The 56229-nt window shown below is 71.2% G+C and carries 50 protein-coding genes (1 of these 50 only partly in view); 19 read left to right on the top strand and 31 right to left on the bottom strand.

Annotation, left to right across the window (positions count from 1 at the left end; translation table 11 throughout):
* Window positions 1-57: the final stretch of a DUF1398 family protein gene (locus tag AB0D04_RS13015; protein WP_362702391.1), read on the top strand. Its footprint begins 357 nt before the window's first position; the window shows 57 of its 414 coding nt (coding positions 358-414); its start codon lies beyond the left edge, outside the window; its stop codon occupies window positions 55-57.
* A gap of 103 nt (window positions 58-160) precedes the next feature.
* Here the strand turns inward: AB0D04_RS13015 and AB0D04_RS13010 are convergent, their stop codons facing one another.
* From AB0D04_RS13010 to AB0D04_RS12980, 7 genes are all read right to left on the bottom strand, one after another.
* Window positions 161-556 carry a hypothetical protein gene (locus AB0D04_RS13010; protein ID WP_362702390.1) on the bottom strand — a complete coding sequence of 132 codons (396 nt, stop codon included), beginning with the start codon at window positions 554-556 and terminating at the stop codon, window positions 161-163.
* A 275-nt stretch (window positions 557-831) separates the two neighbouring features.
* Window positions 832-1551, bottom strand: coding sequence for a WYL domain-containing protein (locus AB0D04_RS13005; protein ID WP_362702388.1), 720 nt, complete (start codon window positions 1549-1551; stop codon window positions 832-834).
* A gap of 15 nt (window positions 1552-1566) precedes the next feature.
* Window positions 1567-2514, bottom strand: coding sequence for an alpha/beta hydrolase (locus AB0D04_RS13000; RefSeq protein ID WP_362702387.1), 948 nt, complete (start codon window positions 2512-2514; stop codon window positions 1567-1569).
* Between the two features lie 104 nt (window positions 2515-2618).
* A complete protein-coding gene (locus AB0D04_RS12995; protein WP_362702385.1) occupies window positions 2619-3887 on the bottom strand; it encodes a VWA-like domain-containing protein in 1269 nt (422 codons plus the stop codon).
* A complete protein-coding gene (locus AB0D04_RS12990; RefSeq protein ID WP_362702384.1) occupies window positions 3884-5149 on the bottom strand; it encodes a MoxR family ATPase in 1266 nt (421 codons plus the stop codon). Before AB0D04_RS12990 ends, AB0D04_RS12995 begins: the two co-directional genes overlap by 4 nt.
* Before the next feature lie 65 nt (window positions 5150-5214).
* Complete coding sequence (locus AB0D04_RS12985; protein WP_362702383.1) at window positions 5215-6618, bottom strand: hypothetical protein; 1404 nt, start codon at window positions 6616-6618, stop codon at window positions 5215-5217.
* Between the two features lie 344 nt (window positions 6619-6962).
* Window positions 6963-7226 (bottom strand): hypothetical protein, encoded by a 264-nt coding sequence (locus AB0D04_RS12980; RefSeq protein ID WP_362702381.1) that lies wholly within the window; start codon window positions 7224-7226, stop codon window positions 6963-6965.
* A 364-nt stretch (window positions 7227-7590) separates the two neighbouring features.
* On the opposite strand from AB0D04_RS12980, the gene AB0D04_RS12975 reads away from it, so the two are divergent.
* Window positions 7591-8976, top strand: a complete 1386-nt coding sequence (locus AB0D04_RS12975) for an FAD-dependent monooxygenase (RefSeq protein ID WP_362702380.1) — start codon at window positions 7591-7593, stop codon at window positions 8974-8976.
* A gap of 46 nt (window positions 8977-9022) precedes the next feature.
* Here the strand turns inward: AB0D04_RS12975 and AB0D04_RS12970 are convergent, their stop codons facing one another.
* On the bottom strand, window positions 9023-9601 hold the full coding sequence (locus AB0D04_RS12970) for a TetR/AcrR family transcriptional regulator (RefSeq protein ID WP_362702378.1): 579 nt from the start codon (window positions 9599-9601) through the stop codon (window positions 9023-9025).
* A 413-nt stretch (window positions 9602-10014) separates the two neighbouring features.
* Here AB0D04_RS12970 and AB0D04_RS12965 point away from each other — a divergent pair, with 413 nt between their 5' ends.
* The 4 genes from AB0D04_RS12965 to AB0D04_RS12950 are packed head-to-tail and all read left to right on the top strand — an operon-like array spanning window position 10015 to window position 14897.
* Window positions 10015-10572: a 2Fe-2S iron-sulfur cluster-binding protein gene (locus tag AB0D04_RS12965; RefSeq protein ID WP_362702376.1), complete on the top strand. Its 558-nt coding sequence runs from the start codon at window positions 10015-10017 to the stop codon at window positions 10570-10572.
* Window positions 10569-11570, top strand: coding sequence for a xanthine dehydrogenase family protein subunit M (locus AB0D04_RS12960; RefSeq protein WP_362702374.1), 1002 nt, complete (start codon window positions 10569-10571; stop codon window positions 11568-11570). Before AB0D04_RS12965 ends, AB0D04_RS12960 begins: the two co-directional genes overlap by 4 nt.
* On the top strand, window positions 11567-13726 hold the full coding sequence (locus AB0D04_RS12955) for a xanthine dehydrogenase family protein molybdopterin-binding subunit (protein WP_362702373.1): 2160 nt from the start codon (window positions 11567-11569) through the stop codon (window positions 13724-13726). The genes AB0D04_RS12960 and AB0D04_RS12955 overlap by 4 nt, the downstream gene beginning before the upstream one ends.
* Complete coding sequence (locus AB0D04_RS12950) at window positions 13719-14897, top strand: XdhC/CoxI family protein (RefSeq protein WP_362702372.1); 1179 nt, start codon at window positions 13719-13721, stop codon at window positions 14895-14897. Before AB0D04_RS12955 ends, AB0D04_RS12950 begins: the two co-directional genes overlap by 8 nt.
* 55 nt (window positions 14898-14952) lie before the next feature.
* Here the strand turns inward: AB0D04_RS12950 and AB0D04_RS12945 are convergent, their stop codons facing one another.
* A complete protein-coding gene (locus tag AB0D04_RS12945) occupies window positions 14953-17097 on the bottom strand; it encodes a SpoIIE family protein phosphatase (RefSeq protein WP_362702370.1) in 2145 nt (714 codons plus the stop codon).
* Window positions 17098-17526: 429 nt separating this feature from the next.
* Here AB0D04_RS12945 and AB0D04_RS12940 point away from each other — a divergent pair, with 429 nt between their 5' ends.
* From AB0D04_RS12940 to AB0D04_RS12930, 3 genes are all read left to right on the top strand, one after another.
* Window positions 17527-17874 (top strand): Ig domain-containing protein, encoded by a 348-nt coding sequence (locus AB0D04_RS12940; RefSeq protein WP_362702368.1) that lies wholly within the window; start codon window positions 17527-17529, stop codon window positions 17872-17874.
* A gap of 145 nt (window positions 17875-18019) precedes the next feature.
* The gene (locus AB0D04_RS12935) at window positions 18020-18529 is read left to right on the top strand and encodes a DUF6328 family protein (RefSeq protein WP_362702367.1); all 510 of its coding nucleotides are present in this window, start codon (window positions 18020-18022) and stop codon (window positions 18527-18529) included.
* Window positions 18530-18609: 80 nt separating this feature from the next.
* Window positions 18610-20235 (top strand): ubiquinol-cytochrome c reductase cytochrome b subunit, encoded by a 1626-nt coding sequence (locus AB0D04_RS12930; protein WP_362702365.1) that lies wholly within the window; start codon window positions 18610-18612, stop codon window positions 20233-20235.
* A 29-nt stretch (window positions 20236-20264) separates the two neighbouring features.
* Here AB0D04_RS12930 and AB0D04_RS12925 read toward each other — a convergent pair whose 3' ends face one another.
* From AB0D04_RS12925 to AB0D04_RS12905, 5 genes are all read right to left on the bottom strand, one after another.
* Window positions 20265-20657 (bottom strand): cytochrome c oxidase subunit 4, encoded by a 393-nt coding sequence (locus tag AB0D04_RS12925; RefSeq protein WP_362702364.1) that lies wholly within the window; start codon window positions 20655-20657, stop codon window positions 20265-20267.
* A 3-nt stretch (window positions 20658-20660) separates the two neighbouring features.
* Window positions 20661-22379 (bottom strand): cytochrome c oxidase subunit I, encoded by a 1719-nt coding sequence (gene ctaD / locus AB0D04_RS12920; RefSeq protein ID WP_362702363.1) that lies wholly within the window; start codon window positions 22377-22379, stop codon window positions 20661-20663.
* A gap of 143 nt (window positions 22380-22522) precedes the next feature.
* Window positions 22523-22756: a hypothetical protein gene (locus AB0D04_RS12915; protein ID WP_362702361.1), complete on the bottom strand. Its 234-nt coding sequence runs from the start codon at window positions 22754-22756 to the stop codon at window positions 22523-22525.
* A 39-nt stretch (window positions 22757-22795) separates the two neighbouring features.
* Complete coding sequence (locus AB0D04_RS12910; RefSeq protein WP_362702360.1) at window positions 22796-23212, bottom strand: DUF2795 domain-containing protein; 417 nt, start codon at window positions 23210-23212, stop codon at window positions 22796-22798.
* Between the two features lie 257 nt (window positions 23213-23469).
* Window positions 23470-27534, bottom strand: coding sequence for a hypothetical protein (locus tag AB0D04_RS12905; RefSeq protein WP_362702358.1), 4065 nt, complete (start codon window positions 27532-27534; stop codon window positions 23470-23472).
* A 335-nt stretch (window positions 27535-27869) separates the two neighbouring features.
* On the opposite strand from AB0D04_RS12905, the gene AB0D04_RS12900 reads away from it, so the two are divergent.
* The 3 genes from AB0D04_RS12900 to AB0D04_RS12890 all read left to right on the top strand — a co-directional run bounded on the left by AB0D04_RS12900 (window position 27870) and on the right by AB0D04_RS12890 (window position 30820).
* Window positions 27870-28949 carry a substrate-binding domain-containing protein gene (locus tag AB0D04_RS12900; protein WP_362702357.1) on the top strand — a complete coding sequence of 360 codons (1080 nt, stop codon included), beginning with the start codon at window positions 27870-27872 and terminating at the stop codon, window positions 28947-28949.
* A gap of 64 nt (window positions 28950-29013) precedes the next feature.
* The gene (locus tag AB0D04_RS12895) at window positions 29014-29799 is read left to right on the top strand and encodes an SDR family NAD(P)-dependent oxidoreductase (RefSeq protein WP_362702355.1); all 786 of its coding nucleotides are present in this window, start codon (window positions 29014-29016) and stop codon (window positions 29797-29799) included.
* A gap of 118 nt (window positions 29800-29917) precedes the next feature.
* Window positions 29918-30820 (top strand): DMT family transporter, encoded by a 903-nt coding sequence (locus AB0D04_RS12890; protein ID WP_362702477.1) that lies wholly within the window; start codon window positions 29918-29920, stop codon window positions 30818-30820.
* Window positions 30821-31065: 245 nt separating this feature from the next.
* Here AB0D04_RS12890 and AB0D04_RS12885 read toward each other — a convergent pair whose 3' ends face one another.
* The 3 genes from AB0D04_RS12885 to AB0D04_RS12875 all read right to left on the bottom strand — a co-directional run bounded on the left by AB0D04_RS12885 (window position 31066) and on the right by AB0D04_RS12875 (window position 34382).
* Window positions 31066-32862 carry a M4 family metallopeptidase gene (locus tag AB0D04_RS12885; protein ID WP_362702354.1) on the bottom strand — a complete coding sequence of 599 codons (1797 nt, stop codon included), beginning with the start codon at window positions 32860-32862 and terminating at the stop codon, window positions 31066-31068.
* A 318-nt stretch (window positions 32863-33180) separates the two neighbouring features.
* Window positions 33181-33873: an HAD family phosphatase gene (locus tag AB0D04_RS12880; RefSeq protein ID WP_362702353.1), complete on the bottom strand. Its 693-nt coding sequence runs from the start codon at window positions 33871-33873 to the stop codon at window positions 33181-33183.
* Window positions 33874-33878: 5 nt separating this feature from the next.
* Window positions 33879-34382, bottom strand: coding sequence for an Lrp/AsnC family transcriptional regulator (locus AB0D04_RS12875; protein ID WP_362702351.1), 504 nt, complete (start codon window positions 34380-34382; stop codon window positions 33879-33881).
* A gap of 211 nt (window positions 34383-34593) precedes the next feature.
* On the opposite strand from AB0D04_RS12875, the gene AB0D04_RS12870 reads away from it, so the two are divergent.
* The 3 genes from AB0D04_RS12870 to AB0D04_RS12860 all read left to right on the top strand — a co-directional run bounded on the left by AB0D04_RS12870 (window position 34594) and on the right by AB0D04_RS12860 (window position 38879).
* Window positions 34594-35910 (top strand): DUF5685 family protein, encoded by a 1317-nt coding sequence (locus AB0D04_RS12870; protein WP_362702350.1) that lies wholly within the window; start codon window positions 34594-34596, stop codon window positions 35908-35910.
* 225 nt (window positions 35911-36135) lie between these two features.
* Window positions 36136-37638 (top strand): FUSC family protein, encoded by a 1503-nt coding sequence (locus tag AB0D04_RS12865; protein WP_362702475.1) that lies wholly within the window; start codon window positions 36136-36138, stop codon window positions 37636-37638.
* Between the two features lie 143 nt (window positions 37639-37781).
* Window positions 37782-38879 (top strand): lactonase family protein, encoded by a 1098-nt coding sequence (locus AB0D04_RS12860; RefSeq protein WP_362702349.1) that lies wholly within the window; start codon window positions 37782-37784, stop codon window positions 38877-38879.
* Window positions 38880-38918: 39 nt separating this feature from the next.
* Here AB0D04_RS12860 and AB0D04_RS12855 read toward each other — a convergent pair whose 3' ends face one another.
* The 7 genes from AB0D04_RS12855 to AB0D04_RS12825 all read right to left on the bottom strand — a co-directional run bounded on the left by AB0D04_RS12855 (window position 38919) and on the right by AB0D04_RS12825 (window position 45765).
* Window positions 38919-39260 carry a nuclear transport factor 2 family protein gene (locus AB0D04_RS12855; RefSeq protein WP_362702347.1) on the bottom strand — a complete coding sequence of 114 codons (342 nt, stop codon included), beginning with the start codon at window positions 39258-39260 and terminating at the stop codon, window positions 38919-38921.
* A gap of 286 nt (window positions 39261-39546) precedes the next feature.
* Window positions 39547-40404, bottom strand: a complete 858-nt coding sequence (locus AB0D04_RS12850; protein ID WP_362702345.1) for a hypothetical protein — start codon at window positions 40402-40404, stop codon at window positions 39547-39549.
* Window positions 40405-40592: 188 nt separating this feature from the next.
* A complete protein-coding gene (locus AB0D04_RS12845; protein WP_362702343.1) occupies window positions 40593-41624 on the bottom strand; it encodes a BadF/BadG/BcrA/BcrD ATPase family protein in 1032 nt (343 codons plus the stop codon).
* Window positions 41605-42537: a phospholipid scramblase-related protein gene (locus tag AB0D04_RS12840; RefSeq protein ID WP_362702342.1), complete on the bottom strand. Its 933-nt coding sequence runs from the start codon at window positions 42535-42537 to the stop codon at window positions 41605-41607. The genes AB0D04_RS12845 and AB0D04_RS12840 overlap by 20 nt, the downstream gene beginning before the upstream one ends.
* 225 nt (window positions 42538-42762) lie before the next feature.
* The gene (locus tag AB0D04_RS12835) at window positions 42763-43440 is read right to left on the bottom strand and encodes a uracil-DNA glycosylase (RefSeq protein ID WP_362702341.1); all 678 of its coding nucleotides are present in this window, start codon (window positions 43438-43440) and stop codon (window positions 42763-42765) included.
* 51 nt (window positions 43441-43491) lie between these two features.
* Window positions 43492-44577 (bottom strand): exo-alpha-sialidase, encoded by a 1086-nt coding sequence (locus AB0D04_RS12830; RefSeq protein WP_362702339.1) that lies wholly within the window; start codon window positions 44575-44577, stop codon window positions 43492-43494.
* A gap of 90 nt (window positions 44578-44667) precedes the next feature.
* Complete coding sequence (locus tag AB0D04_RS12825) at window positions 44668-45765, bottom strand: NADH:flavin oxidoreductase/NADH oxidase (protein ID WP_362702338.1); 1098 nt, start codon at window positions 45763-45765, stop codon at window positions 44668-44670.
* 146 nt (window positions 45766-45911) lie between these two features.
* On the opposite strand from AB0D04_RS12825, the gene AB0D04_RS12820 reads away from it, so the two are divergent.
* Window positions 45912-46292, top strand: a complete 381-nt coding sequence (locus AB0D04_RS12820) for an ArsR family transcriptional regulator (protein WP_362702336.1) — start codon at window positions 45912-45914, stop codon at window positions 46290-46292.
* Between the two features lie 69 nt (window positions 46293-46361).
* Here the strand turns inward: AB0D04_RS12820 and AB0D04_RS12815 are convergent, their stop codons facing one another.
* Window positions 46362-47726 carry an FAD-dependent oxidoreductase gene (locus AB0D04_RS12815; RefSeq protein ID WP_362702334.1) on the bottom strand — a complete coding sequence of 455 codons (1365 nt, stop codon included), beginning with the start codon at window positions 47724-47726 and terminating at the stop codon, window positions 46362-46364.
* 138 nt (window positions 47727-47864) lie between these two features.
* Here AB0D04_RS12815 and AB0D04_RS12810 point away from each other — a divergent pair, with 138 nt between their 5' ends.
* Entirely contained in the window at window positions 47865-48788 is a 924-nt protein-coding gene (locus tag AB0D04_RS12810) for a DUF6214 family protein (RefSeq protein WP_362702333.1), read from the top strand.
* Here the strand turns inward: AB0D04_RS12810 and AB0D04_RS12805 are convergent.
* The 3 genes from AB0D04_RS12805 to AB0D04_RS12795 form a co-directional block, all read right to left on the bottom strand.
* Window positions 48773-49408 carry a helix-turn-helix domain-containing protein gene (locus AB0D04_RS12805; RefSeq protein WP_362702332.1) on the bottom strand — a complete coding sequence of 212 codons (636 nt, stop codon included), beginning with the start codon at window positions 49406-49408 and terminating at the stop codon, window positions 48773-48775. The two genes, AB0D04_RS12810 and AB0D04_RS12805, sit on opposite strands and share 16 nt — an antisense overlap.
* 209 nt (window positions 49409-49617) lie before the next feature.
* Window positions 49618-49953, bottom strand: coding sequence for a hypothetical protein (locus AB0D04_RS12800; protein WP_362702474.1), 336 nt, complete (start codon window positions 49951-49953; stop codon window positions 49618-49620).
* Window positions 49954-50193: 240 nt separating this feature from the next.
* Entirely contained in the window at window positions 50194-51765 is a 1572-nt protein-coding gene (locus AB0D04_RS12795; protein ID WP_362702331.1) for an APC family permease, read from the bottom strand.
* A gap of 255 nt (window positions 51766-52020) precedes the next feature.
* On the opposite strand from AB0D04_RS12795, the gene AB0D04_RS12790 reads away from it, so the two are divergent.
* Window positions 52021-52539, top strand: a complete 519-nt coding sequence (locus AB0D04_RS12790) for a lytic polysaccharide monooxygenase auxiliary activity family 9 protein (protein ID WP_362702330.1) — start codon at window positions 52021-52023, stop codon at window positions 52537-52539.
* Between the two features lie 156 nt (window positions 52540-52695).
* Window positions 52696-53643, top strand: coding sequence for a hypothetical protein (locus AB0D04_RS12785; protein WP_362702329.1), 948 nt, complete (start codon window positions 52696-52698; stop codon window positions 53641-53643).
* Between the two features lie 235 nt (window positions 53644-53878).
* Here AB0D04_RS12785 and AB0D04_RS12780 read toward each other — a convergent pair whose 3' ends face one another.
* From AB0D04_RS12780 to AB0D04_RS12770, 3 genes are all read right to left on the bottom strand, one after another.
* The gene (locus tag AB0D04_RS12780; protein ID WP_362702327.1) at window positions 53879-54286 is read right to left on the bottom strand and encodes a DUF779 domain-containing protein; all 408 of its coding nucleotides are present in this window, start codon (window positions 54284-54286) and stop codon (window positions 53879-53881) included.
* Window positions 54286-55809, bottom strand: a complete 1524-nt coding sequence (locus AB0D04_RS12775; RefSeq protein ID WP_362702325.1) for an aldehyde dehydrogenase family protein — start codon at window positions 55807-55809, stop codon at window positions 54286-54288. The genes AB0D04_RS12780 and AB0D04_RS12775 overlap by 1 nt, the downstream gene beginning before the upstream one ends.
* 175 nt (window positions 55810-55984) lie before the next feature.
* Entirely contained in the window at window positions 55985-56224 is a 240-nt protein-coding gene (locus tag AB0D04_RS12770) for a cupin domain-containing protein (protein WP_362702472.1), read from the bottom strand.
* Between the last annotated feature and the right edge of the window lie 5 nt (window positions 56225-56229).

The raw sequence follows: 56229 nt of genomic DNA, 5'->3' as shown, positions 1-56229 counted from the left end.
TACTACGGCGCCGACGGCGACAACTACGTCGAGACCTACCCTGCGGTCGAGCTCTGACGAGCCCCTGACCAGCACACCCTCCTAGTGCCGCAGCCGCCGACAGGCCGAAGAATCCGTCGCGACCGGCTCCGGCTGCCGGCGAGCGACGCCTGGACGACGGTCAGGCGAGCGCCCAGTGGTGGAGTTGCCCGCCCTCCCGGGTGAGCCAGGTGCCGTCGCCGAGCGGGGTCACCTCCTCGCTGACCGATCCCGGGTATCGCAGCCGGCCGAGGGGTTGGAGTATCGCCGCCTCGAACAGCCAATGCCGGACCTCCGGTGGGTGACCCTGCTGGTGCACCTTGACCGTGACCAGCACATGCTCCGCATCGAGGACGTGGGCATCGTCGAAATCGTCGCGGTCAGGGTCGACGGCGAGCTCCTCGAGGTCGTACAAGGCGATCTGCTCGCCCGTCATCGCATCATGCAGGGCGAGTTCGTCGCGGTCGTCCTGGCAGGCCATGCTCTCGGCCCGCCGCATCGTCACCACCTGAGCCGACGCCGGCAGCGACCCGCTCACCTCCCGCATCCCCGTTCCCCCGCGTATGCCCAAATCGTCGGCGCGCGGATCGATCCACCAGGTCGACCAGCTGTACCAGGCGGTCCAGCACGACAGAACGAGCGTGGGGGCAATCGTCGACCCCGTCTCCCCTTCAACGGCCTGCACTCGGTTCGTTGCGGTACCGGAGAGCGTCAGGGTTTTCACGCCTGGGGCCGCTCAGGACGCTGAGCGGCTCGGTCGTCCCCAGCGCCGTGACCGGATGGGTTCGCCGGGCCGGTGGCGCCTTCGGATGGTCAGGGCGGCGGTGTGAGTGAGGCCAGCGCGGTGGGCTGTACCGCACCGGCGGCGGCCGAGTTGAGCAGCAGTTCCTTCAGGTCATGGGGCTGTGCCTGCTCACCGGTGGGAACCGCTTCTGCGATCCGGTCCAGCCGGAATCCCCGGCCGGCCCGGCGGGTGCGGCACCAGGCGATGAGATACCACCGGCCGTTGGCGGTGAGCAGTCCGGCCGGTTCCACCACGCGGTCGCTTTCGCGTCCCGCCGCGTCGAGGTAGGACAGCCGCAGCACCAGGTTTCGGGTGAGGGCCTGTTCCACCGCGGCGCGGACCGCGGAGTCGTTCCGCGCCGGCAGCGCAACGATCCGTGCGGCGAGTTCCTGGGACGCCGTCGAGGCGGGACCGGTCATCGAGGCCGCGAGCTTCTGGGCTGCCGTGCGAGCCGCAGCCGCGTAGGGAGCGGAGGCGTCGGCCGCGGCGAGCGCGACGGCCAACGCCGAGGCCTCGTCAGTGGTGAAGCGGATGGGGGGCAGCGTCATCTGCGGGTCGATCGACCAGCCCCCGCCCCGACCGGATGTGGTCCGTACCGGGATTCCGGTCTCCATCAGCGCCTGAAGGTCGCGCTGCACCGTGCGGGTGCTCACCTCGAATCGCGCGGCGAGCGCCGCGACCGTGAGCGGCCGCGGCGCTGCCGCGCGCAACTCTTCCACCAGCGCATAGAGCCGGGCCGTGCGGTTCATGATGCCGACGCTACGTCACGCCGCGGACAGGAATTCCCGCTCGCGTCGCAGTTCCCGCTCGGTGATGGTCAGCGGGAACAGCGTGAAGCCGTGCATCGCACCGGCGACGACGCCGAGCTGCACAGGTGCACCTGCCGCCTGCCACCGTGCGGCCAGAAACAGTGAGTCGTCCAGCAGCGGATCCTCGGTGCCGACGACGATCCGGGCGGGCGGCAAGCCGACCAGGTCGGCGAACAGCGGCGAGACCTCGGGATCGCGGCGCCGCTCCGCGCCCATTCCTGGGGTGAACAACTCGTAGGTGCCTCGCAGCGAGTCGGTATTGCTCAACAGCCGCTTGGATCCGAAGGATCGCTGACTGGGCGTCATCGACAGGTCGTACGGGCCATACAGCAGATGGGCCGCCCCGAATGCGCCGGTGATGCCGTGCCGGTCGCGAAGGCGCAGCAGCGTGACGACACTCAGGTGGGCGCCGGCCGATTCGCCACCGATCAGCAGCCGTTCGGTACCGAACTCCGCTGTGGCGTGGTCCACCAGCCACCGGGCGGCCGCTTCACAGTCGTCGGGTCCGGCGGGGAACGGGTGTTCCGGCGCGAGGCGGTATTCCACGCTCAGCACGGCCAGCCGTGTGTGCTCGGCCAGCCGCCACAGCCTCTCATCCTGCCCGCCCGCGGAGCCGAACGCCCAGCCACCTCCGTGTAGGTGCAGGTACACGCCGTCGACGCGGTCCGGCACGAACGCCCGCACTTTCACCCCGCCCGCAATGACGCGGTCCTGGCCCTGTGGAAGTGTCACCGGTGGGGTATCGCCACCAAGGCGGTGACGACGCAATGTTGCGAGCGTGGCCGCATCCGGCTTCCCGTCGCGAGCCGGGCGGCGCGCGGCAGTGGCCTCGAATTGGGCGTTGAATGCCAAGGTCTCGGCGAGGCAGTCCTCATCTGTGATCGTCATGCCGTCCACCGTCACAGCTGCCCGCGACAACGTCGTGTCACCGTTTCCTGGTGAGCTGCGTCACCTGTCCGTCGCGCTGCCCGGCGCACCAGACCTCAACCCGCTCGACGGCCTCTGGCTCACCGAGCAGCCGGAGCCGAGCAGATGTCCACCACCTGTGCCCACGCCGGCGGCGAGTTCGGGACGTAGTCGGGATCGTCTTCGTCCCACGACCGGGCCGACTGATGCCGGGGGAACAGACCCACCACCGTCCGGCAGGGGGGTCGCGTGTCCGGCCAGGGTGTCTGCCCGTCGGTCAGGATCACGATGACATCCGGTCGGGGCCGCGTTCGGAGCGCTCGGGTGAAGCCCGTTCGCAGGTCCGTACCCCCACCGCCGACCAGCGGTATTCCCTCGGCACGGCACAGCGGGTGCACGACCGGGGCGGCCGCGTCGCAGGGGAGCACGGTGACCTGGTCCCGACGGCCGCCCACGGCACGGGAGATCGCGGCGACCTCGAGGAGCGCGCTGCCCAGTTCGGCGTCACTGACCGACCCGGATGTGTCGATGACCACGGCGACCCGAGGCGGCCTGCGCCGGAGGCTCGGCAGCACAGCGCCGGGCACCCCGGCCGAGCGCCGCGACGGCCGGCCATAGGTGTAGTCCTCGCCGACGCCGGAGCCGGAGGCTGCCGAGCGGACCGCCGCTCCCAGCAACTCCCGCCACGGCTGCGGGGGGTGGAACGCCTCCTCCGCCCACCGCTGCCACCCCTTCGGGGCGTTCCCCGGGCGGGCGGTGATGCCCTGCGCCACGTGGAACCGCACCGCGTCCTGTTCCTGCTTGCTGAGGGCGTGTGTGCCGTCCGGGCCCAGGTCCCACTCGCGTTCCAGTCCGTCGGCGCCGCTGCCGCAGTCCAGCCAGGTCACGCTCTGCGTATACGGCCCGAGCCGGAACTGGCGCAGATAGTCCTCCATGAGCTCGCCCTCGGGCAGCCCCAAGGACGCGGGCTCGACGGCGCCTTCGGGCCGGGCCAACCCGTCACCGAACACATCGTCGTTGATCTCGCAGTCCGCGGCGATGTTCATCCGCAGGCGTTCCCCGGGGCCGGTCAGCCCGCGCTCCCGCGCGACCCGGTCACCGCGGCCGTGGTGGTCGCGCAGCAGGTGCGAGACCTCGTGCACCCATACCCCGGCCAGTTCCTCCACCGGCGTATGGTCCACGAACCTCGGCGAGACATAGCACCGCCAGTACCGGTCGACGGCCATCGTCGGTACCCGCCCCGACTCCACGGTGTGCAGGGCGAACAGTGCTGTCGCCAAGTAGGGCCGGACCCGCGCGGCGTGGAGTCGGGCGGCGAAGAGCTTGTCGAGGTCCAGTGCTCCCAGTGCTCCCGATGTGCCCGGCATCATCGTCCGGCCTTCGAGGCGACCGCCGCGGTCCGGGTTGCCGCGTGGTCTGCCCGCTGGGACAGGGACACCACTCCGGCGAGTCGCTCGATCGATGCCGGAACGTCCCAGTCCGCGCGGCGCAGTGAGGCGAGGGTGGTCGCGGGGACGACCATCAGGTCAGGGGCTCCGGTCTCCACCGCCCGGACCAGGAGGGTCCACGCCGCGTCCCAGCGGGACTTCTCCGGGCGCTTGCGGACCGCGTCCACCACAGCGTCCAGCACGGCCTGGCGCAGATCCCCCCGCTCGGGCAGGGCGGTACCCGCCGGGTCGGCGAGCAGCACCTCGGGGTCCGGGAGGTCCATACGGTCCAGGCTCGCCAGCAGCTCCAGCCCTGGACCGTCCCCCACTGTGCCCCTGACCAGCAGGGAAAGCACGTCACGGGAGGAGCCGGCCGCGGTCGCGAAGGCGATCAGACACAGTGTCATCTCCCAGCTGCGAGGTGACGGCCAGGGGCCGCCCCGGCGGGTTTCGTTGCTGGGCAGCCGGTGTACGAGCGCGGGGCGGGCGGAGAGGAGCCCGCACACCGCGCGGCGGGCGAAACCCACGGCCTCCGACAACCTGTCCGGGGCGAGCCGCGGCAGTGTGGCCCGCGGCCACGTTCCACCGAGGCCGCGTACCACGACGTCGTGGTCGTGGGCCCACTGAAGGTGAACGAACCGGTTGGCCAGAGGCGGGCTCAGCTCCCAGCCGTCGGCCGCCGAGGATCGCGGATTGGCGGCAGCCACGATCCGGACCCCCGGCGGCAACTGCAGGGCGCCGATCCGCCGTTCGAGCACGAGGCGGAGCAGAGCGGCCTGAACGGCCGGTGGCGCGGTGGAGAGTTCGTCCAGGAACAGGAGCCCCCGGCCGGCCCGTACCAGGCGCACGGCCCAGTCCGGCGGGGCCATCGGGACGCCCTGTTCTGCGGGATCGTCTCCGATGATGGGCAGGCCCGAGAAGTCGGACGGCTCGTGCACACTGGCGATCACCGTGGTCAGCGGAAGGTCCAGGGACTCGGCGAGCTGTGTCAGCGCCGCGGTCTTGCCGATCCCCGGCTCACCCCACAAAAGCACCGGCAGGTCGGCGGACACGGCCAGCGTCAGGGCCTCCAGTTGGGTGTCGGGGCGCGGTTCGGTGGCGACGTCGCGCAACAGGGTCAACAGCTCGTCGGCGACGTCCAGTTGGGGAGCGTGGATCGGGTCGGAGGGGATGCGGGGCGTGGCGAACGGGGGGTGTGTGGGCATGTGTGATCACCTTTGGTTTTCGTGGTGTGGCGAGTGGGTGTGCAGGAGAGGACGGAGTCCCCGGATCAGCGAGCGATCGAGTGGCGGGGGCGCGAACGGTGGTCGCGGGGACGGCGCTGCCCTGGGCGGATGCGGCCGGGTCCGGGGCCGACCAGGCCGGCCCGGAACAGCCCGTAGGTGATCCGCCGCTGCGCGGCCGCCTCCAGTGCGTCCAGCAGTGCGCCGCTGCGCAGCACGGCGTCGGGGCCCAGCAGGCCCTCGACGACGGCCAGCGCACCGGCGGTGTCGCCATGGTCCAGGCGCTCGCGGACGCCGGCGAGGCAGTCCGGACGACGGTGTGCGTCATCGATGGCCTGCAGGCAGGGCAGCGGAGTGCCGGACAGCGCGGCCAGCAGTTCCTCCCGCCGGATCTCGGCCGGGTCGTGGTCCAGCGGGGCCAGTACCCCGTTGACCAGGCCGATCCGGTGCTCGGCTCCCCGGCACTGAACGAGGCGTGGCTGTCCCGCCCGGTCCGGAATCCGGGACGAGCCGATCGGCGAACAATCCGGTACCAGCGCAGAAGCGACCAGCGGGTGCAGCCGATCGACCTCGATCACACCGGTGCGGATCAATTCCAGGTCGGGCAGCACCCAGGTCGCCGCGTCGGGCAGGACCGGCAGCGCGGGGGCGCCGCCGTCCTTGGACGCCGCCGCGATCCGCACTACGGGCGGTCCGGCACCGTCCCTGTCTGCGACCAGGTCCAGGATCAACCGATGCCGGGCCCCGAACCGCACGGCGAAGGCGCCGTGGCGCCGCCCCTCGGCGCGGAGCAGGATCCCCGCCTCGGCCGCCCACCGGTCAACGGCACAACGGCCTCCCTGCGGCACCATCCCCAGCAGTTTTGGGTGCCCTGCAGAACGCCCGTCGACGGACGGCCGATCGGCCCCGGACCGGAGGGGCAGCTCATCGGTCCTGCGCGCATCCCACAGGTGGCGGTGCAGGTCGAGGCGGAACCGCCGGTCGGGATGGGGATGCGGATGACGGCAGGCGCTCGCCTCGGAGTGGGATCCGTCCCACAGCGCGAGGCTGATCCGCTGACCGGCATCCGCCCAAGCCGGCGGAGTCCGGGCCACGAGGTGCACGGGGTGTGCGCCCTCACGTCCCGCGGTGTCGTACCGGGCCAAGGCGAGGGTCAGACCTGGGCGCAGCAGCCCGTCAGGAGCGATCCTCGGCAGGTGCCAGCGCAGCAGGTCAGGAGCCAGCTGGCGGAGATCGGCCCGGACCTGGGCCGCGAGTTCCCGGCCATGGGTACGCGCCACAGCACGCATATCGAGATCGACATCGATGTTTGCGGCGGCGCACGCCCCCGCCCAGTCACCGGCAGCACGACGGGCGGTCGCAGTCTCGATCATGGAGGGCGGCACGGCGAACTGACGCACGCGCAGCCAGAAGGAAAGGCGGGAATCCCCATTCGCGGTGTGAGTGAGCATCAGCACTCACCTTGCGCGGAGGGGACCCCCAATCTGTCAAGAGAAGGAGTAGTCATCGCGATGACCGTACCGCCCCTCGCCGCGACGTGCCAGGTTTTTCTTGGCAGGGAGCGCCACCCGGACCTGACGGCTGGTGGGCGGCGCAGCGGATGGCGTCGAGGGTCCTTCAGAGGAGGGCTCCTGCTCAGGGAACGGCAGGAAACGGGGCCGGCGCATCGGGCCCGGCCGGCGACGGCACCATGCTTGGCCCTCTTGACCCGCAGATGCAGGGCCGGTCCATCCGCACGCTGGAGATGCCGTACGTACCAGGAGACCCCGGCCCGCGGGAAGAAGACCATCCTCTGTCACCCTTCGGATCGCAGCGCCGCCGAGATGTGCTCTTCGGGCCGCATCAGGAACCAGGCCGACACGAACAGCGCTGTGGAGGCGGCAAGTACGGCATAGGCGGCGGTCAGCCCGAACAGCCCGGCGATCGATCCCGCGGCGAGCGCGAAGACCGCCTTGGCCAGTGGTGCCACCACATTGCGGACGATCGCGAACTGACCGACCGCGTGGTCCCGAGCGCCAGGGAACCGGCGCTGGCGGCGTACATGATGACGAACTGTCATGGCTCATGAGGGGTGGTGCGCGAGAGCCGTTCGATGGCCGTCTCAGTGTGCTGTACGGCCCGTACTACGGCGGCCGCTTCCCCTGACGGGTGCGACGACCTTGATCACGCCGCTGACGCCCTGCGGCTGGCAGGTGCCGTGCCTCCAGGGGCGTTGGACGCAGGCACGGGTTGAGGCATAGCCGGTGGTCGCGCACCCCTGTCGTGCCGCCGTGCGCCCCGCGGCCGACGGACGATGCGGCGTTCACGGGGGTACCTCACCAGAATTGCCCGGCCGCGTCAGCGGTGCGGCGCTGTCCCGGCCGCAGCGTCTGCTTCCTTGGTGAAGCAGCGGGCCGGCACGCTCGACGGAGAGGGATGCACCCATGAAGACCAGAGCTGTCCAGCACGGTGGCAAATGGGGGAAGGCGGTGGTCATCGGTGGAGGGTACGCAGGCCTCGTGACGGCCCGCGTACTGGCCGATCACTTCTCTGAAGTGGTCATCCTGGAACAGGACCCGATGGACGAACACACGGGTACCCGCCCGCACGTCCCGCAGGGGTACCACGCCCACGCCATGCTGGCCAAGGGCGCCGAGGTCCTGGAGAAATACTTTCCGGGGCTCCGTGCGGAACTGCAGGACATCGGAGCACCGGTTTTCGACTACGGAGAACACATCAGTTTCCTCCTGCCCGCCGGGTTCGCCCCGCGTCAGCGGACGGGCGTGGAGGTCCAGACGTTCACCCGGGACGAACTGGAGCGGCGCCTGCGCGGCAAGGTGCTCGCCCTGCCGGAAGTGACGCTCCTGCCGTCCACGCGATGCGATGGCCTGAGAATGGCCGGCCCCGGCACGGTGGACCGGGTGCAGTACCGGACGGAAGGTGCCGAGCAGCCCACGGAACTGGCAGCGGACCTGGTGGTCAACACCTCGGGGCGCGCCAGCGCTCTGGACAACTGGCTCACGGAGATGGGCCTGCCCGTGCCCGAGAAGCGCGTGGTGAAGGCGAAGATCACGTACACATCGATGAACTTCGACCGGTCGGAGAAGAGCACCCCGGACTTCAACGTCGCCTACCAAATGACGTTCGCGCCCCACACCCCCCGGGGCGGTGTTCTGCTGGCAGTGGAGCGAAGCCGCTGGACGTGCTCGCTGTTCGGATTCGAGGACCAGCTGCCGCCCACCGAGAACAGCGCCTACCTGGATTTTGCGAAGAGTCTGAACAACCCCCACCTGGCCGAGCAGATCGAAGGCCGCAGCGGCCAAGAGGCGACCTATCGCTACACCAACGTCAACAATCAGTGGCGGCTGTATCACAAGATGAAGGCTTGGCCGGACCGCCTCATTGCCATCGGCGACGCGGTCTGTGTGTTCAACCCCGTCTACGGGCAGGGCCTGACCGTTGCCGCGATGGAAGCCGATCTTCTCCATCGCACGCTGGGCAAACACCGGGCGCTCGGGACCGGCCTCGACGGTCTGAGCAGGGGATTTCAGCGGGCGGTGGCGCGCATTGTCCTGACTCCGTGGACCCTGTCGAGCAACTCGGATCTCATGTGGAACCCGGACCGCCGGCCTGTGATGGCGAGGATCGCCCACTGGTACAACAAGCACCTCTTCGAGGTGTCTGTTCGGGACGCACGGGTGTGGTCCCGATTCGCGCGGGTGGCCAACATGGTGGCCGCGCCCACCGTACTGTTCCATCCCGCCGTGGTCGCGAAAGTCATGAGCCAGGCCCTGACCAGCCGCTCCCGCCGCACCCGCCCCCGCATCTAGCCCCGCCCTTTTGGCGGCCCGGCCGGCAGGCCGGTGGCCGGGCCGCTCATGCCCTGGGAGCGCCGGCGCGCAGTCCGTCCATGACGAGGTCCAGGAGGCGTCCGGCGCGCGACTGCCAGTCGCCGTGGGGGTCGATCTGCCAGAGGCCGGCGATGGCGAGGAGGAAGTCGTCGGCGGTGACGCCGGGGCGGATGGTGCCGGCTTTCTCATTTGCCCTCAGGAGGAGGGTGATGGCCGAGGTCACCGGGCCGCGCCCCAGAGCAACCAGGGAGCCGTGCGCGCTGGTTGCCCTGCACATGGCGTCGGCCAGACCGGCTTTGGCCATGGCGTACTGGGCGAGGCGGTCCATCCACTCGCGCAGGGCCTGGTCGGGGGTGCGGGTCTCGAGCAGCTGGGCCGCGGTGTCGGAGACCTGCTGGACCTCGTGGCGGTAGACCTCCAGGACGAGTGCCTCGCGGCTGGGGAAGTTGCGGTAGAAGGTGCCCTGCCCGACGCCTGCCTTCTTTGCGATCGCGCTGAGCGGGGCGTCGGCCGAGTGCGTCAGCTCTGTCAGTGCCACTTCCAGGATGCGCTCGCGATTCCGTTGCGCGTCCGAGCGCAGTGGTGTCTCTTTCCTCTGCTGCACTCGTCCTCCTCCCGGGAATCACGGCCGGGGCCGATCGTGCCGGTCTTGCTAACCGGACAACTGTCCGGTAGGTTTCCTGTTTGCGGACAGCTGTCCGCTTAGGTCCACCATAGCGGCAGATTCGGCCGGTGTGGGCGGCCGGTACGCACCGCGACCGGCGTCTCGCCCACCGCGCCCGCCGCCGGAGCCCGAGCTGACGCCGCACCGCGCCATCACGTCCCGAACCGTCGCTGGCACCGTCTCCTGCGATGCAGTGGCACGACCGGCATCAGTACCAGCATCAGCATCAGCATCAGCACGTGCACCCGGTACCGCGTGACGGGGGACAGTACGACCTCCTGCTCGACCACGCAGGCATCAGGCCCGCGCCCCGACGCCCGCCGCGCACCACAAAACGCGAAAGAAGGCTGATCATGGCCCCATCGACGTCCAGCGCCATCACCCTGCACATCAACGGCGAGAAGTGCACGCTGCCCGTCGACCACCGCACCACCCTGCTCGATGCGCTGCGCGAGCATCTCGATCTGACGGGTACCAAGAAGGGCTGCGACCAGGGCCAGTGCGGTGCCTGCACGGTGCTGCTCGACGGGCGCCGGGCCGTCTCCTGCCTGCAGCTGGCGGTGGCCGCCGAGGGGCGCGAGATCACCACCATCGAAGGCGTGGCGGACGGCGAGCGGCTGCATCCGGTGCAGCAGGCCTTCCTCGACCTCGACGGTTACCAGTGCGGCTACTGCACACCGGGGCAGATCTGCTCGGCCCTCGGGGTGATCGAGGAGCACGCGGCGGGCTGGCCGAGCGCCGTGACCGCCGATGTGCGGCCCGAAGCGGGAGCGCCGGCGCTCACCGCCGACGAGATCCGGGAGCGGATGAGCGGCAACCTGTGCCGGTGCGGCGCGTATGTGTCGATCGTCCAGGCCGTTGCCAAGGCCGCAGCGGCCGGTACGGACGTGACCGCGGAGGTGGCGGCATGAGGGAATTCGGCTATGAGCGTGTGTACGACGTCCCCGGCGCGGTCGCGCTGCTCGGCGCCGATCCCGACGCGCGCCTTCTCGGTGGCGGCACCAATCTCGTCGACCTGATGAAGACCGGCGTGGAGCGGCCCGCGCGGCTGATCGACGTACGCGACCTCCCCCTCGACCGGATCGAGGCCACGCAGGACGGCGGTCTGCACATCGGCGCGACCGTCACGAACAGCGATCTCGCCGCCCATCCCGAAGTGCGGCGCCGCTACCCGGCGTTGGCGCAGGCCGTGCTGGCCGGCGCCTCGGGTCAGCTGCGCAACATGGCCACGGTCGGCGGGAATCTGCTCCAGCGCACCCGCTGCGGCTACTTCGCCGACCCGGCCCAGCCGTGCAACAAGCGCGTCCCCGGCAGCGGCTGCCCCGCCATCAAGGGCGAGCACCACAACCACGCGATCCTCGGCGCCTCCGAGCAATGTGTGGCCGTGCACCCCTCGGACATGGGCGTGGCGCTCGCCGCCTTCGACGCGGTCGTCTCGTACGAAACGACGGACGGGTCGGGGGAATTGCCGCTCGCCGCGTTCTATCTGCCGGTGGGGGACACCCCGCACCTGGAGACCGCCCTGCCGCCCGGCGCGCTGATCACCGGCATCACCCTGCCGTCGGCTCCGGTCGCCGCCCACTCCCGCTACCGCAAGGTGCGCGAGCGCGCGTCCTACGCGTTCGCGATCGGTTCGATCGCCGCCGCCCTCGACGTCCGGGACGGCCTCGTACGCGACGTCCGCCTCGCCTTCGGGGCGGTCGCGTCCCGGCCATGGCGGGCCCGGGAGGCCGAACGGGTGCTGGCCGGGGGCCCGGCGAGCGCCGACGCATTCGCCGCCGCCGCGGACGCCGAACTGGCGGCCGCCGAGGCGCTGCCCCACAACGGTTACAAGGTGACGCTGCTGCGCAACCTCGTCGTCGCCGTGCTGACCGAACTGAGCGAACTGACTGAGGAGGCCGCCCGATGACCACCACGACGACGGGAACCACCGCGGTGACGGGCGCCGTCGGCACCGCGCACACCCGCGTGGAGGGCCGGGCCAAGGTCACCGGAGCGGCCCGCTACGCGGGCGAGATCCCCTTCGCCGAACTCGCCCACGGCTGGCTGGTGTTGTCCACGGTGGCCCGCGGCCGCATCCGCTCGGTCGAGTCGGACCCCGTCCTCGCGATGCCCGGCGTCCTGGCCGTCCTGCACCACGGGAACGCGCCGCGCGTCGACGGCGACTACATGGGCATGCTGGGGCGCCCCGACCCGATCGTCGAGGTCTTCCAGCACGACCGGGTGCCGTTCATGGGCTGGCCGGTGGCGCTGGTCGTCGCCGAGACGTCCGAGCAGGCGAGGGAGGCAGCCGAGTCGGTGGTCGTCCACTACGACGCGGAGCCGCACGACGTGGCGTTCTTTGCCGGACGCCCCGGCACCTACACGCCGGACGCCGCGGGCATGCGGACGGAGAAGGGCGACCTGGAGGCCGAACTCGCCGCGTCCGCCCACGTCGTGGACGCGGAGTACACCACGCCCGAAGAGCACCACAGCCCGATGGAACCGCACGCGGCGACCGCGCGCTGGGACAGCGGCCGTCTCGAAATCGTCGACTCCAACCAGGGCAGCACCTGGGTTGCGGGCGAGCTGGCGAAGCTGTTCTCCCTGGACCCGGCCTCGGTACGGGTGCGGTCCGAACACGTCGGCGGCGCCTTCGGGTCCAAGGGCGTACGGGTGCACCAGATCCTCGCCGCGATGGCGGCGACCGTCCTCGACCGGCCCGTCCGCGTCGTCATGACCCGTCGTCAAATGTTTTCGCTCGTCGGCTACCGCAGTCCCACCGCGCAGCGCGTCAGGCTCGGCGCCGACAGCGACGGACGGCTGCGCGCCTTCGACCACCAGGGGTACAACCTGACGTCGACCGTCCATGAATTCGTCGAGCCGAGCGCCGGGTTCGGACGTCCGCTGTACGACGCCGACGCGCACCACACCGTCAACCGCGTCGTACGTCTCGACGTGCCGACGCCGACCTGGATGCGCGCGCCCGGCGAGGCTCCGGGCTCGTTCGCGCTGGAGTCCGCGCTCGACGAACTCGCCGAGAAGTGCGGCATGGACCCGATCGCGTTGCGGGCCCGCAACGAACCGGACGTGGGGCCCGTCTCCGGCCTCCCGTTCAGCAGCCGCAATCTCCTGTCCTGCTTCCAGGAGGGGGCCCGCAGGTTCGGCTGGGCGGACCGGGATCCGCGTCCCGGACTGCGCCGAGAAGGGCGCTGGCTGCTCGGGACCGGCACCGCCGCGGCCACCTTCCCCGTGCTCGTCGGCCCGGCCACGGCGGCCGTGACGGCGGAGGCCGACGGCACCTTCACCGTCCGGATCACCGCGGCGGACGTCGGGACCGGGGCGCGGACGGCGCTGACCCTGATCGCCGCGGACGCCCTCGAGGTGGCACCGGAGCGCGTCCAGGTACGCATCGCGGACAGCGACTTCGGCCCGGCGATGATCGCGGGCGGCTCGATGGGCACCCGCTCCTGGGGCTGGGCGGTCACGGACGCGGTGCGCGAACTGCGGGAGCAACTGGCCCTCGGCATCGACATTCCGGAGCAGGGCATCACGGCACGGTCCGACACCACCGAGGCCCTCGGCACGCTCACGCAGAAGGAACGGCACTCCTTCGGGGCGCAGTTCGCCGAGGTCGCCGTGGACGTCACCAGCGGCGAGGTCCGCGTACGGCGCATGCTCGGCATCTTCGCCGCGGGCCGGATCATCAACCCGCTGACCGCGCGCAGCCAGTTCATCGGCGGGATGACCTGGGGGCTTTCCATGGCGCTGCACGAGGAGGCGATCCGGGACCAGGTCTCGGGCGGACTTGTCGGCGCCGACCTCGCGGGCTATCACGTCGCCGCGCACGCCGACATACCGCCCATCGAGGCGGACTGGGTGGCCGACCCGGACGCGGACGACCCGGTCGGCATCAAGGGCATCGGCGAGATCGGCATCGTGGGCGCCGCGGCGGCGATCGCCAACGCGGTCTGGCACGCGACCGGCGTACGCCACCGGCAGCTGCCGATCCGGCCCGACCGCGTCCTGCTGGCGGGAACGGCCCCCGGCGGAGACCAGGAGGCAGGAGAAGGCCGGGATGCTTGACCTCGCCGATGAGCTGAACCGATGGGCCGAGCGGGGCCGGGACTTCGCCGTCGCCACCGTCGTGGGTGTCGGCGGCAGCGCCCCGCGCCCGCCCGGCGCCGCCCTGGCCGTCGACGGCCGGGGCACGGCCATCGGCTCGGTCTCCGGCGGCTGCGTGGAGGCGGCGGTGTACGACCTGTGCGCGCAGGCGCTCCAGGACGGCAAGACGGTGCGCGAACACTTCGGTTACAGCGCCGAGGACGCCTTCGCGGTGGGACTGACCTGTGGCGGAACCCTCGAGGTCCTGGTCACGCCGGTGCGCGCGGACGCGCCGGGCAGGCAGGTGTTCGCGGCAGCACTGTCGGCCGCCGCCCGGGGGGAGGCGGCGGCCCTCGCCCGGGTGGCCCGGGGCCCGGCCGAACTGCTCGGCCGGGCGCTGCTCATCCACCCCGACGGCTCGTACGGGGGCGGACTCGGCGGGCCTCCCGAGCTGGACCGTACGGCGGTGGGCGAGTCCCGCGCCCTGCTGGACGCGGGCCGCACCGGCACTTTCCAGGTCTCGGCGAGCGGATCGCGCTGCGAGACCGGGGCCGAGGCCGGGGCGGGGGAGCTGACGCTGTTCGTCGAGTCGAGCGTGCCGCCGCCCCGCATGATCGTCTTCGGTGCGATCGACTTCGCCGCGGCGCTGGTGCGTACGGCCAAGTTCCTCGGCTACCACGTGACCGTGTGCGACGCCCGCCCTGTCTTCGCCACCCGGGCCCGCTTCCCCGAGGCCGACGACATCGTGGTCGACTGGCCGCACCGCTACCTCCAGCGGACCGCGACCGACGCCCGCACGGTCCTGTGCGTGCTCACCCACGACGCCAAGTTCGACGTCCCCCTCCTGGAGACGGCCCTCCGGCTGCCGGTCGCCTTCGTCGGCGCCATGGGCTCACGCCGCACCCACGAGGACCGCAACGACAAACTCCGCGAAGCCGGCCTCACCGAATCCGAACTCTCCCGGCTGCACTCCCCGATCGGCCTCGACCTCGGCGCCCGTACGCCCGAGGAGACCGCCCTGTCCATCGCGGCCGAGATCGTCGCGGCCCGCCAGGGCGGCACGGGGTTGCCGCTCACCGGCTCGCGGACACCGATTCACCGTGCTGCGGACGGGAGAGCAGCGGGCGGGCCGGGGGCGCCCGCGGTGGCCTGACGCACCGTCACCGGGGCCTGTGCGGCCCCGGAGGCGTGCCGCTGCTCACGCCTGCTCAGCCGACGGTCGGCACCGCTGCCGCACCGGCACCGGGCATTGCCACGGCCGACAGGACCATCAGCGCCACATCGTCCTGCCGGTCCACGTCGGCGTGCCGGTTCGCCAGGAGGGTGTCGGCGAGGTGGTCGGGGCCCATGCGGGGCGCGTTGTCGAGGCGTTGGGCGAGGTTGATCACGGAACGGTCCAGGTCGACTCCCGGCGTCTCCACCAGGCCGTCGGTGTAGAGCGCCAGCACGGATTCGGGCGGCAGGTCGATCTCCGTGGCGGCATAGCGGGCGTCGGGGTCGATGCCCAGCAGCAGCCCCGGCGGGACGTCCACCACCGTGGTGGGGCGGCCGGCGCGGCGCAGAAGAGGGGGCGGATGTCCGGCGCTGGCCAGGCAGGCCCGTCGGGTGCGGACATCGATGTGGACGTACAGACAGCTGGTGAACAGGTCCGGGTCCAGATCGGTCAGCAGCCGGTTCGTACGCGCCAGCACCTCGCCGGGTGAGGCGCCGGCGGTCGCATGGGCATGCACGGCGGTCCGGGCCTGGCCCATGAGGGCGGCGGCCGCCGCGTTGTGGCCCTGTACGTCCCCGATGACCGCGGCGACGGTGCCCTCGTCGAGGCGGATCAGATCGTAGAAGTCACCGCCGATGTCCATCCCGCGGGTCGACGGCAGATAACGGGCGGCGACGGCGAGACCGGGCACCGCGGGGAGCCGGTGCGGCAGCAGGCCGGCCTGCAGGTCATGGGCGAGCTGCTGCTTGGTGTCGTAGAGGCGGGCGCGGTCCAGCGCCTGGGCGATCAGCCCTGCCAGTGAGGTCAGGACCTGGCGTTCCTCCGGGCTGAAGGTGCGGGGACGGACGTAGGCGAGGATGCAGCAGCCCACCGGGCGGCCGGAGATGATCAGCGGCAGTACGGCCCGCGCCGCCTTGCCCGTCAGATGCGGCAGCCCCGGGTACTCGCGTTCCATGTCCTCGGGGGACGAGTAGAAGCCCGGCTCCCCGGTGGCGAGGGCGTGTACGGCGGGGCTGTTGGCGGCGCTGAGGGCGACGCCCTCGAAGGCGGCGATGACCTCTGCGGAGTACCCCCGGTGGCCGATGGTCCGCAGCCGGCCCGCCTCCGCCGCGTACATGATCATGCCCTGGGCGCCGAAGGCCGGCGCGATCTGGTCGGCCACGAGGTCGACCACATCCCGTGTCTCCACGGCCTCGGTGAGCGCGGCCGCCAGATGCAGGACGTGGTAGATCTGCCCGGCTCCCACCGGCACGTCCTCCCCCTCTGCCGGAAGGGGCGCCACCTGGCCGTGATCCCGGTCCGAGGGGCTGATCCACACGCTCAGGCCCCGGCCGTCCGGGAACAGCCGGAAGGTGAGCCACTGGTGCTGAGGGCGGTATGCGGTGAAGGTCGTCGGCCTGCGGCTGATCACCGCGGCGCGGTAGCGGTCCTCGAAGACCGGAACGCGCAGCCACGGCAGGAGTTCCCAGGGGCGCGCGCCGACCAGCCGGTGCACGCTCTCGCCGAGCAGGTCCGCCGCGCCGGTCGTGACCATGGTGACGCGTCCGTCCAGGTCCAGCGCGCAGCCGCCGCCGGGCAGCCGCTCCAGGTAGTCGACCGCCGCCAGCGCCTCCTCCGGGCCCACGGTCCGCACCGGCGGCGGCGACACGACGCGCGGCCTTCCGGCCGGCAGAACCGGGCCGTCGGCCAGGGGGCCGCTGACCAGCGCCGCCGCCAGGCGCCGGCAGCCGGTCTCCACCGCCTCGCATTCGCCCGTCGACAGCTGCGCCGCATGGCCGGCCGGCCACAGCAGCAGCAAGGCGCCCCGGCGCCCGGTCCCGTCGCTGACCGGCGCCGCCGCCAGCGCGAAGTCGTACGGCACGGCCACCGCCGTACGGGGGAAGTCACGGGCCAGCTGCTGATGGCCGCCCACCCACACCAGACGCTGCCGGCGCGTCGCCACGGCGACCGGGATCGGGGCCGCCAGCGCCACCCGGCTCCACGGCTCGAGCAGCGGCACCGGCAGGCCGCTCATGACGGTCAGCTGCAGTACGGGCTCGTCGGCCGCCAGCACATAGAGCCCGGCGGCGGAGGCCCCGGTCTCCCGCATCGCCCGGAGCAGCGCCCCGTCCACGGGATCGGAGCCGGACCCGCCGCTCATCTCGCACCTTCACACCGCTGCCGTCGGGACATCGAGACCTCTGCGCCCCGCCGCTCTCCCCGCCTCGCGCACACGCCGACGCTCCGGCCGGCGCACGGGAAACGGCCGCTCCGCACCGTCATGAGGACTCTCCTGGACAGTGCTGACGTTACGCCGTGGACCGGGCTGCGGCATGTGCGACGGGCCCGGCCCCTCGGTCGCTGATCCGCCACGGCGTGGCCCAACATTGTCACCCCACCGCAGGAACTCCCCGGAAACGGGGCGGTCATACGCGAGGACCTCACCCCGGCCTGCTTACCATCACCGGCATCACCGGATTTCCGGCATCACCGGGATTCCGGGCATCACCGGGAATCCAGGAAACCCTGTCATCACCGGGAAGGATCCGGGCGCCTTGCCATCCCCACGATCTTGTCGCCAGGAGGCGGTATGAGTGCAAATCCGGGCTCGGCCCAGACGCTGGCCATCGAGCCGGCCGGGGGAACGGGACAGCACGCCGGTCCCTATCAGACCTTTGCGCATCCGCTGAAGGCCCGGCTTGTCGACATCAGAACCGGTACGGCCATTGCTGACAGCACGGTGACATTCTCCTGGGATTCCACCACACAGCAGGCCCTTTTCGAAGGCGACGAAAGAACCGTTACCGCACAGACCGACGCCAAGGGATACGCGCAGACACCGCCCGTCGTGGCCGGTGATGCGGCCGGCACCGCCACCTTTGTCGTCACTGCGGAGGGCGCGGCCCCGGAGCAGTTCGAGGTCACGGTCGACGACTGAACCGGCCGTACCGATGCGTGTCATTCCCTGCCTCGACCGTCCGGTTCGCCTTCGCGCCTATGGTGAGAGGGGATCGCGTGAGGGGATTCTCCAAGGGGTCGGAATCGTGGTGCGACATCACCGCGGGACAGGTCAGGGAGGCCCTGTGGAATCGCATCCGCATCATCCGGCACACGGCCGCGACGAGTCGGTGGAGGAACGGGCCGACCGACGCTGGAGTGAACTTCTGCAAGAAGTCCGGGTCACCCAGACCGGAGTACAGATTCTGTTCGGCTTTCTGCTCACCGTCGTCTTCACCCCCACGTTCGCCACTCTCACCGGGACCGACAAAATCATCTATGTGGTCACTGCCCTTCTCGGCGCCGCCACAACGGGCGCTCTCATCGGCCCGGTGAGCTTCCATCGATTCGTCGCCGGACGCCATATCAAGCCGGAGACTGTGGTCTGGGCATCGAGATTCACCGTCGTCGGGATCGTTCTCCTGCTGGCCACCGTCACTTCGGCGCTCCTGCTCATCCTGCGTATCGCCCTGAACGACAGCGCCGTGCCCTGGATTGTCGCGGGGCTCGCGGTGTGGTTCGTGCTGTGCTGGTTCGCACTCCCCGTATGGGCCCGGCACCACTACCCGGACAGGTCCCGTGACATGCCCGACTGAGTACTTCCGACAACGGTTGGTCATCCGCGCGGCCGAGGCGGCGGACCGCGGCTGCTGCACAGGACGAGGGAGCACAGCACATGCCTTTCCGCGAGCGTGAAGATCGCCTGCAACTGAGGGCCCGGCGGGCGGCCGAACGCGGATTTCACCGTCTGGACGAACGGCTTCCGGCGGCCGATGCGGGGAAGTTGCTGCGCAAGGCATTTCCGGACCACTGGGCGTTCTTTCTCGGGGAACTGGCGCTGTACAGCCTGATCGTGCTGGTGCTCACGGGTGTGTTTCTGACGCTGTTTTTCGATCCGGTCATGGCCGAGAGCACCTATCACGGCTCGTACGCCCCGCTGCACGGCACCCGTATGACCCAGGCCTACGCCTCTACGCTGCGCCTGAGCTTCGATGTACGGGGCGGGCTGCTGATCCGTCAGATCCACCACTGGGCGGCTTTGACGTTTGTGGCAGCCGTCGGCGTGCACATGCTGCGGATCTTCTTCACCGGCGCGTTCCGCCGCCCGCGCGAGGGCAACTGGATCATCGGGGTGACGCTCTTTCTGCTTGCGCTGCTGGAAGGCTTCTGCGGCTACTCGCTGCCCGATGATCTGCTCTCCGGCACCGGTCTGCGGACCGCGGACACCATCATCGGATCCATCCCGATCGTCGGAACGTACCTGGCCTTCTTCGCCTTCGGCGGCGAATATCCCGGACAGGACATCATTCCGCGCCTCTATACCGTCCACATTCTGCTGGTCCCCGGGATTCTCATCGCCATGGTGACGGCCCATCTCATCCTGGTGGTCTTCCTCAAACACACGCAGTGGCGCGGACCGGGAAGAACGAACAGGAACGTCGCGGGCCAGCCGATGCTGCCCCAGTGGCTCGCCAAGTCGACCGGGCTGTTCCTCATCCTCTTCGGCTGTACGGCCGTCCTCGGCGCCGTGGCCCAGATCAACCCGATCTGGGATTACGGCCCGTTCCGTGCGGACCAGGTTTCCACCGATGCCCAACCGGACTGGTATGTGGGGTTCCTTGAGGGTGCCCTGCGCCTGATGCCCCCCTGGGAAACCCACCTGTGGGGCCACACCGTCATGTGGAACGTGTTCCTGCCCGCGGTGGTCCTGCCAGGGGTGCTGTTCATGGTCCTGTACCTCTATCCCTTCTTCGAGAGATGGGTGACCGGAGACCGCGGTGAACACCATCTGTGCGACCGGCCGAGGGAACGGCACACCCGTACCGGGCTGGGAGTGGCCGCCATCGTCTTCTACGCGGTCCTCCTGCTGGCCGGCGGCAACGACGTCATCGCCTTCGGCTTCGAGCTGTCGGTGGAGGCCCTGACGTGGATCTTTCGCGTGGCGGTCGTGGTGGCGCCGCCGCTGTCCTTCCTCCTCACCAAGTGGATCTGTCTGGCGCTGCAGCGGCGCGAGCGGGAGCGGTTGATCGAGGGCGACGAAACAGGTCTGGTGAGCCAGTCGGTGTACGGCGATCTGGTCGAGGGGCAACAGCAACTGGCCCGCCGTGAGCGGTACACGCTCCTTGCGCGGTCGGACCCGGACCCGCTGGAACTCGAGCCTCCCGGGCCGGCAGGCCACTCCCGGAGCGACCGGCTACGGGCCGCGCTGAGCCGGTGGTACTACCGCGACCAGGTGGAGATGCCGGTGACGCCGGAACAGCGTGAGGACATCGCCGTCTTGAACGCACCGCCCCGTGACTGACCGCTGACCGACGAGGAGGTCCGTCCCCGTCAGCGGTCGCGCGCCTCGTACTGGAAGACAAAGCCGAAGACGCCCGCGGCCAGCACCCCGATACCGATCAGGAACAGCCACACCCCGTAAATCACGCCGAGCGCGCTGATCGTGAATCCCACGGCGGTGAGCAACGGGTAGCTGCTGTGCGGCGAGAAGAAGTCCAGGGGGCCGGAGCGCTGGTGCACCTCGGCGTCCTTGTGGTCCTCGGGCCGGCTGCCGCGTCTGCGGTACTGCATGAAAAAGAAGAAACAGATCAGCGACGCCATGATGAAAGCGACGACCAGCGCGGCCGTTCCCGCCGGTTCCCGGTCCGACCACCACGCGTATCCGAAGGCGGTCCCGGCGAAAAAGAGGGCAACGCCGCCGAAAAGAAACGCTTCGATTTTCACGGGTCACTCGCTCAGGGGGTCGGGGGTGGAGGTGCCGCCCTTACGCGGGCCGCCGGTCAGGGACGGACCGGCCGCTTCCGGTCCGACGTCGGGATGATGCAGGTCGAAGGCGGGGGAGTCGGAGCGCACCCGCGGCAGGGTGTGAAAGTTGTGGCGGGGCGGCGGGCAGGACGTCGCCCATTCGAGAGACCTGCCGAATCCCCACGGGTCGTCCACTTCCACCTGGGCCGCATATCGGGAGGTGCGCCAGACGTTGTACAGAAACGGCAGCGTCGAGGCACCCAGGAGGAAGGAACTGGCGGACGAAATGGTGTTCAACAGGGTGAATCCATCCGCGGTCAGGTAGTTCGCGTAGCGGCGGGGCATGCCCATCTCGCCCAGCCAGTGTTGCACCAGAAACGTTCCCTGGAAGCCGATGAACAGGGTCCAGAAATGAATCCTGCCCAATCTCTCGTCGAGCATTTTTCCGGTCCATTTGGGCCACCAGAAATAGAATCCGCCGAACATCGCGAAAGCGACCGTGCCGAACAGCACATAATGCAGATGCGCCACAATGAAATAGCTGTCCGTGACATGGAAATCCAGCGGGGGAGAGGCGATGAGCACCCCGCTCAGCCCGCCCAGCAGAAACGACACCAGAAACCCGATACTCCACATCATGGGCGTCTCGAACGAGAGGCTGCCGCCCCACATGGTCCCGATCCAGTTGAAGAACTTCACCCCGGTCGGCACGGCAATGAGAAACGACAGTACGGAGAAGAAGGGCAGCAGCACAGCACCGGTGGCAAACATGTGGTGAGCCCAGACCGAAGCCGACAGCATCGTGATGGCAATGGTCGCACCGACCATGCCGACATATCCGAAGACGGGTTTACGGCTGAACACCGGAATGATTTCGGTGATGACCCCGAAGAAAGGCAGCGCCACGATATAGACTTCCGGATGTCCGAAGAACCAGAACAAATGCTGCCACAGCAGAGCACCGCCATACGCGGCGTCGAAGACATGCGCGCCGAATGTCCGGTCCGCTTCCAGGACGAGCAGAGCGGCGGTCAGCACGGGAAAGGACAGCAGCGCAAGAATGGAGGTGAACAGGACGTTCCAGGTGAAGATCGGCAGGCGGAACATCGTCATGCCGGGTGCGCGGAGGCAGACGATGGTGGCGATGAAATTCACCGACCCCAAAATCGTGCTCAGCCCGGCCACCACCAGGCCCATGGTCCACAGATCCGCTCCCTTGCCGGGGGAGAACACCGGCCCGTTGAGCGGGGCGTAGGCAAACCAGCCGAACGACGCGGCGCCGCCGGGGACCAGGAACCCGGAAGCCACCATGATGCCGCCGAGCAGAAATACCCAGTAGGTAAAGGCATTCAGCCGCGGGAATGCCACGTCGGGGGAGCCGATCTGGAGCGGCATCACCGCATTGGCGAATCCCGCGAACATCGGCGTGGCGAACAGCAGCATCATGATGGTGCCGTGCACGGTGAAAAGCTGATTGTACTGTTCGTTGGACACGATCTGGAGGCCGGGCCGCATCAGCTCCGCCCGCATCAGCATGGCCAGCGTTCCGCCCAGCAAAAAGAAGGCGAATGCGGTCACCATGTACAGATTGCCGATGACCTTGTGGTCCGTGGTCGTGATCCAGCGCAACAGCGTCCGGCCGGGAACGGAGCGGTCTTTGAGCTCTTCCGCGCTGCGGAAGTCCCGCTCAATTCGTGCCATCGGCGCTCCCTTTCATGGCGGGGAGGGCAAATGATCGTACTAATCAATTGCCTCAATTGCCCCTCGAGGTGTTTACCTCATACCATGCCGGTCGCGCGGGAAGCGCATTCCTGACGTCATTCGGCAGGTGTTTCGTGCCCCGTTCAGGAGCTGTCCGCCAGTTCCGCATGGCCCTGGAGCCGTGCGCAGTGGGCGCAGCAGAAGAACTTCCCGTCGGACTGGAGGCCGTGCCCCAGAATCCGGCAGTCGCAGTTGTCGCAGTGCGGCGCGATTTTCTGGGCAGCGCATTCGATGCTGTCGAAGGTGTGCACCACCCCCGCAGCGTGTATGTCAAAAGCCATCGCGTAGTCGTTTCCGCAGACTTCACAGACAGCCATGGTGAGCTCCTTGGATGTGTCTTTCCTGCTCCGTATCTGTCAGTCGCGGAGGTCCTCCGTGCCGAGCCCGAGGGACTGGGCGATGCTCTGCACATTGCCGTACCGCTCCCCTTCCGGGAGCTGCTTGGCCAGGGAGATCAACCGGTCCGGTGCGTTGTCGCGTACGAGCCGCTCGACGATGGCGAGCCGGTCGACCGGGTACATGCTGCGGCCGAGGTGCTGCGCGAGTTCGGAGCGTACGGCGACATCGTTTGCGGACATCCCGTGCGGTGTGCCGCCCCGGAACGCGGTGTCGGGCGCCTGAGCCGTCGCGGGCTGGTCCTCCCCGGCCGGCTGGAGTTCGCGCTCCTCAGCCGTGCGCAGCGAACGATCCCTGGTCAGTTCCGCGCGCAGCTGCTTCTTCATCATGTCGTCCCGTGCGGGGCCCGTCTTGTCCGTACCGTGTTGCATGGCCACTTTCGCCTCCAGAGTTGCGGGACGAGGCTTCAGGCGGCTTCTCGGCTCTCCTGGCCTGCGCTCTCGCTGAGGGCGGCGCTCAGTTCGCCGCGGCGTATCTCCGCACCGGCGGGCTGACCGGCCCGAACGTCAGGGCGCCACGCCCTGGGGGACGCGCCACGCCGACAACACCTCCTCATCCATCGCACGCCCAGCGAGCGGAGATCGCATCTTGGCCTTGGCCGCGGCCGCGGGCCGGGCGCCCGGCCCACGCACCGTTACCCCCCACGCCCCGCCCACGCCCGCGCAAAGAGCGCCGGCACCGGTCCGGACGGCACCGCAGCCATGTGTGACGTGGACCGGTGCTCCCGGGCCAGCGGCAGCAGGCCTAGCTTCGAGGCCTCGATGGGGAGACGCGGCGGCTTGCGTTCCTGCCAGCTGCCCGGCAGGAAGAGTGCGCGGCCCGCGCGGGTGCGGGTGGCGCGGCGCACCAGGCCCGACGCTTCCAGTTCGGCCACCGCTGCCTTGAAGCGGACCGGGCTCCAGGCGGTCCACGTCCTGACGTTGCGGTCCGTCGGGTCCGGGAGGGCGAGCAGCATCAGGTAGAGGGCGGCGGGGTCCTCGCCCAGGCCGCAGGTCGTGGCGCACTCCTCGACCAGAGGGGGCACCGAGCGCGCCGGGTGCTGCTCCCAGCCCGGAGTCCTGCCGTCGTCGGCGGTCAGATGCCCGCCGAGCGCGGCGAAATCGTCGCTCAGCAGCAGCCGAAGATCCGCTACGGCGGGCAGGCCGGACGGGCTGGGCTGCCACTGGGAGGGGAGCGGGGTGTCGAGGTAGGTGTCCAGGGAGTCCAGGAGCGGGTCGGCGGTGCCCTTGAGGGCGGCAGGGTCCACGCGCAGCTGCCACGCCCCGTCGTCGTACACCTGCGTGACCGCCGGATGAGCGGTGAGCGCCGCGGTGGCCGGAGCGGCACCCGCCACGGAGCACTGCAGCGAGAAGAGGGTGAGCGGGCCGGGCCCGGCGGCCAGCTCTGCTCGGAGCCGGGCTATCGCCGCGCCGATCGCCGGGCGCAGCGGATCGCCCGCCGGAGTGCGGTAGGCGAGCCAGGCGGCGATCCTCGGCAGGGCCGGCAGCTGGGGCTCGCCCCCCAGGCCCGAGGGGTCGGGGCTCAGACAGTCCGCCCCGGCGGCGACGCGACCGGTCAGCGCGGGCAGCCGCAGGGCCGGGCCCCGCTCCCTCTCGCGCCAGCTGCGCTGCCAGTGGGGGATGACGTCACTGTGGGTCGGGAGCGTCTCCTTGATGGCGAGGGGGAGGAGGGCAGCGGGGACCGGGAGCGGGCTGCCCAGCTCGCGCCGCCACCACCCGGCGGCGCGGTCCACGTCGGGGCCCGCGGTCCACAGATCCTCGGGATCGTCGGGGAGCAGCTTGTCGTAGAGGGCCGCGAAGAACTCGGGGCCGAGCGCGGAGGTGAGGGAGTGCACCGCGTGTTCGGCCTCCTTCTCCCGGATCTGCCACGCCTCCAGGTCCTCGACGCGATAGCCGCGGTCGTGGACGCGCTCCTCCGCCACCTGGTGCGGTGCGGCGGGGACGTACGCCATCAGCAGCACGGTCGCCTCCGCCACGGTCTGGCCCAGCCGCTCGGCGAAGGCGCGGGCGAGCGCGGGGCGGGGCGGTGCCGATCCGTGCCTGCGGTACAGCTCGGCGAAGCGCACGAACCAGCTGCCGGGGCGTACCGGCTCCAGCACATAGGCGCGGGTGAGCCGGGCACCCGCGGCGGCCAGCGGACCGTCCTCGGGGAACGCGCCGTCAGGGGCGTACTCCCACAACGTCCGGTGGGGGTCGGAGCCGCCGTCCATCACGCAGGCGGCGGACGTGGCCGTGGTGAAGGCCGTGCCGCGGGCGGGGGCGCGGGCGGGGGAAGGGCGCGTGGGTATCTCGCAATGGACGATCCGCCAGCGGCCGGGCTTTCCGGAGACGAAGGGGTGGGTGGCATACGTCAGCAGTGACCGGCCCGCCTGGTATGCCGTATCGCTGCCGAGCCTCCGGGCGGAGACGGCGCACAGGGCCAGTGGTGCGGCGTGGGCGTGTATGCCGAGGAACCGAAGGTGTCCGGGGGCGACGGTGAACTCGGCGTCGGCCTGCGCCAGATCGCCGTCCCATACGGGGGCGCCGGACTCCGCGAGCTTCATCAGCTGACGGCTCACCGCCACCTCAGGGTCGTCCCGCCGCGGCGTGGGCACCGGGGCCTCCCCGCCCTCGTCGGCCTCACCAGGGGTGAATCGCCGGACCAGACGCTCCAGGCCCGTACGGCAGTTGACGGCCGTGATCAGGTCGCGAGCGACCTGGCCGACCGCCGGCTCGCCGAGCTGCGGCAGCGCTTCGCGGACCCGGCCGCGGCTGCGGGACGTGTCGCCGTCGCCGGCGGGGTCGTCGGGCCGGACCGTCTCCAGCAGCTCCGCCGCCTGCGCGCGCGAGACACCCTCGGGCATCTTGGCCATCAGCAGGGCCATGACGTCCACCGCGGTGAACTCCTGCGCCGCCTCGGCGTCCTCGAGCAGGACGTCCACCGCCGCGCCCACATGCGCGAACCGGCCGAGCAGCAGGGCCAGTTCGTCGAGGTCCACGCCCGCGCGCAGCTTCGCGCGCTCGCGGGCGCACCACGCGCGCAGCTCCTCGTGCCCGGTCGGGTTGTCGAGCAGCCCCGGCATCCGCCGCCGGCCCGTGGTCGACTGCGGACGGTATCGGTTGACCGTGGCGTCCACGTCGAGGTGGGCACGCACCCAGGCGCGCAGCTCGCGGGCGAAGCGCTCGTCGGCTTGGAGGTGCGCCAGCTCGGGCCGGCGGGCGACCAGGAGGGTGTTCAGGTGGGGCCACCCGAAGAGCTCCGGGGGATCGGCCACCGGAGCGCCGTGTTCCAGCAGCACGTCGATGAGATCGAGCGGTGTCTTGCCGGTCTGCCGCTCGCCGCGGCTCCAGTAGCGGAACTCCAGGGGAACGCCGTCGGCGGCCAGCCGGGGCGCGATCCGTTCCGCCAGGTCGTACACGAAGAGCCAGGGGCCGTCCTGGTCGCTGCCGTACCGGATGCAGTCGGCCAGCCAGGCGGCCGCCGCGCCGTCGGGCAGCCCCGGTGCCGCACCGGTGAGCAGGGGCAACGCGCCCGTGCGCGCCAGCAGTTGCGGCCACAGCGCACGGCCTTCCCCGAAGCTGCCCGGCCGCAGCTCCAGCACGTGGCGGAGTGTCTCGGGGCCGCGGTCGGCCAGCAGTTCCAGGGCCCGGCCCTTGAGGCACTCGGTCCAGAACTTCTCCTCTTCCAGCGTCACGCCGCCGGCCGCGAGGATCTCCTGCAGCAGAGTGGCCAGCTCCGCGTCGGGGGACAGACCGGCCGCCCTGGCGATCTTGCGGAGGTCCACGGCCAGCTGCGGATACGCCTCGGACGTCGCCCGGACGCGGCGGAGTACCACCGCACGGAACCGGGCAAGATCCGCCTCGGTCGCCACCCCCTTGACGGCCAGCTCGCGTGCCCGGGCCCGCAGGGCCGACGCGGGGAGGGCCTTCGCCCCGGCGTAGGTGAGGTAGCGGCCCTGGAGCCACTCCTGGTCGGCCTTGAGGCCCTGCAGGCGCTCGGTCTCGCGGGCGCGCCCGAACCAGGCGGCGGCCGTGGCCCCGTCGCCCTGTTGCAGGGCAAGGTCGGCGAGCTCGTCGAGGAGGGTGGCGAGGAGCGCGGGTGCCGTCTCCTGCGGTCCGCCGAGGACGCCGTCGACGTCGTGCTTGGTGACACGGCGCCAGTCATCGGTCGTGAGCTCCAGGGCACGGACCTTACGGGCCGCCGACTCCTCCTGGCCCGGGTGGGCGGCGATCACCCGCTCGGGGAAGGGGAGTTCACCGTCGGAGGCGTCCGGTATGCCGGTGGAGAAGAGACCGTCCGGCTCCCAGTGGGCGATGCGCATCAGGACGTCGCGGTACGGGATCACCTGTTCGGGCAGCAGCTGGGTCAGCGTATGGCCGCTGAACCCGGTGTAGGTACGGGCGAACAGGCCGCCCTCGCCCGCGTCGTCGGTGAGGGTGCTGCCCTCGCCCTCCAGGGCCGCCCGCCACAGGGGATCGGCATCCGCCAGCGCGCGGGGGACGCTCGCTCCCGTCCGAGCCCACTCGCGGGCCCAAACGAGGCACGCCGCGTCATGCTTCTCCAGGCGCTCGGCCGCGCTGTGCAAGGCGTCCAGGCCCGGCGCTCCGCGCAGCGCATCGGGAAGCTTCCGGAGCGCGCGCCCGTGTGGATTGCGGTAGACGACCTCCAGGGCGCCTGAAAGCTCCGCGGTGTAGCCGTCCTGTTCGACGCGGTGCCCCATGCGCCTTCCCCCCCGTTGCGTTGATCGTTGGGCCAAGCCTACGAGCGCCCACTGACACTGCGGCCACTGCCGCCGGACGGCAGGGGGCACGGGGCCCGCCCGGCGCGATTTGTCCCTGGCCGATGTATTCGTCAGTGATGCGGAGTGCGGCGGAGAGGCACCGTGCTCGGCCGTGGCGGCGCAAGGTCGGCCGCGCCCGCTTGCCTTCGGATTGTTAAAGTGCAACTCGCTTTCATACCGTTCCTGCTTCGTTTCTTGACGATGGGGGTGGAGGTGACGTTCACTTTCAGCCGTTCCGGGCCGGTCAGGGCGGCCCCTTGCGGAGGTACCTGAAAATGAATGCAGCACTGCGTCGTATAATCACCGGCGCAATGGCACTCTCCCTCGCCGCGCCATTGGCGGCCTGTGGAAACAGCGACGACACAGGTACTCATGAGGAGTCCATCGGACTGCTCCTGCCGGAGAGCAAAGCGTCTCGCTACGAGGCATTCGATCGCCGCATCATCACCAGCCGGATATCGATGCTGTGCCTCGAATGCAAGGTGGACTACCGCAACGCCGGCGCGCAAGTGGACATCCAGAAGAGCCAGTTCGAGGCGCTGGTGAAGAAGGGCGTCAAGGTCATCATCCTGGACCCGGTCGACGCCCAGGCCGCCAAGAGCTGGGTGGACGCGGCGGCCAAGAAGGGCGTCAAGGTCATCGCGTACGACCGGCTCGCCGAGGGCGATGTCGCGGCCTACGTGTCGTACGACAACGAAAAGATCGGCCAGCTGCAGGGCAAGGGCATCCTCGCCGCCCTCGGGTCGCAGGCGTCGAGCGCCGATGTCGTCATGCTGAACGGCTCGCCGACCGACCCGAATGCCCCGTCCTTCAAGAAGGGCGCCCACGAAATCCTCGACGGCAAGGTCCATAAGATCGTCTACGAGAAGGACATCCCCGACTGGTCCGCGTCGGAAGCCCGGGCGAAGCTGAACGACGTCATCAAGGACCGCGGCCCGGCCGGATTCGACGCCGTCTACTCGGCCAATGACGGGATGGCCGGCGGAGCCGCCGAAGCGCTGAAGTCGGCCGGCCTGAAGAATGTCCCGCTCGGCGGTCAGGACGCCGAACTCCCCGCGCTGCGGCGCCTGGTGAGCGGTGAGCAGTCGTTCACCATTTACAAGCAGGTCCGGCCGGAGGCCGAAACCGCCGCCGAGATCGCCTTCCGGCTTCTGCGGGGCAAGAGCATCAAATCCTTCACCCCGACGACCACCGACAGCAAGAGCAAGTCCGGGATCCCGGCCAAGCTCTTCAATGCGCAGATCGTCACCAAGAAGAATCTGGAGGCGACCGTGATCCGCGACGGCGCCGCTCCCGCCGACTGGATCTGCACCAAGGATCTGGCCGCGGCGTGCAAGGCGCTCGGCCTGGACTGACGCCTCCCGGCGCCGTCCGGGGCCCCATGGCGTACGGGCCTTTCACCGGAGGTATACGTACGTCATGAATGCCAATGAATCGGACCGCACCCCGGTCGGCAACGCCGACCAGCCCCTGGCGGGCAGCGTCGCCCTGGTGACCGGCGCCTCCAGCGGGATCGGCGAGGCGGCGGCGCTGTCGCTCGCCCGGCTGGGGTGTTCCGTGGCGATGGTCGCGCGCCGTACCGACCGGCTGACGGAACTCAGCGACGCGATCGGCACACACGGCGCGGCGGCGCTCCCGCTGACCGCCGACCTGAGCGCCCCGGGACAGGCGCGTCGGGCGGTCGAGGAGACGGTGCGCCGCTTCGGCCGGCTGGATGTGGTGGTGAACAACGCGGGGTACGGAGCCCGCGCCGCGGTGGAGGACAGTGATCTCGCCGACTGGGAGCGGATGGTCGATCTCAATCTCAAGGCCGTGCTCCACCTGTCGCATGCCGCGCTGCCGCATCTGCTGCGCGCGGCCGAGGACGACGTACGCGGCGTCGCCGACCTGGTGACCGTCAGCTCGGTCGCCGGGCGGCTGGCCCGGAAGAACAACAGCGTCTATTCGGCCACCAAGCACGCGGTGTGCTCGTTCAGCGATGCGCTGCGCCAGGAGGTGACCGGGCGGGGTGTACGGGTGGGGCTGGTCGAGCCGGGGATGACGACGACGGAGATGACGCTCGGCGGCGAGTCGGCGTTCGGGATGGCGCAGGAGAGCTGGCTGCGGGCGGAGGACGTCGCCCGTTCCATCAGCTTCATGATCACTCAGCCGCCGCATGTGGCGATCAACGAGATCATGGTGCGGCCGACCGCGCAGGAGCACTGACCGCGCCGGAGCCCCGACCACACGGGAGCATGTCCCGCCCGGCGGGTGCCCCGGCCCCCCTCCGGCTAGCGTCGGAACGGGGAACGGGAGCGGCGGCGAGGAGGTGGTGGCGGGCGCCATGTGGCCGGCCGTCCTGTTCGCGCTGCTCGCGGCGGCCGGCAATGGGCTGGCCACGGTGCTGCAGCGGCGCGCGGCCCGTACGGTGCCGCTGGCGCCGGGGCTGCGGCTGGGCCTGCTGGCCGATCTGTTCCACCGCGCGGCGTGGCTCGGCGGCATGCTCGCCGTCATCGTCGCCGCAGCCTGCCAGGCGCTGGCACTGTCACTGGGCGCGCTGTCGGTGGTGCAGCCGCTCTTCGTCCTGGAGCTGCCGCTCGCCCTGCTCATCGGCCGCGTACTTCTCGGCGGGCGGGTCTCGCGCGCGGGCTGGACCGGTGTCGGACTGCTGGTGGCCGGGCTGGGGTGCGCGCTGGCGGCGGCCGCGCCGACCGTCGGCACCGACCATGCCCCGTTCGACCGCTGGGTGGGCGCTCTGGTGGCCTGCGGCGCGGTCATCGTCCTGGCCGTCGGCGTGGCGCTGCGCCGGCCGGAGGGCGCGGTACGGGCGGCCGCCTTCGGCGCGTCGGCCGCCGTCGCCTACGCTCTGACCGCCGCACTGATGAAGGACGCGACGGACGTCTGGCAGCGCGGCGGCCCCGGCGAGTTCTTCCTGACCTGGCAGACCTACGGGTTCGCGGCCGTCGGCGTGCTGGCCCTGTTCCTCATGGAGAACGCCATGCAGTCCGGCCCGCTGACCGCCTCCCAGCCCGTCCTCACCCTCGGGGACGCGCTGGTCAGCCTGTCCCTGGGCGTCACCCTCTTCGACGAACGCGTCCGCACCGGCTGGTGGCTGGTCCCGGAAGCGCTGGGCGTCGCGCTGGTGCTCTGGGGCGCGGTACGGCTCTCCCGTGTCGCACTGACCCAGGAGGTGGTGGGCGGGCCGGGCGCCGGGGCCGCGGCCGAAGTCGGCGATGCCCGCGGCTGAGTCGGCAGCCGGGGGCCGCGCCGGTCACGTGGCGGGCCGCACGCTCCACCGTGGTCAGCGGGGTGAGCGTCCCCGGGCCCGGCACGGCGTAGCGGGTCCGGTCGGAGCCCTGGCGAACCGGCTGCGGCCCACCGGCCGTACGGTGCTCCTGAGCCTGCGCCCCGTCGCCCAGCGGCGACGGGACACAGGCTCAGGCCCGCTCCCCACGGTGTGGGACAGCGAGGGCACCGGCATCGGGCCGGCGATCAGCCCTTTGCGGCGGGCGCGTTGGCGGCCGTGACGTTCACGGCGGCCCAGGACTTGTTCACCGTCTTGTACTCGGTGCTCTTGGCCCCGTAGAGGTCCTTGGCGGCCTTCAGCGTCGCGGTCCGGGCGTCGTGGAAGTCGGTCGTGGAGACCATGTACCGGGTCATCGCCCGGTAGTAGATCGCCGTCGCCTTGGTCCGGCCGATGCCCTTCACCGTGGAGCCGTCAACGGTGGGGGAGTTGTATGCGACGCCGCCGATCACCTTCTTGCCGCTGCCCTCGGCGAGGAGGTAGTAGGCGTGCGAGGAGACGCCGGAGCCGGCGTGCACCTCGGTGTCGTAGGCCTCCTTCGACCAGTAGTCGATCGTCCCCTCGAGCTTGTCGAGGGACGGCTTGTCCAGGCGGCGCAGGAACTTCTGCTCGAGGCCGAGCTTCTCGCCCATCAGGTAGTTGGGCGGATTCTTGGGGTTGTTGGCGGAGAATTCGACCGAGCTGCCGAAGATGTCCGCCAGCGACTCGTTGAGGGCGCCCGGCTCGCCGAACTGGTTGCCCTCCTCGTCGACGCGGGTGGGCTGGAGGCCCGCGGTCGCGTCCACGACGCCGTGGGTGAGCTCATGGCCGGTGACGTCCAGCACGACCAGCGGCTTGGTGAAGGTCTTGCCGTCACCGTCGCCGTAGAGCATGCAGCCGCAGTCGGAGGACCAGAAGGCGTTGCCGACGTCCTTGCCGAAGTGCACCAGGGCGCGCGCCCCGCGGCCGTCGTTCTTGATGCCCTTGCGGCCGAAGGTCTTCTTGTAGAAGTCGAGCGTGCTCGTGATGCCGTACTGGGCGTCCACGGCGGCGGTGGCCCGGTCGCGTGTCGTGCCGTTGCCCCAGCGGTTGGTGGCGCTGGTGAACGCCTTGCCGTCGGCGAACTTCTCCAGTTCCTTGCCGCCCGCGTCGCGGGTCTCGGTGTTCCCGCGGGTGGAGTCCTTCAGCGTGAAGGACTTCTTCGCGGTCCGGGTGGTGGACAGCGGCACACTGCCGACGAAGAGGGACGTGCCGGTGCCGGTGGCCGCGCCGGGGTGGCCCTTGGCCGTCCTGCCCGCGGTGGCCGGGGCGGCGGTGCCGGTCAGCCCGGTCGCGGGGCTGAGCTTCTCGCCCCGCTTGCGGAGCTTGTCCTGTACGGCGGGCGAGAGGAAGGAGTCGTTGGCCGGGATGTTGCTGAGCACCGATCCCGTGGCGGCGTCGACGACGACCGTGCGGACACCGCCGGCCTCGTCGGCGCGGCTGTCGGTGACCTCCACCTGGTAGGCCAGTGCCGTACGGTGCGCGCGGGCGTCCACGACCAGTTCGGCCGTACGGGCCTGGCCCTGCGCGGCGGCGGCGGCCTTCGTCCGGGCCTGCCCGGCCGACAGCTTCGGGCTGGTGGAGGCGACCTCGACCGGTCGGCTCGACGCCCGGGTCACGTCCTGATAGGCGGACTTGGCGTCCAGGTGGACGACCAGGTCACCGCCGAGCACCGGCAGGCCGCGGTGGGTGCGCAGGAAGCGCACGTGCTGCTTGCCGTCCGGGTCGACCAGCAGGTCCGTGGCCTTGAGGGTGTCCTTCTTGCCGACACCGGTGGCGGCGGCGTGGGCGTACGCGGCGGCGCGGGCCGCGTCCACTGTCGCCGCGTGGGAGGGGGAGGCGGCGGGGGCCGATTCCTGGGTGACCGTGGGGGCCGCGATGGCGGTGCCCGCCACCCCTGCCGTGACGGTGGCGGCCGTCGTCACCGCGACGGCGATCGCCAGCCTGCGTATGTGGGGTCTACGCACTGATATGGGTCCTTTGTGCACAGGGGGCGGCCGGCTCGCCAACCACCCCTACGCGCGGCGCTGTTGAGCGCCGCGGGGGTCTGGCGACCCCGCGCACACCCTGCGGGACCTGGCATGGGCATGTAAAGCGAAAAAATCGTTTTTCGACTGGGTTACATCGAAATTTGACAATTGATCAGCTATGAGTAGCCATGAGGTGACCAACCGTGCTTCCGGTTCTTGCCGGGAGAGACCCCATGACGGGCGGGCGGGTTGCTCCGCCCGTGCTGAGACGTGCGTCTCACCGGATACCGGGGGACGACGGGACGAACGGGTCGCCTACGACCACCCGAGCCACTCGTACGCGGCCCGCGCCGTGAACTCCCCCTGGCCGCCCCTGAACAGCAGCCCCACGTGCGCAAACGCCGGATCGCCGGCCGTCTCCGTCACGTACGGGACCGCAATGCACCGCATCCCCGCCCGGTGTGCCGCCAGCGCGCCGGGCGGCGCGTCCTCCAGCACCACACACGTCCCGGGCGCGACGCCCATCCGGCGCGCGGCCTCCAGGAACACATCGGGCTCCGGTTTGCCGCGCGCCACCTCCTCCGCCGACACCGTCGTGGTCAGCAGCGCATTGAGCCCCGTACCGTCCAGCACCGCCTCGATCGCGGCACGCGACGACCCGGAGGCCACCGCCATCGGATGCCCGGCCGCGTGCAACTGCCGGACGAGCTCCCCCATCTCCGGGAAGACGGCGGTATGCGTACGCGCCAGCTCCAGATAGGCGCGGTTCTTGCCCGCCAGCAGCTCCTCGACCGGGGCGTCGATGCCGAACTCCCGGCGGAGAATCTCCAGTGTCTCGCGCGTCCCGATGCCGATGAAGCGGGCGTGGTGCTCCCAGCGGAAATCCGTCACCCCGTAGCCGGCCAGCAACCGACGGCCCGCCTCGTAGTAGTTCGGTTCGCTGTCCACCAGCGTGCCGTCGAGGTCGAAGATCACCGGAGTCGGCGGGGCGGGGTATCCGGTCGTCATGCGGCTCACCGAGGCGTGTTGCTACGGGTGCCGGTTCCGGAGCCCGCGCCGCCCACCGCCTCGACCAGCGGCAGCATCCGGTGCGGCACCCGCTCGCGCAGCGCCATCTCCGTACGGGTGCGGACCACGCCCGGCAGGCTGATCAGCCGCTGGATCACATCCTCGAGATGCGCCGCATCGCGGGCCACCACCCGGGTCAGCAGATCCCCGCCCCCGGTCGTCGAGAACGCCTCGATGATCTGCGGCACCTCCGCCAGCGCGGTGGCCACCTCCTCCAGGTGCCCCTGTGTCACCTCGATGTGCACAAAGGCGAGTACGGGGTGCCCCAGCGCGGCCGGTGACAGCCGCGGGCTGTACGCCGTGATCACCCCGTCCCGCTCCATCCGGTCCAGCCGCGCCTGCACCGTCCCGCGGGCCACGCCGAGGACCCGGGCGTACTCCCGCACGCTGGTGCGCGGCTGCTCCAGCAGCAGCCGGAGAATCTTGGCGTCCAGGGCGTCGACGGGCATGGCCGGACGGAATCCTTACGGTCGGAGGGTGGGGGCGGCTGCGGTCTCTGGACTGTACCAATGGCGCGCCGAGCGGCCGTCTGACGACATTTCAGTCGTGCCTGACCTGCGCCAGGGGTGTGTGTTCAGGTCAGCGGTGCGCCCGGTAGATTCCGTGCCGCTGCTGTCCAGGCGCGGCTCACGCCGGTGTCGTCTTACGGGGGATTTCCACGTGTTCGGAATTGTCAGGCCCTGCTCCCATCGCCTCTCCCAAGGGCTGAAGGCGGAGTGGATGGCCCATCTGTGCGGTCTCTGCCTCGCCCTGCGGGCCGATCACGGGCAGTTCGCTCGGGTCGTCACGAACTACGACGGTCTCATCGTGTCCGTCCTGACGGATGCTCAGACCGGTACGGCGGGCGCCGCGCGCCGTACCGCAGGGCCCTGCCCGCTGCGCGGCATGCGCACCGCTTCGGTGGCGAAGGGGGAGGGCGCGCGGCTGGCGGCCTCGGTGTCCCTCGTCCTGGCCTCGGCGAAGATACGCGACCACGTCGCCGACAGGAACGGCATGCTGCGCCGCCGCCCGGTGGCCGCCGCGGCGCGCAAGGTTGCCGCGGGCTGGGACCGGGCCGGGGCGCGTACCGGTGCCACGCTCGGCTTCGACACCGCCGTACTCGTCGATGCGGTCGACCGCCAGGTGGGCATCGAGGAGCTGGCCGGCCCCGGCACCGCGCTGACCGTCATCACGGAACCGACCGAGACGGCGACCGCCGCGGCCTTCGCGCACACCGCCGTCCTGGCCGGCCGGCCGGGCAACGCGGCGCCGCTGGCCGAGGCCGGGCGGCTCTTCGGACGGCTTGCGCACCTCCTCGACGCCGTGGAGGACCGCGCGGCCGACGCCGCCGAGGGTGCCTGGAACCCGCTCACCGCCACCGGCGCCACCACCGCGCAGGCCCGCCTGCTGTGCGACGACGCCGTGCACGGCATCCGCCTCGCGCTGCGCGATGTGGAGTTCGCCGACTCCGCCCTGGTGCATGTGCTGCTGGTGCACGAACTGCGGCGCTCGGTGGACCGCGTGTTCGGGACGGGGACGTGCTCCCATCAGGGGCACGGGGCGCCGGGTGACGGCCGGCCGCCCCAGTACGGACAGCAGCCTCCGCAGTACGGCCAGGCGCCGGCCGGTGGCCCGTACGTCCAGGGGCAGCAGCTGAACGGCCCGCAGGCCCCGTACGCCGGGGGCCCGGTGCCGCCGGGCGGTTCCGGTGGCGGCCACGGCGGCCACGGCGGCGGTTCGGGCGGCGGGGAAGGCGGGACACCGCAGTTCCCGAAGCCGCCGAAGAAGCCCCGTGGTCTCATCGCGGGCTGCGCGGTCGCCATCGGGCTGTGCTGCACCTGTCAGCTCTGCTGCACCGAGCACGAGGGACCCTGGTCGCGCAAGAAGCGCGAGCCGTGGTGCGACAGCTGCGACTGCTGTGACTGCGATTGCTGCAGTTGCGGCGATGGTGACGGCTGCGGTTGCTGTGACTGCTGCAGCTGCTGCGATTGCGGCTAGCCTCCGCCCGCCCCCGCCGGTCACCGCCGTCGAGCGGCAGTGGTCCGTTGGCCTACAGCCGGCGCACGCCATACGTGCCCGGCTGGGCCAATGGCCCAGCATTTCCGACGCCGGTTGAGCCAAGTGGCGTCCGGATGGTGTGATCTTCCCGTCGATGGCGCTGCGGATTCCGCGGCGCCTTTTTCATGGAGAAGCGCCGAGGAGCCCTGGACCGTGCTGAAGAGGATGTTCGTCGCCCCGGACCCGGGACGGCTGCGGCTGCGCAGCGCGGCCCGAGCGGTTCTCGGCATCGGACCGGCCGTGACCGTTGCGGGCCTCGCCGGTCACTCCCTCATTGCGGCCATCGCAGGCGGCCTCGCCGCGCTGCTCGCGCTCTTCACGGTCACCGACGCCACGGTCCGGGGCCAGGCCGTGACCACGGCCTGGCTGCCCGCCGTCGGCTTCCCGGTGCTCGCGCTGGCGACGGTGCTGCACGACCACCCCCTGGCGCGCGATGCCGCATTCCTCGGCATCGTGGGCGCCGGGGTGTACGCGCGCCGCTGGGGGCCGCGCGGCCATGCCCTGGGGATCTTCGCGTTCATGATGTTCTTCATGGCGCAGTTCCTGCGCGCCGTGCCGGCCCACCTGCCCGAGCTCTACGCCGCCATCGCGCTCTCGCTGGTCGTCTCGTCGGCGGTCCGCTTCGGCGCCTGGTGCTACGAGCGGCGCTTCCCCGCGCCCACGGTCCCCGCACCGCCGGTCGCCCGCGGCCTCGCCCGGACGACCACCCGCCAGGCGGTCCAGGCGACCGCCGCCTGCGCCTTCGCGCTCGGCGTCGGCCAGATCCTGTCCGCGGACCGCTGGTACTGGGCCGTCGTCACCGCCTGGTGGATCTTCGTCAACACCTCCTCGCGCGGCGAAACACTGGTCCGCGGCTTCCGCCGGGTGCTCGGTACCTTCGCCGGCATCGCCGCGGGCCTGCTGGTCGCCGTCCCGCTGCACGGCGCACCCGTCCCCACCGCCGCACTCGTCGCTGTCTGCGTCTTCGGCATCTTCTACACCGCGGGCCCGTCCTACAGCTGGATGATGTTCTTCGTGACCGTCATGGCGGGCCTGCTCTACGGCCTGCTCGGCGTGCTGCACCCCGGTCTGCTCGCGCTCCGCTTCGCACAGACCGCCGTCGGCGCGACCGGGGCGGCGCTGGCCGTCGCGCTCGTCCTGCCGGTCACCACGCATGCCGCGACGGACGGCTGGATCCAGCGTGCCGTGCACTGCGTACGGGACTGCACGGCGGTATCCGCCCGCCGGCTGGCCGGTGACGCGGCGGCCGACCCGTCGCCGTATGTCGCCGAGCTCGAGCTCCTGCTGGGCCGGGTACGGCTCTCGCTCGTCCCTCTGCTGCACCCGCTCAATCCGCTGCGCCACCGGAAGGCCCGCGCCCGCCAGGTGATGGCCTGCCTCGACGACTGCGCCGCCCAGGTCAGGGGCCTGGCCGAGGTCGCCGCCGACCCGGCCGCCTCGCACGACGCCCGGCTGACCGCCGCCTGCCAGCGCGTGGAGACCGTCGTGGGCGCCCTGTTCGCGCCGGGCGCGCAGCCCGCCGTCGCCCCTGCCGCGCTCATTGCCGCCCCGCACCACCACCCCGGCGCCGAACGCGCCCTGGCCCACCTCCACGGCCTGGAGTCCGCGCTCACCGCCCTCGCCCAGCCGGTCCGCAGCTCCCCGCGCGCCCCGTTCGCGCCCTCCTGACACCCCACCGGCCACGCGTCACCCCGCCGCCACACACCCGCACACGGCCCACGGACGGGTACCGGCCAACCCCGCAGGCGCCGCGTCCCCGGCTGTTAGCGTCGCCCGCACCTCTATCGGGCAGGCGGACGAAGGGCGGACCCATGGGGACGACGGACAGCGGCCGGCGCGCGTACATCGGATCCTTCACCACGGCAGGCGGCCTCGGCATCACCACGGCGGACGTGGACCCGGCGACCGGCGCGCTCACCCTGCGGCACTCCACCGACGCCGTCCCCAACCCCTCCTACCTGGCCCCCAGCCCCGACGGGCGGTACCTCTACGCGGTCAGCGAGCTCCCCGACGGCGCGGCGGCGGCCTTCGCCCTCACCCCGGAGGGACCCGTACCGCTCGGACCCGCCGTCCCGGTGGGCGGCGCCGACCCCACCCACCTCACCCTGGCCGCGGGCCGGCTGCTCACCGCCAACTACAGCTCCGGCAGCGTCAGTTCGCTCCCCGTACGGGCCGACGGCACCCTCGGCGCCCCCGCCGCCGTGCTTCACCACCGGGGCAGCGGCCCCCGGCGCGACCGCCAGGAGGGCCCGCATGCGCATGCCGTGCTGCCGGATCCAGGTGGCCGCTGGCTGCTGAGCGTCGACCTCGGTACGGACTCGGTCCGCGTCTGCGTCCTCGACGGCGCCGACGGGACGCCGGCCGTACACGACGAAGTGGCGCTGCGGCCCGGCAGCGGACCGCGCCATCTCGCCTTCCATCCGCGCGGCGACCGCGCCTACGTCATCAATGAACTCGACCCGACCGTCACGCTCTGCCAATGGGACGCCGTCGCAGGCACCCTCACACCCCTCGGCGAGACCCGACTGCTCCCGGACGGGACCGACGCGGGCTCCGCCTCCCAGGACTCGTCGAAGAGCGGAGGCGGAACGCAGTCGAGCGGAACCTTCCCCTCCGAATTGGTCGTTTCCCCGGACGGCCGGTTCGCCTGGGCCGCCAACCGGGGCCACGACAGCATCTCCGTACTGGCCGTCGACCCCTCGGGCGATTCCGCGAGGCTCCGTACGACCGTCCCCTGCGGCGGCCACTGGCCCCGTGACCTGGCGCTGCACCCCGACGGCCGGTACCTCTACGCCGCCAACGAACGCTCCGGCGACGTCACATGGTTCACCCTCGACCCGGATACGGGCATCCCCGCACGGTCCGGATCCGTGGACGCCCCGGCGGCCTCCTGCGTGGTGTTCGTCTGACTCGCCCTTCGTCCGGTGCGCACGTGCCCTGACCGGCCGTCACCCCTGCGGGAACTGCCCGCCGAAATACACCTGGGTCTCGGTCACCCGGCCCTCCCGGACCGTCATCACCTCGACATTGCGATGGCGTTCGCCGGTCGTGAGCTCGTACTCGTAGCGGACGAAGACCTGGTCGCCGTCGGCGGGCACGGTGTCGAGGATCTCCTGGGAACGGAACCGGTGCGCCGTGGGGAAGCAGCGCGCGAAGAACGCGGCCTTGTCGATGTGGTCGTCCAGCGGACTGGTGAAGACGAAATCCTCGGCGAGCAGCCGGTCCATTGCCTCGCGGTCCTGGGCGAGATAGCTCGCGAAACAGGCCCGGACGACATCGGCGTTCGACATGGCGCTTCCTCCCGGAGGCGGACCCGCGCGCGGCGCGGGCAGGGCTTCTCACGTGGTCCGTCGTGCGCTCCGTGCACCGTAGCCGCCAGACAGCCGGGAAACGCCCTGACGGCGCCGCTCGCGGCCGCGCGGCGCCCCGGACGCCCGTACCGCGCCCGGCCCCATCCCAGGGCGTCTGAGGGGCATCTGCGCCGCTCAGTGCCCCTGCTCCGCACCCGGACACGGCGAAGGGCCGCCCCGCGCACTGCGCGGGGCGGCCCTTCACGGTCTGCCGCGGAGACGTGCTCTAGCGCATGACCGGCGCACCCTGCTCCAGGGTGATGCCCACCGCCGCCGCATAGTTCGACAGCACCAGCCGGCCCACCGCGCCGTAGGCGCCGAGTGCCTCCGCCGATGCGCAGTCCGCCTCCGCCGCGGCCGCCCCCAGCAGGCCGTCGGCGAGTTCGGGGCCGATCAGGTACGGGGCCAGCGCCAGCTGCTGCGAACCGGAGCCGCGCAACTGCTCGGCCGTACGGGCGATGGCGCCCTCCTCGTCCAGCCCGGCGGCCAGCACCGGCACGGCCAGCCGCGCCGAGAGCAGCATGCCGGTGATCCCGGCGGCCTGTACGGCCTCTTCGCCGCCCACGGTGGCCAGGATGATGCCGTCCGCGGCGGTGGCGACGGTGAACAGCCGGGCACGGTCGGCGCGCGCCAGACCGGCCTCGGAGAGCCGCACGTGCAGCGCCTCGGCGAGCAGCGGGTGCGGGCCGAGGACATCGGTCAGGTCGGCGCCGGAGCCGCTGTTCATGATGGCCTGGCGTATCCGGCGGAGCAGGGAGCTGTCCGGACCTGCCAGCAGCGGCACGACCACCGCGGCGGGCTGGTCGGCCGGACCGTCGTGGCCGATCCGGGCCTTCTGCTCGGCGCCGGCCCGGGCCAGTACGGCCTCCAGCGCCGGGAACTCGCCGTCGCCACCGTCGACATAGCCGATCCGGGCGTCGAGACCGGGCAGCTCGGAGCGGGCGATGCTGGAGACCTCGTCCGCCAGGCTGCGGGAGGCGGGGGTGGGGGTGCCGGGCACGGCCAGCACCAGGGCCGGTGCGCCCTCGGGTGCGGCGAGCGGCTCCGGCTTGCGGTGGCGGCCGGACTGCCGTGCGCGCGGCATTCGTACAGGCAGGCCGGGTGCGGCCCCCGGGCTCGGGGATTCGGCGTCAAAATAGGGCGAGCCAGGTGCGGGCCCAGTGGGGGAACTCATGGCGCCGCATGCTAACGCCTCGGACCCCTCCCGCGCCGAGGGAGGGTTCGCCGTCGAGGTATCCGTCCCGATTTATCCCGCGCGTCAAGGTGGTGCAATCACCCCACAGGGCATGTGATCTGCAACAACTTGCCGTCGGCGGGCAGTACCAGGCTGTTGTGGGCCAGCGCCGCGGCGATGGTCAGGGCCCCGTCGAGGGGGCTGCCGGCGGCCGTCTCCCGGTGGGCGTCCGGCAGCCGTGCGGTGAGCGCCGTACGCAGCGGGGCCAGCAGCGGCTCGCCGATCCGGAACAGGCCGCCGGTCAGCGCCACCGTGCGGGGTCCGCCCGGCGGGCAGACCGCGGCCGCGGCATCGGCGATATGGCGCGCGGCGTCCTCCAGGATGCCCGCGGCCACCGGGTCGTCGGCGGCGCAGCGTGCCACCTCCGGTGCGAACGAAGCGAGGACGGCGGGCCGGTCGGGCCGGGGATAGAGCGCGCCGGGCAGTGCGCCGACCGGTCCGAACTCCGCCTCCGCGCGGGCCAGCAGAGCGCGCGAGCCGCCCGGCCGGCCGTCGTGCGCGCGCATCGCGGCCTCCAGTCCGGCGCGGCCGATCCATGCGCCGCCGCCGCAGTCGCCCAGCAGGTGGCCCCAGCCGTCGGCGCGGCGCCAGCCGCCCGCCGCCGTCAGGTCCGTCCCCATGGCGATCATGCCGGTGCCCGCCGCGACCACGGCACCCGGCCGTTGGCCCAGTGCCCCGGCGTACGCGGTGACCGCATCGGCCGCCAGCGCCAGGTGAACCGCCCCGAACGCCGTCGCCAGCGCCCCCGGCAGCCGGGCGCGCAGATCGTCCCCGAGCGTGGCCATCCCGGCGGCGCCCACACAGATGGCGGCCGGGCCGTCCGCGCCCGTCTCGCGCAGCAACTCCTCGGCGGCGGGCACCAGTTGGGACAGGAGATGGGCCGCATCGATCCCGGCGGGGCCGGTGTGGACCGGCTCCTGCGTGGTACGGGTGGCCAGGGGCCGGGGCGGCCGGCCGTCGTCGGCGCGGGCGAGCGCGATCCGCAGTCCCGAGCCGCCCGAGTCGGCTCCCAGGACGAACGGGCCGGGCGCCCGGAGCCGGGCGCGGGGCTCAGCCAAGGCCGCGGGCATCCTGCTTGAGGGCGGTGTCGACGGTCAGCGCCGTGGCGACCACCAGGCTCAGCAGCGGGTCGGGGAGCTGCCGGTGGATCTGCAGCACGTAGTGGTCCGCGGTGGTGAACATCGTCTTGGCCGGCCCCTCCCAGGTCTTGGTGATCCGGGCGACCTCGGTGTCGGTGTGGTCCACGATCGCAAAGTTCCAGGCGCGCCAGTTCTCCGCCTTGATGGCGCCGACCTGATGGCCGCCCGCCGTCATCGAGAAGTTGATCTTCCCGATGGCGTTCTGCTGCACGATCTCACCGACCGGCTGCCCGCCCGGGCGCTCCACCAGCACCTTGGACTTGATGATCTTCGCGGGCCGGGTCAGCACCAGCTGCGGCTGCCCGTACGCGTCGCGGATCTCCAGCTTGTGGGTCATGTACTGATCTAGGCTGGAGGCGACCCGCAGCACCTTCTTGGTCGTGCTCTGGCCGACCTGGACGACCGTGCCGAGGGAGTTGCCGTGCTGGTCGAAGACGCCGTACTCGTTGGTGACCTCGATCAGCTTGGCCTTCTGGTTCACGACGAGGACCGGCTCGGTGAACAGGGAACCGCCGCCCGGACCGGCAGGCGCGGCTCCGGCCTGCTCCTGGACCTGGTGTTGCACGGCCGGGTCGGCGCCCGGTCGGCCCGGATACGGGGCCTGCTTCTGGAGGGCCTGCGGCTGTGCGGTCCGGGCCGCCGACTGTGCGTGATGAGACGCGGGCTGCTGTGGTGCCGGTTGCGCCGCCTGGGGCATCGGCTGCGGCTGGGCCTGGACCGGTGCCTGCGGCTGTTGTCCCGGATGGGTGTGTTCGGTCCACTGCGAGCCGTCCCACCAGCGCAGTTGCTGGGGGGTGCCCTGCGGGTCGGCGTACCAGCCCGCAGGGATGTGCGCGTTTGTCATGCGGGAACACTAGGCGCTGTCGTCGAACTCCCGCCTGCCTCGCGACGCTCCCCCAGCCAACGCTGGGAGGTGCCCCCAGGCGCGCGCTCCCCACGCCTGAACGGCGCGGGGGGACCCCCGTCCCGCGCCCTTGAGGCGTGGGGGAGATCGGAGTGCATTAGACGCCGCGAGGCCCGCCCTCCGGGCGAACGACGGGAGTTCGACGACAGGGCCTGACGCCCGGGTTCAGGGCAGCCTCCAGTCCACGGGCTGCGCCCCCTGCCGCACCAGCAGATCGTTCACCCGGCTGAACGGCCGCGACCCGAAGAAGCCCCGGTCGGCGGACATGGGGGAGGGGTGCGCCGACTCGACGGCCGGCAGATCGCCGAGCAGCGGCCGCAGATTGCGCGCATCGCGCCCCCACAGAACCGACACCAGCGGGCGGCCACGCGCCACCAGCGCGCGGATGGCCTGCTCGGTGATCGCCTCCCAGCCCTTGCCGCGGTGGGCCGCAGGCTTGCGGGGCGCGGTGGTCAGCGCCCTGTTCAGCAGCAGCACGCCCTGCTCGGTCCAGGGGGTGAGGTCGCCGTTGGACGGCCGCGGCATCCCGAGGTCGGAGTGCAGCTCGCGGAAGATGTTCTCCAGGCTCCCCGGCAGTGGGCGGACGTCCGGCGCCACCGAGAAGCTCAGCCCGACCGCATGCCCCGGCGTGGGGTAGGGGTCCTGCCCGACGATGAGCACCCGCACCTCGTCGAAGGGCTGTTGGAAGGCGCGCAGCACATTGCTGCCGGCCGGGAGGTACGTACGTCCCGCGGCGATCTCCGCCCGCAGGAAGTCGCCCATCGCGGCGATCTGTCCGGCGACGGGCTCAAGTGCCTTGGCCCAGCCCGGTTCAACGCTGTCATGAAGAGGTCGTGCAGCCACGCGATCACCCTACTGGCTCAGCGCCGCTCCCCTTCAATCCATGGCCTTGGCTCACCCCACGGCAGCCGCCCGTACGCACAGCACATCCGGCAGATGGGAGGCGACCTGCTGCCAGCTGTCGCCGTCGTCCGCGCTGGCGTAGACCTCGCCGTTGCGGTTGCCGAAGTAGACGCCCGCGGGGTCGGTGTCGTCGACCGACAGCGCATCCCGCAGCACCGTGCCGTAGTGGTCCTCCTGGGGCAGCCCCGCGCTCTGCGCCTCCCAGCTCCGGCCGGCGTCGGCCGTGCGGTAGACCCGGCAGCGGTGGCCGGCCGGCACCCGGTCGATATCGGCGGTGATGGGGAAGAGGTAGGCGACATCCCCCTTGCGCGGATGCGCGGCCACCGCGAAGCCGAAGTCGGAGGGCAGCCCGCTGCCGATGTCCGTCCACCCGGCGCCCGCGTCGTCGCTGCGGTAGACGCCCCAGTGGTTCTGCAGATACAGCCGGTCGCGGTTCACCGGGTCCTGCGCGATCTTGTGGACGCACTGGCCGAATTCGGGGTGCTGGTCGGGCAGGAAGACCGCCTTGACGCCGTGGTTCGACGGCGCCCAGCTCGTGCCGCCGTCGAGGGTGCGGAACACCCCGGCCGCGGAGACCGCGACGGTCACCGCGTCGGCGTCCCGCGGGTCGGTGATCACCGTATGGACGGCCAGCCCACCGCCGCCCGGCACCCATTGCTCCCGGCTCGGGTGGTCCCACAGCGGCCGTACCAGCTCGAACGTCTCGCCGCGGTCCGCCGACCGGAACAGCCCGCCGGGCTCGGTGCCCGCGTACACCACATCGGGGGCGGCCGGACCCGCCGGATGCAGCTGCCACACCCGCTCCAGCGAAGTCCCGGTGTACTGCGGGTACTTGACCGCCGGGCGGGACGGTTCCTGCCAGCTCTCGCCGAGGTCGTCGGAGTGGAACACCGACGGGCCCCAGTGGGTGCTGTCGGCCCCGGCCAGCAGCCGGGGTCTCGGGCCGCGGGTGTCGATCGCGAGCGAATAGACCGCCTGCGCGGCGAAATGCGGGCCGCTCAATTCCCACCCGTCATGCCGCCGCCGGCCCAGGAAGAGGCCCTTGCGGGTGCCCACCGCAAGGAGTACGTCCGTCATGCCAAGCACCTCCGAAACGCCGTTGTCTCAGGTAGTGGTCAGTGTGCACCCGACCACTGACAACGGCGTCCCGGCGTGTGTCCGTGCAGGTCAGACGGCCCGGTGGTACTGCTGCGGGGTCGCCACCCCGGCGCCCAGCTCGCGGGCCGCATGGCGCACGAAGGACGGGTTGCGCAGCAGCTCGCGGCCGAGCAGCACCACATCCGCCTGACCGTCCGCCACGATCTTCTCGGCCTGCCGCGTCTCGGTGATCAGCCCCACGGCGCCGACCGGCAGCGCGGTCTCCCGCTTGACCCGCTCGGCGAACGGCACCTGGTATCCCGGCCCGGTCGCGATACGGGCCCGCGGCGCATTGCCGCCCGTGGAGGTGTCCAGCAGATCCACCCCGTGGGCCAGCAGGTCCGCGGCGAAGCGCACGGTGTCGTCGGCGGTCCAGCCCTCGCGCTCGTCGTCCTCGTTCTCGGTCAGCCAGTCGGTCGCCGAGATACGGAACAGCAGGGGCAGCTCCTCGGGCCACACGGCGCGCACCGCGTCCACCACCTCGAGGGCGAAGCGGGTCCGGTTCTCGTACGAGCCGCCGTACTCGTCGGTGCGGTGGTTGGTGTGCGGCGACAGGAACTGGCCGATCAGATAGCCGTGCGCGCCGTGCACCTCGGCCACCTGGAAGCCGGCGTCCAGCGCCCGGCGCGCGGCGTCCGCGAACTGCCCGACGATCTCCCGTATCCGCGCCGCGCTGAGCCCGTCGGGGGCCGGGTGCCCCTCGTCGAACGGCAGCGGGCTCGGCGCGACCGTGGTCCAGCCGCCCTCATCGGAGGCCAGCGGGCCGCCGCCGCGCCAGGTGGCGTCGGTGGACGCCTTGCGGCCGGCGTGCGCGAGCTGAATACCGGGGACGGTGCCCTGCTCCTTGAGGAAGGCGGTGATCCGGCGCAGCGCCGCCACCTGGCGGTCGTTCCAGATCCCCAGGTCGTACGGGCTGATCCGGCCCTCCGGGCTGACGGCGGTGGCCTCGGTGAGGATCAGCCCGGTGCCGCCGGCCGCCCGCGCCGCGTAGTGGGCGAAGTGCCAGTCGTTCGCGACGCCCGCGTCGGGCCCGGTGGCCGCCGCGGAGTACTGGCACATCGGTGCCATCCAGAGGCGGTTGGCGATGGTCAGGGACCGCAGGGTGATGGGCTGGAACAGCGTGCTCACGGCAATCTCCGGGGTTCGGTTTCGCAAGGGCTTGGGCTTGCCTGCGGTCGTACGATAAGCGTCGTACTACGGTGGATGTCAAACTACGAAGGTTCTCGTACAATGGAGTCTCCGCCGACCGCGCCGCACGCACTCCGGGAGCCGACATGACGACCCACACGACGTCCAGGGCGTCCCAGGGCACGCCATCCGGCTCCCGGTCGCTGGAGCACCCGGCGCGCGAGGACATCCGGCTCGCCGACGTCCTGCACGCCCTCGCCGACCCGATGCGGCTACGGATCGTGTGCGCGCTGGCCGCCGCCGAGGGCGAGCTGAACTGCGCCGATATCGAGCTGCCGGTCAGCAAGTCGACCTGTACGCACCACTATCGGGTGTTGCGCGAGCACGGCGTCATCCAGCAGATCTACCGGGGCACCGCCAAGATGAACGGGCTGCGGCGGGCCGACCTGGACACCCTCTTCCCGGGCCTGATCGACGGCGTGCTGCGCGCGGCGGACCTCCAGGCCCGGCGCCTCGGCGACGGCTGATCTTCTTCCGTACGGCCTCCCGTACGGCTTCCCTTGCGGCCTCCCGTACGGCCTCGGGCGCCGGGCCGCTCACCCGGTTGCGCGCGCCGCGTCCAACAGCCCTTCCCAGTCCGGCAGTTTGACGGTCCCGCGGCCCAGCTGGTGACCCCAGTCCGCCTCCGCGGCCTCGATGGCCAGCCACCCTGCCCAGGGCACCGGCGTCTGTCCCGTCAGCCGCAGCGCCGCCACCGGGTCGTCGGCCGTGTCGCGCTCCGCCAGTGCGGCGGCATCCTCCAGCAGCGACGCCGTGGTCTCCTTCGCGCACGGCCGGTTGGTGCCGATCACCCCGGTGGGGCCGCGCTTGATCCAGCCCGCCACATAGGCGCCGGGGCACGGCACCCCGTCCCGCAGCACCCGCCCCGCCAGATGCGGCACCGTCCCGCGCGTCTCGTCGAACGGCAGGCCCGCCTGCGGCGTCCCCCGGTAGCCGACCGAGCGCAGCACCAACTGCCCCTCGATGTCCTCGAATTCACCGGTCCCGGTGACCCCGCCGTGCCCGTCCGGTGCCGTCCGCTCGAACCGCACCGCCCGCACCCCGGTGGCGGCGTCCCCGACCACCTCGGCCGGCCGCAGGAAGAACCGCAGATGGATCCGCCGCGTCGGCCCCGGCCCCGCCGCCCCCTCGGCCGTCCGCTCCGCCCAGCCGCGCAGCACCTCGACGTTCCGCCGCCCCACGGCCGGCAGGCCGCTCGGATCGCCGTACGCCGGGTCCAGCGCCAGCTCCTCGGGCCGTACGAGCACCTGCGTACCCGGCAGCGACCCCAGCTCCCGCAGCTCCTTGGTGGTGAACTTGGCCTGCGAGGGGCCGCGTCGGCCCACCATCCAGACATCCTCGATACGGCTGTCGGCGAGCGCGCCGAGCGCCCCCTGGGGCATGTCGGTGGTGGCGAGCTCCGCGGCGCCGCGGGCCAGGATCCGGGCCACATCGACAGCCACATTGCCCACACCGATCACGACCGCGGAGCGGGCCGCCAGGGCGAAGCGGGCGGCCGCGGCATCCGGATGTGCGCTGTACCAGGCGACGAAGTCGGTCGCGGAGTGGCTGCCGGGGAGGTTCTCGCCGGGGATGCCGAGGTGGCGGTCGGTGGCGGCGCCCACGCAGAACACCACCGCATGGAAGATCTCGTGCAGCTCCCGCAGCCCCAGCCCCGGTGCGCCCACCTCCACATTCCCCAGGAAATGCACCTGGGGGTGCTCCAGCACCGTCCGCAGATTGCCCTGCAGTGACTTGATCTTCTCGTGGTCCGGTGCGACGCCGTAGCGCACCAGACCGTACGGGCACGGCAGCCGGTCCAGGACATAGACCTCGATATCCGGTACGGCCTGCTGTTCGACCAGGGACTGCGCGGTGTACACACCGCTCGGTCCCGATCCGATGACTGCGACACGAAGCACGGGTGGCCCCTTCCGCGGAGTACCCCCAGGATCGCACCGGCGGGCCCACGGCGGGAGATGAGCTATCGGGGTTGCTCCCGGGTGTGATGAGCGTGCCGCGCCCCTGGGGCTGATGTACAGGGAGCTACGTTTTTCCCTGTGTCGGAAAGTGACTTTTGTACCGTTAATAGCCGATATAAAGCCCAAGGCGCGGCCGGGGAGTGGCCTGCCTGGGAGCTCCAGGGGTACGGCACGGCCGCACCCGCTCCCGAGCCCGTCGACCCCGACGACCCGGACGTCGTCCTCGGGCTCGAGACCGCGCCGCCCCGGCTCGACCCGCTGGGCCCCTGGTTCAGCGCCCGGCTGACCTTCGCCGACGGCGCCCGGATCGATGTCCTGGTGGCCGTCTCCGACGACGGCCTCACCGTCGAGGACATGCGCGCCGATCCGCCGCTGACGCTCGACGAGCTCGCCACTCTGGGGCGCTGGATCGACGGGCCCCTGGACGATGCGTGTCGGCTGGCGACAGGGCGGCCGCGGAAGGGGCGCACCCCGGAGGAGTGGCACCAGGAGCCTGGGCAGGACCTGGGTCAGGACCTGGGGGCGCACCGGGACGAGGCGGGCGACGGGGCGCCCGCACAGGAGGTGGCGACGCCCCCGGTGGAGGCTGCCGTCCACGGTGAGGGCGCGCTCTGCGGCCAGGGTGAGCGCCTCGGCGACGCCGACCGTACGGCCGCCGTGTGCGACCGCACCCCACGGCCCGCCGAACCGGCCGATGCCCCCGATTCCGCCGAGGCGCCCGAATCCGCCGGGCCCCCCGAACGTGCCGAGCAGCCCGTCGGCCCCAGAGCCCCGGCCGCCCCGCCCGCCGACCCCGGAGCCCCGCCCGCCGTCCTCGCCCGGTCGCGCGTCAGCGAGCGCCGCAGGCTCGCCGCGGACGCCTACCGGACGGCCCAGCGGACCGGCCAGGACCCGGTCCTGGCGGTCATGAACGCCACCGGCCGTAACCGCCGCAGATCACTGCGCCTGATCGCCGGTGCCCGCGACGAAGGGTTCCTGACACCTCGTCACAACAAGCGCTGAACTCGCCCCTCCGGCCGCTCCTGCGGCGGCACCCCCAGCTCCCACTCCAGCCCGTACCGCTGGAACAGCTCGGCGCGCATCAGGTCCCGCGAGACCGGCGCCCCCGGCAGCAGTATCGGCACCACCGAACCCATCAACTGCGCCCGCAGCAGCGGATAGTCGGCGTCGGGATCGGGCGATCCGTACGCGACGACCACGCCCCGCAGCAGCTGCGCCAGCCGCTGTTGTTCGGGGCACTGGATGAATCCCTCGGCTGTCAGGATCCCGGCCATATGGGTCCGCATCAGCACCGGGTGGTCGTGCGCCAGTCCGAGGATCGCATCGATGGCGCGCGCCATCAGCTCGCGTCCCGCGTCCGGCCCGCTCGGCTCCGGCTCGCGTTCCAGCGCCGCCTGGAGCGTCAGATGCATCAGCCGGTGCACGGCCGACTGCAGCAGCTGGCGCTTACCGGGGAAGTAGTACGAGACCAGACCGCGGGCGGCCCCCGCGCGCTGCGCGATATCGCCGAGCGTCGTCGCCTCGAATCCGCGCTCGCCCACCAGCTCGACGGTCGCTTGGAGCAGCCGCTCCCGGGAGCGCCGTCGCAGCGCTTCATTGACCGATGCGCTCCGGGGGGACATGCTGTACTCCTGCGTTGACTGGCTGGGAGCCAGTATACTCGGCAGGCCCCGGATATCTGCCGCTCAGCAGGGATCCGGTCAAGCTGCCTGATTCGGGCGACGCGGGGGATCGCCCGAATCGGGCGGTGGGGCGTCGGCAGGTGCCGTACGCCGGGCTGCGGCCCGTACCCCGATTCCGGCCTCGGCCCGCAGCCCTCGGTCCTCGGTCCTCAGTCCCCGGCGACTCCGTGCGAGGTGCACAGCGCCCAGATGATGAAGGCGTCGAGCGCGATCAGGACGATGGCCCACAGCGGGTAGTGCGGCAGCCAGATGAAGTTGGCGATCATGCTCAGGCCTGCCAGCGTGACACCGACGACGCGGGCCCATGCGGCCCCGGTGAACAGCGCGGCGCCGGCGAGGGCGACCACGATGCCGAGGATGAGGTGCACCACGCCCCAGCCGGTGAGGTTGAACTGGAAGACGTAATTGGGGGTGTTGACGAATACGGTGTCCTTGGCGATGGCGGAGACGCCCTCGAATATCGCCATGATGCCACCGAAGATCATCAGGACCGCGGCGAACACGGTCCACCCACCAGCCGCGCCGCCTGTGTGGTTGCGGGGCGTATGTCCCACGGGGGTTTCGCCGGCGTGAGTGGCCATCTCGGGCTCCTAACGCGAGAGACGATGCCGCGGTCCGGGCCAGCCGACGCGCGGCCTCTCCACCAGCCTGACACGGCGTGTACGGGTCAGCATCCGCAGTTCATACGCCGTCAAACGGTCCGGGAATGCGCAGCAGGTGAGGGATCAGTTCGGTTCCCGGTCCCTTTCATGGGCGGTCACCGCGATGATTTCCTTACGGAAAAATGCGGGGCTGATCACCCGGTACACCAGCATCAGCACACCGCCGAGGGCCAGTCCGCCGATACCGGTGACAAAGACGCCGCCCAGATGCCAGTGCGGCGGGAACGGCAGCGTCCACGAGGTGCTGCCGTAATCAGGGGCGGCGTAGACCACGCAGGCATTGACGAAGAAGTAGAGCAGCAGTACGCCGCCCAGGCCCGGCATGATGCCCTTGGTCCACAGCGTGCGGGGACCGACCCGGAGCACTTTGCGGAAGTACCAGACGCAGGCGAAGCCGGTGAGCCCGTAGTAGAAGGCGATCATCAGGCCGACCGACCCGATGGAGTCGGCCAGCAGGTTCTCGCTCACCCGGGTCAGCAGCACGAAGAAGACGATGGATGCCAGGCCCATGCCGACGGTGGACCACGTCGGGGTCAGGAAGCGGGGGTGGATGCGGGCGAAGTGCGCCGGCAGGGCCTTGAAGGTGGCCATCGAGAGCGTGGTGCGGGCCGTGGGCAGGATCGTGGTCTGGGTGGATGCCGCAGCGGAGGTCAGCACCATCAGGATCAGCAGCTTGGTCAGGACCTGCCCGCCCGCACCGCTGCCGAAGACCTCGCTGCCGAGGTTGGACAGCACATCCGAGGCATTGTGCGGATTCGCCAGCCCGATGCCGGTGCTGCCCGCGCCGGCGAAGCTCTGCGCGGACGTGGTGACCAGGAGATACACACAGAGCAGGATGACGGTCGAGGTGACCGCGGCGCGGCCCGGCGTACGACTGCGGTCCGCGGTCTCCTCGTTGACCGCTACGCAGCTGTCCCAGCCCCAGTAGATGAACACCGTGGTGAGGATGCCCGTGGTGAAGGCGTCGAGGGAGCGGATCTGCAGGGGGTTGAACCATGACCAGGTGATGTGCGTCGACGTGCCGGGCGCCGAGCCCGAGTAGACCTGCACCAGTGCCGCCACCGCGAGCACCAGCAGCATCACCACCTCGATGGTCAGCAGGACCTTCTGCAGGTTGGCCGAGACCTCGATGCCGATGTAGCAGATCCAGGTCATCAGGGCGATCCACACCACCCCGGCCACCGTGGTCCACAGGGTGTTGTGCGCCAGCCCGCGGGCGCCGACGAGCTGGAACCCGTACTGTCCGGCGATCTGCGCCAGGTTCGCCATGACGATGATGTCCGCGGCGACGATGCCCCAGCCGCCCAGCCAGCCGGTGTGCGGCCCGAACGCCCGCGAGGCCCAGGTGAAGGTGGTGCCGCAGTCCGGGTCGGCCTGGTTGAGCCCCTTGTACCCGTAGGCGATGAGGAACATGGGGAGGAACGCCAGGATGATGATGACCGGGGACTGGAGACCGGCGACGGCGACGATGACACCAAGAGTGGCGGCCAGGCTGTAGGCGGGGGCGGTGGACGCCAGCCCGATCACGGTGCTGGAGAACAGTCCCAGCGCGCCGCTCCGCAGCCCCTTGTCCGTGGCAGCCGGGTGCGCTCCGCCGGAGGGGCCCGCGGGGGGCGGGGCAGCGGACGACGTCATGGTCTCCTCCGCTCGCTGAACAAGCGGCACGTCACCCCCAGAATTCTCCTCCGTTGCCAATCGCCTTTCAACACGAGCGCTTTCGTGCACCGACGGGAGTACGGCGGCGGGGCGCGCGAGGGGCGTACGGCAGCGTGAGGGGGGCCGAACCCCTTGACCGTACGCGGTCAGCGAGTAAAGTCCAGACCAATTGGAACACCCTCGCGTCACTCCCTTACCCCCCACTCAATGCACGCGGAAGGGTTGACAGTTGACATGAACAAAAAGAGAAGGCTGGCCCTCGCCATCGGCGCCGGAATCGCTCCCCTCCTCGTCGTCACCATGCCGGCCTCCCCGGCCAGTGCCCACGGCTATGTGTCCACGCCGCCCAGCCGACAGGCGCAGTGCGCCGCCGGCACCGTCGAGTGCGGCCCGATCAAATGGGAGCCGCAGAGCGTCGAGGGCCCCAAGGGACTGACCAGTTGCAGCGGCGGCAACAGCCAGTTCGCCGACCTCGACGACGACTCCAAGGGGTGGCAGGTCACCCCGGTCGGCAGCTCCCAGACCTTCAACTGGAAACTGACGGCACGTCACTCCACCAGCACCTGGCAGTACTTCGTCGGCGGCCAGAAGGTCGCCGAGTTCGACGACGGCGGTGCGCAGCCGCCCGAGACGGTCTCGCACACCGTCGACTTCGGCGGCATCACCGGCAGGCAGAAGGTCCTCGCGGTCTGGAACATCGCCGACACCGCGAACGCCTTCTACGCCTGCATCGACGTCAACATCGGCGGCTGACCGGCAAGTCCGCGGCCCCGCCCGCGGGGTGGTGCGCGGGCGTGCTACGCGCCCCGCACCGCCTCCGAACAGGAGGAGTCCGTCCGGCGCGGCAACGGCACCCGTTACGATCGGCCCCATCATGGCCGTCGTTCGGGCCGTTGCCGGGAGGAAGAGATGGGACTGTTCCGCCGAGGACCCAAGCGGGATTCCCGCGACGTTGCACGCGATGCCGAGTTCTCCTTCTTCTCCGAGCGCGAGGGCGGCTTCTTCAGATCGCAGGTCCGGCAGGCGTTCGCCGAACAGGGCCTGGAAGTCACCGCCTACGCAGGGGTGGTCGCCGACTCCGCAGGCCGCCAGTTCGGCCTCGGCAATCTCGCCGCCGTCTGCCACCGCGACCGGCGCGGCGAGCGCAGCTGGCCCTCGCTGATCCGGGACCACGTCGGCAAGGTCCTGCGCACGATGGACGGCCCGCAGCCGCTGGAGATCCTTTCCGAGGACGAGATCCGGGCCTGCCTCTACCCCCGCCTCGTCGCCCAGGAGACGCTGCCCGCCTCGGACTCCTTCCGTTACGGCCGCGAGCACGCACCGGGGCTGCGCGAGGTGCTCGCCCTCGATCTGCCCGAGGCGGTGCAGACGCTCAGCGAGGACTCGCTCGCCGATCTCGGGGACGTGGCCGAGCTGCGGATCCGGGCGATGAACAATCTGCGCGCCCTGCCGGTGGAGGGGCACCAGACGCTGCGCCGCGGGGACGGCTCGGCGTTCGAGGTGCTGCTCGGCGACTCGTTCTTCACCGCGAGCCGGGTGCTGGTGCTGGACGAGCTGGTGCAGCGGATCATGGGCACCGAGCTCACGCCGGACGGTGCGCTGGTCGCGATGCCCTTCCGGCACCAGCTGGCGTTCCACCGGATCCACGATGCCCAGGTCATCCCGGCGCTCCAGGCGATGGCGCAGTTCGCGGCGGCCGGGCACGAGGACGCGGCCGGCGCGATCAGCCCCAAGGTCTTCTGGTGGCGCCGCGGCGTCCTGACCCCGCTGAGCGAGCTGCACGGCGACGGGCTGCGGGTGGTCGTGGACATGGACTTCCAGGACATGCTGGAGCGGCTGGTACAGGACGAGGCCTGAGCGGCGGCGCGGCCCGCCCTGTACCGGGCCCCGGCTTCCGGGGACCCGCCGTACGGAGTCCGGTCCTCTTTACGGAGCCCCGCCGCACGGCGCCCCGTATCGCCTCCGTACCCGTATCACCCTCCGTACCCGTATCGCCTCCGTAAAGAATTCGTCCGGCCGGGAATGCCTGCCGCCGCCCGTCCGTTGTACGGAGTGAGGTCCCGTGCTCTCCCCCGTGCGCGGGGCCTCACCCTTACTCCCCGAGTTCGGCCCGCTCCGTATCGGTGAACAGCCGCGAGCGGATCAGAAAGCGGACGCCCTCGGGTGCCTCCAGCGAGAATCCGCTGCCCCGGCCGGGGACGACGTCCACGGTCAGATGCGTGTGCCGCCAGCGCGCGAACTGGTCCGCCGACATCCAGAACCCCACCGGCTCCGGCACCCCCTCCACGGCCAGCCGCGCCAGCAGCGCATCCGATGATCCAATGCGGAATTCCCCGGCCGGGTAACACATGGGCGCGCTGCCGTCGCAGCACCCGCCGGACTGGTGGAACATCAGCGGACCGTGCTGAGCGCGGAGCAGCCGCAGCAGCTCGACGGCCGCCGCGGTCAGCCCGATCCGCGCGGCGCCGCCGCCCGTCCCGGCCGTCTGCCCCTCCTCCATCAGAAGAAGCCCAGCTTCTTCGCGGAGTAGCTGACCAGCAGGTTCTTCGTCTGCTGATAGTGGTCCAGCATCATCTTGTGGTTCTCCCGGCCGATCCCGGACTGCTTGAAGCCGCCGAACGCCGCGTGCGCCGGATAGGCGTGGTAGCAGTTGGTCCACACCCGGCCGGCCTGGATGGCACGCCCCGCGCGGTAGGCGGTGGAGCCGTCCCGGGTCCAGACGCCCGCGCCCAGGCCGTAGAGCGTGTCATTGGCGATGCCGATCGCGTCGTCGAAGTCGGAGAACGGGGCGACGGCGACCACCGGGCCGAAGATCTCCTCCTGGAAGACCCGCATGTCGTTGTTGCCTTCGAAGATCGTCGGGCGGACGTAGTAGCCGCCCTCCAGCTCCCCGCCCAGCTCGGCCCGGGAGCCGCCGGTGAGGACCCGGGCGCCCTCCTTCTGGCCGATGTCCAGATAGGACAGGATCTTCTCCAGCTGATCGTTGGAGGCCTGCGCGCCGATCATGGTGTCGGTGTCCAGCGGGTGCCCCTGGACGATCTTCTCCGTACGGGCCACGCCCGCGGCCAGGAAGTCGTGGTAGTGGCCGCGCTGGATCAGCGCACGGGACGGGCAGGTGCACACCTCGCCCTGGTTGAGGGCGAACATGGTGAAGCCTTCCAGCGCCTTGTCCTGGAAGTCGTCCACCAGGGCGGAGACATCGTCGAAGAAGATGTTGGGGCTCTTGCCGCCGAGTTCCAGCGTCACCGGCCGCAGATGCTCGGACGCGTACTGCATGATCAGGCGGCCGGTCGTGGTCTCGCCGGTGAAGGCGACCTTGGCCACCCGCGGGCTCGAGGCCAGCGGCTTGCCCGCCTCCACGCCGAAGCCGTTGACGATATTGACCACGCCCGGCGGCAGCAGATCCGCGATCAGGCTCATGAAGAAGTGCACCGAGGCGGGTGTCTGCTCGGCCGGCTTCAGGACCACGGCGTTGCCCGCGGCCAGCGCCGGGGCGAGCTTCCATGTCGCCATCAGGATCGGGAAGTTCCAGGGGATGATCTGGGCGACGACCCCGAGCGGCTCGTGGAAGTGGTACGCGACGGTGTCCTCGTCGATCTCCGAGAGGGTGCCCTCCTGGGCGCGCACGGCGCCCGCGAAATAGCGGAAGTGGTCGATGGCGAGCGGAATATCGGCTGCCAGGGCCTCCCGTACGGGTTTGCCGTTCTCCCAGCTCTCGGCGACCGCCAGGGCCTCCAGGTTCGCCTCCATCCGGTCGGCGATCTTGTTGAGCACGGCGGCCCGGTCGGCGGCGGGGGTACGGGCCCAGCCGGGCGCCGCCGCGTGCGCCGCGTCCAGGGCGCGCTCCACGTCCTCCGCGGTGCCGCGGGCGACCTCGGTGAACGGCTGCCCGTTGACCGGCGTCGGGTTCTCGAAGTACCGGCCCAGCGCGGGCGCCACGAACTCGCCGCCGATCCAGTGGTCGTAGCGGCTGCGGTAGCTCATGACGGCATCGGCGGAACCCGGGCTGGCGTAACGGGCCATGGGGCGGCCTCCCAATCGCTCTCGGCGCGGTGCCCGCCGCTCCCGTGCGGCGGGCGGTGCGCGCAGGGTAGGGCGGCGGACGTTGCGGGAACGTTGCGCGGTGGGCGGGCCGGGGCGCACCGCCGTCGCGGCGGCCGGTCCCGCGCAGATCCGGGGGGACACCGGGGGACAGCCCTCAGGCCCGTTCCACGATCAGGAGGGTTCCGTGGCTTCCCGGCCGCACCGCGTGCCGGGTCCCCGCGGGGACCAGGTAGAGCTCGCCCGCCCCGACCGGCACGCGGTCCCCGTCGACGTCGAGTTCGAGCCGGCCGTCGAGCACGAGCAGCGCCTCGGCGTCGTCATGGCTCTCCTCCGCAACGGGCAGCCCGTTCATCCGCAGCACCTTCACGCAGGCGGAACCGACCCGCCCGAGCAGGAGAG

The sequence above is a fragment of the Streptomyces sp. NPDC048483 genome (assembly GCF_040651455.1).
In the GTDB taxonomy this organism is placed as follows: Bacteria; Actinomycetota; Actinomycetes; order Streptomycetales; family Streptomycetaceae; genus Streptomyces.
The sequence above is the reverse complement of the archived record's forward strand: the minus strand, read 5'-3'. Positions and strand labels throughout refer to the sequence as shown.

What these genes read in the sequence shown, in the direction of transcription:
- ctaD (WP_362702363.1), bottom strand. Translation starts at nt 22,379, where the DNA reads ATGGCACGAATTGAGCGGGACTTCCGCAGCGCGGAAGAGCTCAAAGAC.
- AB0D04_RS12995 (WP_362702385.1), bottom strand. Translation starts at nt 3,887, where the DNA reads ATGATGCCGGGCACATCGGGAGCACTGGGAGCACTGGACCTCGACAAG.
- AB0D04_RS12860 (WP_362702349.1), top strand. Translation starts at nt 37,782, where the DNA reads ATGGGGACGACGGACAGCGGCCGGCGCGCGTACATCGGATCCTTCACC.
- AB0D04_RS12820 (WP_362702336.1), top strand. Translation starts at nt 45,912, where the DNA reads ATGACGACCCACACGACGTCCAGGGCGTCCCAGGGCACGCCATCCGGC.
- AB0D04_RS12795 (WP_362702331.1), bottom strand. Translation starts at nt 51,765, where the DNA reads ATGACGTCGTCCGCTGCCCCGCCCCCCGCGGGCCCCTCCGGCGGAGCG.
- AB0D04_RS12965 (WP_362702376.1), top strand. Translation starts at nt 10,015, where the DNA reads ATGGCCCCATCGACGTCCAGCGCCATCACCCTGCACATCAACGGCGAG.
- AB0D04_RS12955 (WP_362702373.1), top strand. Translation starts at nt 11,567, where the DNA reads ATGACCACCACGACGACGGGAACCACCGCGGTGACGGGCGCCGTCGGC.
- AB0D04_RS12880 (WP_362702353.1), bottom strand. Translation starts at nt 33,873, where the DNA reads ATGACGACCGGATACCCCGCCCCGCCGACTCCGGTGATCTTCGACCTC.
- AB0D04_RS12845 (WP_362702343.1), bottom strand. Translation starts at nt 41,624, where the DNA reads ATGCCCGCGGCCTTGGCTGAGCCCCGCGCCCGGCTCCGGGCGCCCGGC.
- AB0D04_RS12945 (WP_362702370.1), bottom strand. Translation starts at nt 17,097, where the DNA reads ATGAGCGGCGGGTCCGGCTCCGATCCCGTGGACGGGGCGCTGCTCCGG.
- AB0D04_RS13005 (WP_362702388.1), bottom strand. Translation starts at nt 1,551, where the DNA reads ATGAACCGCACGGCCCGGCTCTATGCGCTGGTGGAAGAGTTGCGCGCG.
- AB0D04_RS12980 (WP_362702381.1), bottom strand. Translation starts at nt 7,226, where the DNA reads ATGACAGTTCGTCATCATGTACGCCGCCAGCGCCGGTTCCCTGGCGCT.
- AB0D04_RS12855 (WP_362702347.1), bottom strand. Translation starts at nt 39,260, where the DNA reads ATGTCGAACGCCGATGTCGTCCGGGCCTGTTTCGCGAGCTATCTCGCC.
- AB0D04_RS12930 (WP_362702365.1), top strand. Translation starts at nt 18,610, where the DNA reads ATGCCTTTCCGCGAGCGTGAAGATCGCCTGCAACTGAGGGCCCGGCGG.
- AB0D04_RS12890 (WP_362702477.1), top strand. Translation starts at nt 29,918, where the DNA reads ATGTGGCCGGCCGTCCTGTTCGCGCTGCTCGCGGCGGCCGGCAATGGG.
- AB0D04_RS12915 (WP_362702361.1), bottom strand. Translation starts at nt 22,756, where the DNA reads ATGGCTGTCTGTGAAGTCTGCGGAAACGACTACGCGATGGCTTTTGAC.
- AB0D04_RS12975 (WP_362702380.1), top strand. Translation starts at nt 7,591, where the DNA reads ATGAAGACCAGAGCTGTCCAGCACGGTGGCAAATGGGGGAAGGCGGTG.
- AB0D04_RS12960 (WP_362702374.1), top strand. Translation starts at nt 10,569, where the DNA reads ATGAGGGAATTCGGCTATGAGCGTGTGTACGACGTCCCCGGCGCGGTC.
- AB0D04_RS12790 (WP_362702330.1), top strand. Translation starts at nt 52,021, where the DNA reads ATGAACAAAAAGAGAAGGCTGGCCCTCGCCATCGGCGCCGGAATCGCT.
- AB0D04_RS12785 (WP_362702329.1), top strand. Translation starts at nt 52,696, where the DNA reads ATGGGACTGTTCCGCCGAGGACCCAAGCGGGATTCCCGCGACGTTGCA.
- AB0D04_RS12850 (WP_362702345.1), bottom strand. Translation starts at nt 40,404, where the DNA reads ATGCCGCGCGCACGGCAGTCCGGCCGCCACCGCAAGCCGGAGCCGCTC.
- AB0D04_RS12900 (WP_362702357.1), top strand. Translation starts at nt 27,870, where the DNA reads ATGAATGCAGCACTGCGTCGTATAATCACCGGCGCAATGGCACTCTCC.
- AB0D04_RS12775 (WP_362702325.1), bottom strand. Translation starts at nt 55,809, where the DNA reads ATGGCCCGTTACGCCAGCCCGGGTTCCGCCGATGCCGTCATGAGCTAC.
- AB0D04_RS12895 (WP_362702355.1), top strand. Translation starts at nt 29,014, where the DNA reads ATGAATGCCAATGAATCGGACCGCACCCCGGTCGGCAACGCCGACCAG.
- AB0D04_RS12805 (WP_362702332.1), bottom strand. Translation starts at nt 49,408, where the DNA reads ATGTCCCCCCGGAGCGCATCGGTCAATGAAGCGCTGCGACGGCGCTCC.
- AB0D04_RS12800 (WP_362702474.1), bottom strand. Translation starts at nt 49,953, where the DNA reads ATGATCTTCGGTGGCATCATGGCGATATTCGAGGGCGTCTCCGCCATC.
- AB0D04_RS12875 (WP_362702351.1), bottom strand. Translation starts at nt 34,382, where the DNA reads ATGCCCGTCGACGCCCTGGACGCCAAGATTCTCCGGCTGCTGCTGGAG.
- AB0D04_RS12950 (WP_362702372.1), top strand. Translation starts at nt 13,719, where the DNA reads ATGCTTGACCTCGCCGATGAGCTGAACCGATGGGCCGAGCGGGGCCGG.
- AB0D04_RS12840 (WP_362702342.1), bottom strand. Translation starts at nt 42,537, where the DNA reads ATGACAAACGCGCACATCCCTGCGGGCTGGTACGCCGACCCGCAGGGC.
- AB0D04_RS12905 (WP_362702358.1), bottom strand. Translation starts at nt 27,534, where the DNA reads ATGGGGCACCGCGTCGAACAGGACGGCTACACCGCGGAGCTTTCAGGC.
- AB0D04_RS12830 (WP_362702339.1), bottom strand. Translation starts at nt 44,577, where the DNA reads ATGACGGACGTACTCCTTGCGGTGGGCACCCGCAAGGGCCTCTTCCTG.
- AB0D04_RS12865 (WP_362702475.1), top strand. Translation starts at nt 36,136, where the DNA reads ATGTTCGTCGCCCCGGACCCGGGACGGCTGCGGCTGCGCAGCGCGGCC.
- AB0D04_RS12985 (WP_362702383.1), bottom strand. Translation starts at nt 6,618, where the DNA reads ATGCTCACTCACACCGCGAATGGGGATTCCCGCCTTTCCTTCTGGCTG.
- AB0D04_RS12990 (WP_362702384.1), bottom strand. Translation starts at nt 5,149, where the DNA reads ATGCCCACACACCCCCCGTTCGCCACGCCCCGCATCCCCTCCGACCCG.
- AB0D04_RS12940 (WP_362702368.1), top strand. Translation starts at nt 17,527, where the DNA reads ATGAGTGCAAATCCGGGCTCGGCCCAGACGCTGGCCATCGAGCCGGCC.
- AB0D04_RS12780 (WP_362702327.1), bottom strand. Translation starts at nt 54,286, where the DNA reads ATGGAGGAGGGGCAGACGGCCGGGACGGGCGGCGGCGCCGCGCGGATC.